Genomic DNA, 56,435 nt, shown 5'->3' on the forward strand with positions numbered 1-56,435 from the left:
GGTGATCTCTCGGTGGAGTACATTGCAAGTTTGCCGCACGGTTGGGAAGACGGGCAGGTTGCACTAAACGGCGGCCGCTGTAACGGCTGGATCGAGGCCAAGGGCAAGGGCACGATGGCCTGTTATGACCGCCAGGACATCGCGTTCCAATTCGCTCTCGCAGAGACGTTCACTATCTGCGATGGTTACTTTTCCTCGATGCCTACGTCGACAAGCCCGAACCGCAACTACCTGTTTTCGGGTGATACCCGAAAGGAACCGTGGGGGACTGGAGCGGTTGGCAATGCGGCGTACGAGCCGACGCACCCGGGGTACAGGTGGCGCACGTATGCCGAGGATCTCTCGGCGGCTGGGGTGCCATGGCGCGTCTACCATGAGTGGGATAACTACACCGACAACAACCTGGATTTCTTCGCCGCGTTTCGAAATATTGGCCGCAAGGTCATTCGTGAGGCCGGGCTGCCTGGTCGCGACATGACGGGCTTCCACGAGAAGCTGCTGGAACTGGGCGATGGGATGCCGCCAACTGCAGAGCAGCAGGAGATGGTCGACCGCCTGAATGCCGCTGTGGAGAAGCTGCCTGAGGCGGAACGGAATCTCTACGATCGTGCGCTTTACCGTCGCCAGCCGGGCACGCTCGCTGATGCTTTCCGACGGGACGTTGAATCCGGACAGCTGCCAAAGGTGTCCTGGATTGTGCCGTCGGCCGCGGAAAGCGAGCACCCGGGAGCGTCCTCGCCGATTCAGTCGGCGAATATCACTTACCGCCTGTTGGATGCGTTGGCCTCCAACCCGGAGGTGTGGGCCAAGACCGTCTTCCTGATTAACTTTGACGAGTTTGATGGTTACTTCGACCATGTGGTGCCGCCGCTGCCGCCGAAGAATGAGCCGGGGGAGTGGTACCTGGGCAAGCCGAAGGGGCTCGGTTTCCGCGTCCCGATGACTGTCATTTCACCGTGGTCGGTGGGTGGTTTGGTGTCCTCAGAGGTCTTCGATCACACTTCGGTGATCCGTTTCCTGGAGCAAGTCACCGGCGTGAGCTGCGGAAATATCACTGATTGGCGTCGTCGGGTATGTGGTGATTTGGTATCCACACTGGACTTCTCGGCGTCTACGGGAATGCAGCTTCCAGAGCAGCCGGGACCAGCGCCGGAGTTTGTGAAGCGCTGGGAGGCGGAGCCGGCCGGTGACTATCCTGTGCAGGAGTCCGAGCAGGCGACCGCGCTGCCGACACCGTACCGGCTGCACGCCTACCTCAAAGGCGGCAATCTTGTGCTGGTCAATGACGGTTCCCGTGAGGCTGTTTTCGCTGTTTACAGTGGCAATAAGGTGGAGCATCACACGGTGCTCGGTACGTTAGAGCTGCGAATTGGACTCCTGGAGCGCGAACTTACCGTGTGCGGCCCGGACCGCTTCCTGCGTGTATTCAGCAAGACGGCGAAAGAGTTGCCGGAGGTCACTTTGGAGCACGCGGCGGGACGTGTTCTAGTTGGCGGGCAGGACCGGACGGCTGATTATGTCCGTGATGGTTGGTACGAGGTTGAGCTGGCTGAAGGTGAGGCCACGGCGTATTACACGGGCCGGCTGGAGTCCGGCAATCGCATTCCGACCAGCCCGTTTACCCGAAAGAGTGACTAGGCCCTGTCCCCGGCTAAGTGCCGCCTTTGACCAGATCCCACGTCTCTGCGAATGACAGCTCTTCGCCGTTGGTGGTGAGGAGTATGTGTGCAAGTAGTGCGCCCAGTGCGGTGTTGCCAAAACTTAGTGGTTTCACGTGAAACGTTGCGTAAGCGACCGCCTGCGCTGCCGCAGAAATCGCGGGAAAGCTACGGTGACCAGCAATGACTCCTGAGCTGGCGGCGACAATAGCGCTGATTGTCCACGGCCTCGCAAGTGTAGCGTCGGCCAATTCCGGCACTGTGGCCACCAGTTCATCGGTAGCCGCCAGGATAGCGGCCTCGCTGAGAGGCTGAATCTGAGGCGCGCTCATTCTTGTACTCCGCGGGGCCTTGGGGAGCTCAACTTTCGCAGCAGCGCCATGTCGGTATCAATTACGCTTGCCGTAATTTCCCGGGCTTGACCTTGTTGAAGGGCTCTCGTGGCGGCGGATTCGATGGCGCGAATGACGGCCTCGTGTTTAGACACGCCCTCCATGTGCGCCAGCAGAGCCAAGGCGGTGTCCTGTTCTTTCGTGAGTCTCAAGGTCATCGCCATCGCATTTGCTCCCTGCTATCTAACTGCGCTTCTTAACTGCGCTAGTTTGTTTCTCGCTATCAGGCCTAAAACCCCAGATTTGATACCACAATGGTATCGAAAAGTTGCACACGGCGTCGAAAAGCGGGCTCTAAAGCCCTGTAGAATGGATGCGAACCTCTTTTAAGTAAAGGAAGCAGTCATTGAGCGACGATAACAACAACGACGGCTCATCTTTCGGAAGTGGAGTATTGGGCCACCAGGTTCGCCCGATCGACATCAATGAAGAGATGCAGTCGAGCTATATCGACTACGCCATGAGCGTGATTGTTGGCCGTGCGCTGCCGGAGATTCGTGATGGTCTCAAGCCGGTGCACCGCCGCATTCTCTACGCCATGTTCGACAACGGCTACCGCCCGGAGCGCGGCTATGTGAAGTCCGCAAAGCCGGTTTCGGACACGATGGGTAACTACCACCCGCACGGCGACAGCGCTATTTACGACACCATGGTGCGCATGGCGCAGCCGTGGTCCATGCGCTATCCGCTTGTTGACGGTCAGGGTAACTTCGGCTCCCGCGGTGACGACGGTCCCGCAGCTATGCGTTACACCGAGGCCCGTCTGACGCCGTTGGCCATGGAAATGGTGCGCGACATTCGCGAAAACACCGTCGATTTCCAGCCGAACTACGACGGTCGTACGACAGAGCCTGTGATTCTGCCGTCGCGTGTCCCGCAGCTGTTGATGAACGGCTCTGGCGGTATTGCCGTCGGTATGGCCACCAACATCCCACCGCACAACCTCCGTGAGGTCGCGGATGCCATCAACTGGTGCCTGGACAACCCGGAAGCGGATGAAAAGACCACGCTGGATGCGGTCATGGAACGCATCAAGGGCCCGGATTTCCCAACTGCCGCCCAAATTGTCGGCGATAAGGGCATCAAGGAGGCCTACACCACCGGCCGTGGTTCGATTCGCATGCGCGGTGTGACCTCGATTGAGCAGGAGGGCACTCGTCAGTCGATTGTCATCACTGAGCTGCCGTACCAGGTCAACCCGGACCGCATGATTGCCAACATCGCGGATCAGGTCAAGGACGGGCGTCTGCAGGGCATTGCCTCGATTGATGACGAATCTGACCTGAAGTGGGGCATGCGTATCGTCGTCAAGCTCAAGCGCGACGCCGTGCCGCGTGTGGTGCTGAACAACCTGTACAAGCACTCCCAGCTGCAGACCAGCTTCGGTGCGAACATGCTCGCCATCGTCGACGGTGTGCCTCGTACGCTGCGCATTGACCAGATGGTGACGCTGTATGTCGCCCACCAGATTGAGGTCATCGTTCGACGGACCCAGTTCCGCCTGGACGAGAAGGAAAAGCGCGCCCATATCCTGCGTGGCCTGGTCAAGGCCCTGGATATGTTGGACGAGGTCATCGCTCTGATTCGCCGGTCTGCCACGGTTGATACCGCGCGCACGGGCCTGATGGGTCTGCTCGAAATCGACGAGATTCAGGCTGACGCCATTTTGGCGATGCAGCTGCGTCGTCTGGCTGCTCTGGAGCGCCAGAAGATTATTGACGAGTTGGCTGAGATCGAGCTTGAGATCGCCGACCTGAAGGACATCCTGGCTAACCCGGAGCGTCAGCGCGCCATCGTCAAGGAAGAGCTGACCGAGGTTGTGGAGAAGTACGGCGATGACCGTCGTACCCAGATTGTGGCCGCTGAGGGCGATGTCACCGAAGAGGACCTCATCGCCCGCGAAAACGTGGTTGTGACCATTACTTCCACGGGCTACGCCAAGCGCACCAAGGTCGATGCCTACAAGGCCCAGCGCCGTGGTGGCAAGGGCGTGCGCGGTGCGGATCTGAAGCAGGACGACATTGTCCGCCACTTCTTCGTCTGCTCCACGCACGACTGGATTCTGTTCTTCACCAACAAGGGTCGCGTCTACCGTCTCAAGGCCTACGAACTGCCGGAGGCCACTCGCGCCGCCCGCGGCCAGCATGTCGCCAATCTGCTGGAGTTCCAGCCGGAGGAGCGCATCGCCGAGGTGCTGCAGATTCAGAGCTACCAGGACAGCCCGTACCTGGTGCTGGCCACCAGCGAGGGCAAGGTCAAGAAGTCTCGCCTGGAGGACTACGAGTCCGCTCGCTCCGCTGGCCTGATTGCCATCAACCTGCGCGAAGGCGACTCCCTCATCGGTGCCCGTCTGTGCTCTGCTGACGATGACCTGCTGCTCGTCTCCGAGCGCGGCCAGGCTATCCGCTTCACCGCCTCCGACGACGCGCTGCGCCCGATGGGCCGCGCCACTGCCGGTGTCCAGGGCATGCGCTTCAAGGGCGACGACAAGCTGCTCAGCATGGTCGTGGTCGAGGAAGAGCACAACCTGCTGGTCGCAACGACCGGCGGCTTCGGTAAGAAGACCAAGCTCAGCGAGTACACCCCGCAGAACCGCGGCGGTATGGGCGTGCTGACGCTCAAGTACGACCCGAAGCGTGGACCGCTGATGGGTGCCCTGGTGGTCGACAACGACGACGAAATCTTCGCTGTCACCTCCGCCGGCGACATCATCCGCACCAACGTCAACGAGATTCGCGCCACCTCGCGTGCCACCAAGGGCGTGCGCCTGGTCAACCTCGCTGACGGCGTGGAACTGCTGGCTATCGACCGCAACGTTGAGGATGAGGGTGAGGAGACCGCTTCCAAGGTCTCTGAGGCCGGAACCCTGGACGTAGTCCCGAAGCGCACCGGCGCCACCAAGAGCACCGGTGCCGCCGAGTCCGGTGACTCGGAGGCGGAGAAGGAGTAAGCGCATGGCCGAAACTAACTTGGTAGTCGACAAGGTGAGTCCCTGGTCCGCCATGCGCATTACGGCGGCCACTGGCTTCATTGGCTTCCTCGTCTGGCTTGCCGCGGTTGGCCTGCTCTACCTCTTGCTCTCCGGGATGGGATTGCTCGCTCCGATTAGTGAAATGATTGGCGGGGAGGATTCCATCAGCGCGGGTCTTGTCCTTGGCCTGGCGGCCGCTGTAGGAGCGCTGTGGTGGGTGCTGTCGATTGGGTTCATGGCCCTCGGCGCAGTCATCTACAACGCGTGCGGCGGTCTCGTCGGAGGTCTCAAGATTTCGCTTGCCGACGACAGCTAGGCTGCCTAGCCTCCCGCTGGCCCCGGTGTCACCCCCGTTCGGTGGCCCCGGGGCCGCGTTGGTTCAGAGGTGTTTTCAGCGATCTGGTCGTGGAGTAGCCGTAATAGCTACTTAATGACTGCTTTTTAACTCAATATTTAGGCCTCTGACCAGGCGATTTGTGAAGTGTCATGGTTACGGGTTAAGTTATATCTCGTTCCACGGGGCCTATAGCTCAGGCGGTTAGAGCACTTCGCTGATAACGAAGGGGTCGGAGGTTCAAGTCCTCCTAGGCCCACTGCCGAACAAGGTATAATTGCTCGGTGTACGGGGCTTTAGCTCAATTGGTAGAGCACCTGCTTTGCAAGCAGGAGGTCAGGGGTTCGATTCCCCTAAGCTCCACAAGGAACAAAATCCCCCGGTCGTAAGGCCGGGGGATTTTTGCGTTTTGGGGATGTAGAAGGGGAGGGGGCAAGAACGCCGAGTTACTGACTGCGTTTATGACAAAAATGGCGTGAAAAATGGCTTGAAACTGTCATAAACTTGCACAGTTTCACATTTGCAGCCCGTCTTTCTGAAGTTGTCAGGTTTGCTGCTTAACCAAAAACGCCCGACCGCCTGCGCATCAACTGCACAGAACAATCGGGCGTGAAAAGGCTTTTGGCTATCTAGCCGCCTATTTACTTCTTGCGAGCCTGACCCGGCTTCGGAGCCGGCTTGGACGGCTTGGAAGAGATCTTCTTAGCGTCGTCAGCGTTCTTCTTCTCGGTCTTGACCTCGTCGACCTTGATTTGAGCCTGCTTGGAAGCCTCTGCGGCCTTCTCCTCAGTGGTCTCCTTGGCCTCAGCAGCCTTGTCCTTGGCCTCGTCGGCCTTGTCGGCTGCCTTGCCCTTTACCTCTTCAGCCTTGTCCTTAGCCTCAGAAGCCTTCTCTTCAACGGTCTCCTTGACCTCTGCGGCCTTCTCTTCGACCTTGTGCTTAACTTCCTGGGCCTTCTGCTGGTACGGAGCTGGGTCAACCGGGAGCTTGTCGTCCTTGCGCAGCTTCCAAACGATGACACCGACGATTGCTGCAACAACAGCGAAGACCAGGGAAGCGGTTGCGATGCGACCGTTCTTGGCGCGCTGCTCTTCCTTACCGGTTACCTTGTCGATAGCCTTCTGGGTACGCACCTCGAGGTCCTTGCGAGCCTTCTTGGCCTTCTTTTCAGCCTTCTTAGCCTCGCAGCGAGCCTTGCAACGGGTCTTCTTGCCCTTGCGCTTAGCGTCCTTCTCGGCCTGCTTCGCAGCCTTCTTAGCCTGCTTCTTGGTCTCCTTGGACTTCTTCTCAACCTTGCCGGTCAGTTCTTCGGCCTGCTCAGCGAGCTGATCGCGGGCGTCGGAAACCTTTTCCTTAACGTCTTCCGCCCAATTGGTTGCTGCGTCCTTTGCTGCCTCGTTCTGTGCAGCTGCCACCTTCTTAGCCTCCTGCATCGTGTCGTAGAGCTCTGCAGCCTTCTTGTCCCGGTAATCCGAGTAGCTGTCGTAAGCGGACTTCAGTCCCTTGACAGCCAGCGAGATTGCGTTGGGGTTCATGACTCTCCTTTATTAGTGCGTCGCCAACAGGCATCGCCTTTAATTCTCAATCAATGATTAATACTGCTGCGGCGCCAGTGCCTCTGAGACCAAGATGCTTCTAAGTCCAAGAGCTAGGGCCCAGTTAGGCCTAGCGCCGAAATATTTGCAGCAGGCTCACATTCCAGCTTAGGCACTATTTGGCCTCCATGGGGGTCAACGAAGAACTCTTTTCCTTATCTTGAGAAACATTTTCGCTGGTTTCTGCCACGGAGAAACTCACCAGTAGGAGCAATTGGCCACCAAGGTCGGTATCCTAAGGAACGTGACTATTAAGACTGCTACTGCAACTGTGCACACCAACCATGGCGATATCGTGATTGACCTGTTCGGCAACCACGCGCCGAATACCGTCGACAACTTCATCGGCCTGGCAGAAGGCACCAAGGAGTACAAGGGGCAGAACGCCTCTGGCACCGAGTCCGGCCCGTTCTACGATGAGGCCATCTTCCACCGCATCATCGCTGGATTCATGATTCAGGGTGGTGACCCGCTGGGCACCGGCACCGGCGGCCCGGGCTACATGTTCGACGATGAGATTCACCCGGAGCTCCAGTTCGATCGTCCGTACCTGCTCGCTATGGCAAACGCCGGCAAGCGCGGCGGCCGTGGTACCAACGGTTCCCAGTTCTTCATCACCGTTGTTCCGACCCCGCACCTCAATGGCGCTCACACCATCTTCGGTGAGGTCGCTGATGATGCCTCGAAGAAGGTTGTCGACGAGATCGCTCGTGTGGCTACCGATCACTGGGATCGCCCGCTGGAGCCGGTCGTGATTACCTCCATCGACATCGAGAAGTAATCCGCTAGCTTCTACGCTCTTTAACCCGTCCGGTTGTTCCGGGCGGGTTTTTCATGCCCATTTTCGCTTTACGACGTCCCGTAACTTCAATGTTGTGTTTAGGGGTAGTGGGGGTAGTAGCACATCGTGTTGATTCTCCACATGTCCACAGCCCTGTGGAAAAAATACTCCACTGTTCACCTAGGTGAACACGGGCCAAGAAGCACGTTACGGGTTCCAATTTTCACAAATTACAACAATTCACAGTTGTCCACAGACTTGTGCACATGTGTGGATAATTCCATTCTTGTAATTTACGAACCAGCGTTCGAAAGTGGTCGAACTCCGCAGAATATTGGAGTTACGCACAACTTGACTTGCAACTATGTTACTTGTTCACAGAGTTATCCACAGGCTGTGGATACTGTGGACACAGGGGATAGAACCAAAGTTATCATGCTTTACGGTTTCTGTCACGTAACCCGTGAGAAATTTGGGACGAAATCTCTCCACAGTTATCCACAAATTACATGATTGTTACACAGGTTTCTGTGGATAACTTTTTTGCGCGATCAGTAGGAGGGAAATCCTCATTCGTCGAAAAACGTGTGGGAAACGGGTGTATTGACGGGGGTGAATTGACCTGGGTTTTTAGGTATGAAAAAAAGGCGCATCCAAAAGTGGATGCGCCTGAGGGGGTGCGATGTATTAGAGCTGACTAACGCCAACCCATAGTCATCAGCAGACCAACAATGAAAAGACCAAAGCCGATGACGTAGTTCCATGCGTTCAAAGTCACCATGAACGGAATATGCGGACCCGCGATGTAGTTGACCAGCAGCCAGCCCAAACCAATCAGCATGAACCCGAACATCAGCACCTTGTACCACACCGGCGTCTGAGTGCTGTTGATTTTGACCGGGGTACGGCTGACGGAGGAGCCACCGGATTGTGGTGAATTAGTGCTTTCGATCTTTGCCTTAGGCATAGCGCTTTAAACTCCTTAGGTTGTGGTCAGCAGGTTGCGATCAGCGCGGTATCTACACTCCCGCGGTATATGCATAATTGTAAACTTTGCATCCGAACTTACCAGTGAAGTTCGCAGGCAGTAGAATTCCCAGTTATGCAGATTCTCGTCGTCGATAACTATGACAGCTTCGTATTCAATCTGGTCCAGTACATAGGCCAGCTCGGCGAAACGGTTACTGTCTGGCGCAATGATGATGCGCGTCTCCGCGATGTTGACGACGTCGTAAAGCAATTTGATGCAATCCTACTGTCGCCCGGTCCCGGTGAGCCGTCTAATGCGGGGTGGACAGAGGACATTATTCGCGCGGTGAGCAGGCAGGACGAGCCGACACCGGTGTTGGGTGTGTGCTTGGGTCACCAGGCGATTGGTGAGGTCTTTGGTGCGCAGGTCGTGCGTGCCGACGAGCTGTTGCACGGCAAGACCTCCCCGGTCACTCATGACGGCACGGGTGTTCTGGCCGATGTGCCCAGTCCTTTTATTGCCACGCGCTACCACTCGTTGACGGTGGATCCGAAGACACTGCCGGAGGAACTCATTGCCACGGCATTCACGGATTCGGGCATGCTGATGGCGATGCGCCACCGCGACCTGCCGATTCACGGCGTGCAGTACCACCCGGAGTCAGTACTCACCCAGTACGGGCACCGCATGCTGGTCAATTGGCTGCGGCTGGCCGGCGGTGAGTACACCGAGGAACTCCTGGCGGAGTTGGAAGAGCAGCAGGCCGTGTACCAGCGCGCCTTCTCAGACGTGCTGGCACACTAGCCGCTAGTTAGGCAGCAGATCCGGCAGCCTTATGGGAGGTTCCGGAGCAGGCCGTTCCTCTGAAGAGCTCTCCGGGGCAACCCCCAGCCGGTAGACGCGCAGGGTGACCTCGCCGTCCTTGTTGACCTTGGAGCCGGCCGACGGGTCGGCCTTCTCCACGTGGTCGACCTTGGACAGATCCAGCGTGGTGACTTCCTCGGTGCGGATAGTTCCCTCGAAGCCGGCATTGGTGAGTGCCTTCTCCGCATCGCTGCGAGTCTGGCCCTCAACTCGTGGCATCTTAATTTGGTTGCCGCGCGAAACGTGCAGCTCGACAGTCGTTCCGACGGTGAGCTCCGTGCCCTTCTGGGGAACCTCAACAACGGTTCCCTGTTCCTCAGTGGAGTCAACCTCCACCACCTCGACAACGAAACCAGCGGATTCGAGGGTCGTGCGGGCGGAATCCAACCTCTGACCAGTGACATCCGGAACAGTCTTGGTCTCGATACCGGAGGAGACAGTCAAAGTTACACGGGTTCCCTTCGACACCTGAGAACCGGCAGCTGGAGACTGCTCGATGACATTGCCACGCGGAACGTCCTCACTCGGTTCCTCTTGCAGTTTCGGATTGACTACAAGCCCCGCCTCCTCGAGCAGGCGGCGAGCTTCCTCTGCCTGTTTGTCGCGCACATCCGGCACATTGGTCAACTCCGGGCCCGAAGATACGCGCAGCTTGATGCGAGATCCCTGCGGCAACCCCGATCCGACACCCGGTTCGGTGGCAATCACCGTGTCTCGGGGCACATCTGGGTTCGGCTCGTCGACGCGGTTGACCACGAAACCAGCCTGCTCGAGAACCTCCGTTGCCTCATTGACATTTAGACCCTCGACCTGCGGAATGGCAACGGTCTCGACCTCGGTGGACGAGTTGAAGAGCTGGTAGGCGCCGTAGCCGACACCGCCGAGAGCGACCAGCGCAGCAGCCGCCAGTGCGACAGTCTTTCCTGCGCCACCCTTCTTTTTCTCAGGCTCGTCAGTGTTAGCGATCTGAGCAGGGGCTTCCGGCTGGGCAGCCGCTCTCTCCGGTTCCGGAGCCGGAGCAGGGACAGCGGCCGGAGCCGGAGCCGGAGTTGCCTGCTGCGCAGGGGTCACCCGGGTCTCAGCATCCGACGGAGTTGCCGGAAGGAATTCGGTGGTCTTCGCATCGTCGTCATGCGCGCCGTGGTGCGCCAGCGCCAACGGATCCTCGCCGCGTGCAAGACGACGCAAATCCTGGGCGAAGTCCTCTGCGGAGTCGTAGCGCTCCATCGGATCCTTGGCCATCGCGGTCAACAGCACCGCGTCGAGGGCCTGAGCCGTGTTCGGGTCGGTGTTGAGCTTCCCTGAAGGCCGCGGCGGCTGGTCCTGAACGTGCTGGTAAGCGACAGAAAGAGGGGTTTCACCGGTGAATGGCGGGGCGCCCGTGACGGCCTCGAAAAGTACGCAGCCGACAGCGTAGATATCGGAACGGGCGTCGGCGGTCTTACCGCGCGCCTGCTCCGGCGAGAGGTATTGCGCGGTACCCAGCACCGCCGCAGTCTGCGTCATCGTGGTGGAATCACCGAGCGCGCGAGCGATGCCGAAGTCCATCACCTTCACCTTGCCGGTGTTGGTCAGCATGATGTTCGCTGGCTTGATGTCACGGTGAATAATGCCCGCATGGTGGGATGCCGTCAGCGCATCACACACCGATGCCATGATCGATGCGGCCTTCTTCGGGTCGAGCCGCCCCTCACGACGAACAAGATCACGCAGGGTCTCGCCCTGAATCAGCTCCATGACAATGAAAGGCACGCGCCCCATCGGGCTATCCGTCTCGCCGGTGTCGTACACCGACACGATCGACGGGTGATTCAGCAGCGCTGAGTTTTTCGCTTCACGACGGAACCTTGCGAGGAAGTTCTCATCCCTGGCAAGGTCGGCCCTCATCATCTTGACCGCGACAGAGCGACCGAGAACAGTATCTTCAGCGCGGTAGACATCGGACATGCCGCCAACGCCAATGAGCTCGCCGAGCCGATAACGGCCGGAGAGGAGATCGTCATTGCCAGACATTGTTCGTCAGTCCCTTCGGAAGGATTTCCACCAAAACATCTTGTACCTGAATATTACTGTGCATCTGGAGTCCCCAAGGTATTACCGGAGTCATTTCCCAAGGGCAATTGAATACCGGGTAGACCACCGCCACTGGAGTCGTCGCCACTGTCGTCGCCACTGTCGTTGCCCGAATCCTGAGTCGGTTCGGACGTATCCGGAGCGGTCTCGCTGGTGTCCTGCTCAGTGGAGCTGTCAGAGGCACCGTCATTGTTGCCGCCGTCGTTATTTCCCCAGTTACCGGAATTGTCGCCCGACCAACCGTAACCAGAACCGTCGTTGGGGTCGGTGTTTTCCTCTGTGGTCTGCTGCTGTGACTGGTTCGGAATGTACTGCTCCAAGTTCGGAATGGTTGGCAGTGAACCGGTAGTCGACAGCGAATAGACGACCGCGATAGCACCGGCCAGCAACACTAGCAGCACCAACAGCACAATGCTGCCGCAGCCACAACCGCAGCCGCTGCGCTTCTTTGCCGGCTTACGCTGTCGGGCGGGTTGCTGCGGTGGCCGCTGCGGTTGCTGCGGTGGCTGCGACACCGGCATGGGCGGTCGCGTCATGGCACCGAGTTCGGTGGTCGCCGGGTTGGCAGCGTTGGATTGACGGTGCACCGTTGGGGTCACACCACGCGGCTGTGGTGGGCGGTGCCCCGCGCGCACTCGCAAAACAGCCTGTGCCAGCTCACGGCCATCGGCATAGCGACGCTGCGGATCCTTGCGCAGCATAATGCCGATAAGTTCGCGGATATGCGGATTGACCGTCGGCGCCAACGCAGGTGGTGCCTCGTTGATGTGTGCCACGGCAACCGCGACGGTGGAGTCGCCCTGGAAGGGCCGGGCGCCGGCCACCATTTCGTAGGCGACACAGCCAAGCGAGTAGATGTCTGTCGCCGGACTCACCTGTTTGCCCTGTGCCTGCTCCGGTGAGACATACTGCGCGGTACCGACGACCATGCCGGTACGCGTCAGAGGCACCGCTTCAGCGGCTTTGGCAATGCCAAAGTCGGTAATCTTCACGGTGCCCTCCGGCGTCACCAGGAGGTTGCCCGGCTTAATGTCGCGGTGGACAAGGTTCGCAGCGTGAATTGCCGACAGGCCGTGTGCAGTCTGCTCTAGCACGTCGAGCATCAGGTGCTCTGGCAGGGTGCGACGTCGCTGCAGCACCTGCGACAGAGATTCGCCACGGATGTACTCCATGACGATGTAACACGCGCCGTGGCTGCCGATGTCGCCTTCCTCGTAGGTGACAATCTTCACCACGTTTGGGCTGTTGACGCTGCGCGCAGCGGCGGCTTCGTTCTGGAAACGCTGCCGGAACTCGTAGTTGTCCGAGTACTCCTGGTTCAGAAGTTTGATTGCAACCAGTTCGCCGCTGGTGGCGTCGTCGGCAAGCCAGACGGTGGACATGCCGCCACGGCCGAGCAGACGGCGAACGTGATATCGGTCGCCAACGATGTCTTGAACTTGGTGGGCATCCATGCTTATCGACCCGCCTGTTCGACCGCGTCAATGAGTGCACGGCCAATCGGGGCAGCAACGGAGGCGCCGGTAGCGCCCTGGCCCTGGCCGCCACCGTTTTCCACGACGACAGCCACGGCGACATCGGAGTCCGGCGCGAAGGCGATGTACCAGACGTGCGGTGCGTACTCGCCGCGGACAGCACCGTGTTCCGCGGTACCGGTCTTGGAGGCAATACGCGAACCGTTACCGCCCGAGTGCGACTCGGAGCCGCGCATCAGCTCAGTTACGGTCTCCGCGACCTCCGGCGAAATCGCCTCGCCGGCTTCAATCGGCTTAAAGGACTTGATTTCGGAGAGGTCGGCACCGCGCACCGATTTGATGATCTGGGGTTCCATGCGCACGCCGCCGTTGGCAATCGTGGCGGCGATGATGGCGTTGTCCAGCGGCGTGAAAGACACGTCGCGCTGACCAATGGAGGTCTGACCCAGCGAGGACTGATCCGGAATATCACCGACAGCGGAGGGCTGAATCGGCAGGCCCGCGTCATCGTGGGTCTCACCGATGCCGAATCGCTTAGCGACGTCCTTGAGCGCATCGGCCCCGTACTGCATACCGAGCTCAGCGAATGCCGTATTACAGGACTGCGCGAAAGCCTGGCGGAGAGTTGTAGTAGCCCCACCACAGGTCGAGCCACCGTAGTTCTCCAACGTAGTGGTGGTATCCGGCAGCGTAATCTGCGGTGCGCCAGTGACCGAGGTGTCCGGGGAAGCGCCTTGCTCCAGTGCCGTGACCGTGGTCAACACCTTGAAAGTGGAACCCGGCGGCAGCGGACGCTGAGTGGCGTGGTTGAGCAGCGGTGCGCCCTCATTGTTATTGAGGGACTGCCAGGTACTCTCGTCGCCGGCGGCGATGTCATTCGGGTTGAACGACGGTGTGGAGGCCATCGCGAGAATTTCACCCGTCGATGGGCGAATGGCGACGGCGGAGCCGACGTAGCCGCGTTCAGCGAGTTGTTGGTACGCAGTCCGCTGAGCGTTCGGCAACAGCGTCAGCTCCGTGGAGGCCCCAGAGGGTTCCTTGCCCGTGACCATGTCGAGGGCGCGGGAGGTAAACAGCGAAGGGTCGCTGCCGTTCAAGATCTCGTTCTGAGAGCGTTCGATACCGGCGGAGCCGTAGATGTCCGACAGGTATCCGACCACCGCGGCATATGCCTCCGGGTCGGTGTCGTAGCTGCGGTCATAGAAGCCGCTCTCGCCCTTGACCGAGTGGGCCAGAATGTCGCCGTCAGTGGTGATTTGGCCGCGAGGTTTGGACTTTTCCTCCAGGAACTGACGGCTATTCAGCGGATTGTGGGCGTACTTATCCTGCTGGAAGCCCTGGATGTAGGTCAGGTTCGCCAGTAGAAGAACGAAGAGTCCGAGAACGACAACAAAGATTTGGCGAATGGTCTTATTCATCTACTGGTTCACCTCCTGAGATGCGTTGACATTGTCGTTGAGGCCCGAAGGGTTGCTTGGAATACCCCAGGGGCGGTTGGCCTCGTCAGAGACGCGCAACACGATGGCCAACATGATGTAGCTGGCCAACAGTGAGGAACCACCGGCTGACATGAACGGAGTAGTCAGACCGGTCAGCGGCATCAGCTTGGAAACACCGGCTGCAACCACGAACAGCTGAATGGCCATCGAGAATGCGACACCGGCCGCCAGCAGCTTGCCAAAGGAATCACGTACCGCCAAGCTCGCCGAAATACCGCGGGAAATCAGAATCGCGAACAGCAGGATGATGGCACTCAGGCCGGTAAAACCGAGCTCCTCACCAAAGGCCGAGAGGATGAAGTCAGAGTGTGCCACCGGAATGTTCTGTGGGTAGCCCTGGCCCAGACCGGTGCCACCGATGCCACCCCAGCTCATGCCGAACAGACCCTGGGAGAGCTGATAGCCGCCCTCGTCGTAGGAGCCCAACGGATCCAGGAAATGCGTGACTCGCGCCTGAATCTTGTCCGAAACCATGTAGACACCGACAACGCCGACGGTCACCAGCACCATGCCGATGATCAGCCAGGAACCGCGACCGGTGGCAGCGTAGAGCATTGCCAGCACAGTGCCGAAGAGCACCAGCGCCGGGCCAAAGTCATTCTGCAGAGCCATGATGACGGTAGCGATGCCCCAGATCAGCAGAATCGGACCCAGGTCGCGAACACGCGGGAAATCAATGCCCAGGAAACGCTTGCCCGCCACATTGAACAGCGAGCGCTTATTCACCAGCAGCTGAGCAAAGAAGATCAGCAGCATGACCTTGGCAAACTCACCCGGCTGCATGGAGAACGGGCCGATGGAAATCCAGATGCGGGCATCAGCATTAATCGACGACGGCCACACCAGCGGTAGCGCCAACAGAATCAAGCCGCCGAGACCCAGCAGATACGAGTACTGCGACAGCGAGTGGTGGTTGCGCAGCAGGACAATCACGCCGATAAACAGTGCGACACTGAGTACGGTCCACATGATCTGATTGCGCACCAACGAGGTGTCATTGGCCAGGTCGAGGCGGTGAATCATCACCAGCCCCAAGGCATTGAGCGTTGCTGCAACCGGCAGCATCACCTGATCGGCGTTGGGCGCCACAAAGGTCAGCGCGATATGCGCCACTGCAAAAATCACAAAGAATCCGCCAATGATGTAAAAGACATCTCCGGTCAGAGAGTTACCCTGAGCCAGTTCCAGCGAAATTAGTGCCAAAAGCAACAATCCTGCCGACAGCAGCAGCAGGAGCATTTCCTTCATCCGAAGCTGTCGCTTCGTGGTAGTTTCACTCATTTTCGCACCTGCCTACAGTTGACTCCTGGCTTCGAGCCCAGCTTTTCATCCTTCTTGTCATCGTCGGAAACGGACAGACACACCGGCAGCGCCGACTCCGCCAAACGTCCAATCTGGTCGCTGACACCGTTGTAGGAATCAGCTGGCAGACCTTCCAGCGAATTGCGTGCCGCCGGTGAGAGATCTTCCGGCGTCATGATGTGGCAGTCGACCTTCTCCTTCGCCGTCCCAGCCGGAGGAAGCTGAACTTTATTGTCATCGGTCAAACAGATGAACTGATGTGGCTCTTGCAGATCGAAGCCCAGCAAACTGCCGGGCACGCCGTGCATCAGCTGCACCTGCCCGTCGACCACCGCGAGATGGTACATCGACTCCTTCTTCTGCCAGCCCCAAATACCAAGGCCGACCAACCCGGCCACCAGCACCAGCACCACAGAAATAACTAGCCACTTGCCCTTGGAAGCTTTCTTCTCCGGCGCCGAAGTCACTGCAATTTCCTGTGACTTCCGCGGGCGGAGTGCCGCCGCGCGTCCCGCTGACGTATTGGGGCGGGGGAGTTCCTCCTCCGCACTCTGCAGGGCACCGGCCAGGGCGGGCTCGTAAGGCGTGCGTGCCGACGAATCGACAACATCGGCAACCACCACGGTGATGTTATCCGGACCACCGGACTTCAACGCGTAGTCAATGAGCTTGGTAGCGGCCTCGTCCGGAGTGCCCTCCGAGAGCACGTCTTTGATGGTGTCCGCGGACACTGGATCGGATAGACCATCCGAGCACAGCAGGTAGCGATCGCCCTCGTGAACATCGCGATAAGACAAAGTAGGCTCCACCGGGCGACCGGTGAGAGCCTTCAAAATCAGTGAGCGCTGAGGGTGAATTGCCGCTTCTTCTTCGGTGAGATTGCCCTCATCCACCAGGGACTGCACATAGGTGTCATCCCGGGTAATGCGGATGAGCTCCCCGTCGCGCAGCAGATAGCCACGCGAGTCACCGACATGGCACATGCCCAGGCGGGTGCCGTCGAAAAGCAGAGCAGTCAGCGTAGTGCCCATGCCTTGCGTAGAGGGGTTCTGCTCAATTTCATCCGCGATGGAGTTATTGCCCTCCATGCAGGCGCTGCGCAGGGACTCGAGCAAATCGGGGCCGGGCTGATCATTGTCCAGCCGAGAGACGGCCGCAATCATCAGCTGAGATGCGATTTCTCCGGCGGCGTGGCCACCCATGCCGTCGGCAAGCGCGAGCAGACGCGAACCCGCATAGGCGGAGTCCTCGTTGTTCTGTCGGATGAGGCCGCGGTCAGAGCGGGCCGTGTAATTCAGAGCAAGACTCATGGTTGCAACCTCAAAGTTGTACGGCCAATACGAAATTCCATACCCGAAGCCAGGCGTTCCGGCTGTTCCACGCGCTGGCCATTGAGGAATGTGCCATTGCGGGAGTCCAGGTCTTCCAGGTACCAGATGCCGTCGCGGTTGATGACGCGAGCGTGCTGGCCCGAGGCGAAGTCATCGTTGAGGACGAAGGCATTCGACTCTGAACGGCCAATAGTGATGTCGCGTTGGTTGTTTAGGTTCATGCGCGAACCCGCCAGCGGCCCGGAGGTGACAAGGAGCTGATGTGGAGTCTGCGAGCGCTGGAAACGCTTGGCCGGAGCACTGCTGGCCTGCCGAAGTGGGCGCAGCGGAGCCGAGCCTGTTGTTTCTGTACGCAGGGTGCGAAGCGTCATCCAAATGAAAAACCACAGGACGACCAGCACGCCGATGCGCGAAAGCAGAAAAACGATAGCTTCCACGTCCGAGGAACCTCCTTATGTAGAGCTGGTGGGTCCGCAAACCGAACACACGGACGTAATTATTCCAGGAATGTGTCGGCAAACCTAGGGCAGTGGCATGTGAACCTGGTGAACCTCACTACTTAGCGGATCTGAATCAGCGGATTTAACTAGCGGATCTGAACTTCGAGAACAGAATGCCCCAGCGAGATTTCGTCGCCGTCAGCCAGCAGCCAGTTCTCAATGGGTTCGCCATTGACAATGGTGCCGTTGGTCGAATGCAAATCGACGAGCACAGCGTCCTGGCCGTCCCACGTGATCTCGGCATGCTGGCGGGAAACACCAGTATCCGGGAGACGGAAGTCGGAAGCGGTGCCGCGGCCGATGATGTTCGAACCATGGCGCACCTCAAATACGCGCGAGGAGCCGTCCTGCAACAGCAGGGTGACGGTCTTTTCCTGGGACTGGTCTTCGCCCACGGTCGCGCTGCTCAGCTCAGTTGCAGCCTCTGGGTCGACCGCGGGGATGGGGCGGGAAGCGGTGGGGAACTGCTCAGCTTCAGGCTGCGGGTGGTAGGCGGCAGAGGTCTCTGCAGCTTGGGGTTCATCATCGCTTTGCGACGGGGCTGCGTCAGTGTTGGCATCATCGGCACTGTCCTCGAATGGGGCGAACTCCGAGGTGCCCACGGTGTCCTCGGTGAAAGTGCTGGCCGTCTTCAACTGGCCGGTGTGGAGAGACTCCACTGCCTGCAGGTGGACGCTAATGGAACCGGTGAAGCCCCAGCCGTTGTTACGGCAGTAGCGTGTCATGCGGTCAGCCAACTGATTCGGCAGGTTGGGCTCGGACGCAGAAAGGTTCTTGTAGTCGGCAGCGCTGATGCCAATGCGGAAATCATTGGGTGCCAAGTACTGACCGTTGGCGTCCTGCATCAGGAAGTCTTCAATTTCCTGCTTCAGGCATTCTTCTAACTCATTCGGGACAACCTTGCCGCCGAACACGCGCGCAAAGCTGTTATCGAGCCCGCGCTGAAGCGAGCTATCGAGCTTGCGGATGCGTCCTAGGAAATCCATCTGACTAAAGAAATTCGCCTTCTCCCGCCAAACCGCGGCGGGTTACGTGAAAAAAATGTGCACAAAAATTATCGATACTTAAGCAACAGTATAGAGCCCTACACCTTCAGTTAAGGGCTAGGAACTACTGAGGTTTATCAAATAGTGACGACGGTTGTGGAGGAAGTTGCTATTGCTAAGTGCTGAAAAGTGGTGGAAAACGCGCGCTGGCCTGGGGATTTGGTGGTGTATTAGCGCGGGGTGTTATAGTTCTATTCGTTCCCACGGGCGAGTGGCGGAATGGCAGACGCGCTGGCTTCAGGTGCCAGTGTCCTTTACGGACGTGGGGGTTCAAGTCCCCCTTCGCCCACAGCGAAGATCCTCGGAAGTGTAAAAGCTTCCGAGGATTTTTTTGTTTGCGGTGGCGGTTGGAGTGGGGTTTGGGTTGAAGCAGAGGCAGATGCTGAGCTGAGATTGTTGGCTTGTCCTTTACCCCCCCCTTTAACCCTGTCCGGCACTTATGGCCAGGTTTCGGGGACTTATCGATGTATTCTCGACTTATCGATGCTTTTTCGGCACTTATGCGCACGCTGTGGGCCAGGCTCTTTCACTTGTCGATGCGCTATTCACTTGTGGACACGCTGTAGCGCATCGATAGGTGAATAGCGTGGCCATAAGTCGTCGGATGCGTCGGCCAGCTAGCATTGCAACGGCTCACGAGAAGAAATGTAGAAATCTCACAACTCATTTTGTATTGAAAGTAGAAGAAAACTTGAATAGTTTTGAGATGTGCATGAGGGCAGTCGGCCCCCATCTGGGGCATTGATATAGCGGTGTTCAGTCATGAGCTTGGCTTACGGCCATATTTTAACGACCATTTGGTACCTGTTCATATCGTGAAAAGGCAACTCAAGAATGTGTAAGAAGTATTAAGAGAGAGCCCGTTTGGTGAGTAATCTTCTTCCGAGGAAAACCTGCCAATTCATAGTCGGAAGGCAAACATGAAAATTGTATTTAGAGCAATGCTGGGTGCCGCAATTATTTTTGAAGGAGTTCTTTTCCTTCTTATGAATGTGGTATCTGGTTTGCCGGGTTGGGTATTCCTGTTACCACTTGCCGTGGTGGTTGCGGCTTTTCTCTTACTGTTTGGAGGTATGTGGCAAGACTATCTCAGAAATGGCAGGTCATGGGCTTCTTCGCTGTCCGAGACGTCAAAGAAATTTGGCGTACCTCGAAAAATACTAGCGTTACTCGTTTCGGAAGTTGGTTCGCTGCTAGCTGCTTTCACCTTTTTTAAGCCTCAGAGAAATGTCGACAGTGAAGTCAGATCCTTCACAGCATATAGAAACCTTCGAACTGTTGTTTTTATGATACTGGCGCTGAGCGTTGCAGAAATAAGCATAGTGCATTTTGCTATTTCTAATGCGTTTTGGCGATATTTATTGCTGGTAATTAGTGTTTATGCCGTAGTTCTTTTATCTGGATTTTACGTAACTGTTCGGGATCATCCACATCTAATGACACCGCAAGGACTCGTACTGCGAAATGGGCGAAGGCTTATTTGCGAAATTCCGTGGTCACACTTACGTCATGCGAGCTCCGTAACGGCAGGTGAAGGAGGGGACGTAGCAATTGACGAGCACGGCAATCTCAGGGTGCCTGTTTTGAGTGAAGTGAACGTCAAGTTAGAAGTCGATTCGCAGGTCGTGGCAGAAGATCTTTACAAGGGACCAATGATGGTTTCCTCGATTGAGATTTACTGCGACGACAAAGACACATTCCTGCGTGATCTCGCTGAGGAAAGGAATGCTCATTAAGTGCTTGGCAGCTTCCAGGGCTGGTAATCAACCCCGACCTACCGCCAGAACTTGGTCATCCCGCGCTTGTCCTCGATGTTGAACTCAATCATTTTGGCCAGCAGGTCGAGCGGCATGGACTCGGCCTTGCCATCCTTTGGCCAGGGGAAGCGGACCATCATTTTTCCGTAGGAGAGGCCGCGGGCATCGAACTCGTCGGAGAACTTTTCAATACCTGCGCGGGTCGAAGATGGACGGCCTTTATTGATGAGGATGCCCTGGCGGATTTAGCGATGTAGGTAGGGGCTAGCGCTTAGCGTACTTCTCCAGGTGAGCTGCGAAGCGAGCGGCGAAATGTTCAATTGTCTCGACCTCAGGAAGAAAAGTAATCCGGACATATGTCCCGCCTTTCACATTGAAAGCGCTGCCTTGGACGATGTGAATGTGTTCTGCTTCCAGAAACGAGAGAACGAAGTCCTCATCCTTATCAATTTCGTAAATATTGCCGTCTAGTCGAATGAAAATGTACAGCGCCCCTTGCGGCTCGATGAACGAGATTCCGGGAATCTTGCTGAGTGCTGTAGTGGCAGCAACTTTTTGTTCGAAGAGGCGGCCACCGGGTCGTACTAAATTGTCGATGCTGTGTTCTTTGCCCAGCACGGCAGCAATCGCGTGCTGGGCTGGAATTGAGGCGCACATCCGCATTGAGGCCAGTAGTCGAATTCCTTTAAGCAGGGTGTCCTGTTCGCGAAATCCAGTTGCAGTCACCCATCCAGCTCTCAATCCGGCCAAGCGATGCGTCTTGGAAAGGCCGGAGAACGTTAAGCAGGGGACATCCTGCGCTAGGCAAGCTGTTGGAGTGAACGAGGCTCCAGGGTACACAATGCGGTCGTAGATTTCGTCGGAAAGCAGCACTAGATTGTGCTCACGTGCGAGCTGGGCAATCTGGGAGAGAGTCTCCGGTGAGTAGATGGCGCCTGTGGGATTGTTTGGATTGATGATGACAATCGCCCGAGTTTTGGCTGTGATGGACTCGCGTATGGCATCGACGTCTGGCTGCCAATTATTTTCTTCTAGGCAGGAATAGTGCACGGGGACTCCGCCGGCGAGGGTGGTGGATGCGGTCCAGAGTGGATAGTCGGGTGAGGGGATGAGGATTTCATCACCGTCGTTGATGAGAGCTTGTAGACATAGGTTTACCAGCTCCGAGACACCATTTCCGACAAGAACGTGATTGCTATCGAGGGCGGGGAAGTCCTCATTCTGCGAGTAGTAGTCCACGACAGTCTGACGGGTGTCGCTCAGGCCGAGGGAATTTGAGTATCCAGAAGTTTCCTCGAGGCCACGGTGCATAGCGGAAAGTACCTCTGCAGATGGCCGGAAGCCGAATGGGGCAGGATTTCCGACATTGAGGGGAATGACCTTTACGCCCTGGCGCTGTAGCTCGTCGGCCTTGTCCTGAATTGGTCCGCGCAGGTCATAGAGAACATTATCGAGGTGATGCGAAAAATGGATTGGGCAGGATAGCACTGCGCGCTTCGATACGATAGCGCTACTATGTATATTCATGGTTAACAGTAGCACGTCTATGTTGGTCGGCGAGCTGGAAACGTGGATTGCGCAACACAAAGCCGGAGAAAAGCTGCCATCCAGCCGTGAAATCACACGGTCGTATTCGGTTAGCCCGGTGACAGTGCGAAACGCTATCCACGAACTGGCTACCCGCGGACTGGTAGAAGTGCGAGTCGGCGTGGGGGTATTCGTCAGGCATCGCCAACAACTCCCACGGGCGGACTTTAGCTGGCAAGTCGGAGCGCTGGGACCTCAGCCCAATACCGGAAGGGTTCTGGCCGCCACCCAGAGAGCTTCCACTGATGAGGCAATCAGTCTGCATTCCGGTTATCCGGATGAATCTCTGCTGCCAACGAACTTGGTACGAAGAGCGCTTACCAGAGTCAGTAAATCGTGCGATGCCTATCGACGAGCACCGGTGCGGGGGATGGCAGAACTGCGGCAGTGGTTTGCTTCGCAACTGGTACGGGCAAATGAGCGCGATGTGGTTATTGTTCCGGGCACACAGAGCGGGCTCGGTGCCATTTTTCGTGCCATTTCACCGAAGGAACTCATCATTGAGTCGCCTTCATATTGGGGTGCAATCCTGGCTGCTCGGCAGGCTGGGATTTCTCTACTACCAGTGGAAAGTGATGATGAGGGGCCAATCCCCGAGAGTTTGGAGAGGCTGCTACGAACGAGTTCTGCACGAGCTTTTTATGGTCAACCCACGTTCGGTAACCCTCATGGGAAACGGTGGTCGACAGCTCGTCGTAAAACAATTATTGAAATCATAAGAGCGTTCAACGCTTTCCTCATTGAGGACGATTGGGCACATGATTTCGCATTCGACGCACCTGATGTTCCGATAGCGGCGGATGATGCCGAAGGGCATGTCATCTATCTGCGATCGCTGACAAAGGTGATTTCGCCTGCAGTTCGGGTAGGGGCAGTAATTGCCAAGGGGCCGGTTCTTCAGCGGATACTCGCAGAAGTTTCAGCCGAAGCGTTGTACACCAGTGGAATTTTGCAGGCCGTGGCGCTGGACGTCGTCAAGCAAAGTGCGTACGCGACGCACCTCAAAAATATGCAGGTCGCACTGCGACAGCGACGAAATGATTTGCTTGAAGCTTTATCCAGATATGCGCCGTCGGTGGAAACTCCACACGTGCCTCAAGGAGGACTCAACTTGTGGTGCAGGCTTCCCGATGGCACAGACCCCCAAGAGGTTGCCGAACGTTGCGAAGGACGGGGACTGATAGTTGCGCCAGGACGGGACTGGTTTCCCTCCGAGGAAATCGGCCCGTATTTACGCCTGAACTTCGCGGGTCCCCATCCCGAGAGATTTGTTGATGCTGCGATGATTCTGGACAGCGTGGTTTCGGGCTAGCCACTAAATTCGACGGAGACCTTCCTACCGCCAAAACTTGGTCATCCCGCGCTTGTCCTCGATGTTGAACTCAATCATCTTGGCCAGCAGGTCCAGCGGCATGGACTCGGCTTTGCCATCTTTTGGCCAGGGGAAACGGACCATCATTTTGCCATAGGAGAGGCCGCGGTCATCGAACTCGTCGGAGAACTTCACAATGCCGTCGCGCTCTGGGGCGATGGACATGTGTTTCTTGGCGTAGGAAAAACCGATGATAAAAGTGCCATCGAGCGTGAACATCGGCTGATTCCAGGCAATGCGAACGCCGAGTTCCGGGTACTTTTCATGAACCCATTCCAACACCTCGAGAGCGACAGTGCGCTGCGTGTCATCATCTACCCGCGAGAGGTGATTGGCGAAGAACTCGGCGGTGGTTTCATCGGTCATATGCTGAACAGCCATGGCCTGGATTTTACTGTGCCATCAACTAACACCCGAGCCATCAACTAACATGACTCCGAGTGGCTACAGATTTGAATACTCAGTTTGATCCCAAAAAGGCGTGGCCAGCGCTATGGACCGTTTTGCTCGGCTTCTTCATGATTCTGGTCGACGCCACCATTGTCACTGTTGGCATCAACACCATCCAGCATGAACTGGGCGGTGAGCTCAACCAGGTCATGTGGGTGACCAGTGGTTATCTGCTGGCCTATGCTGTGCCGTTGCTTATTACCGGCAGACTTGGTGACCTCTGGGGAGTCAAGCACACCTATGTAGCGGGCCTGGTTATCTTCGTGTTGGCGTCGCTGGCGTGTGGGTTGGCGCCGTCGTTAAGCATGCTGATCATTGCCCGTGTGGTGCAGGGACTGGGGGCCGCGCTGCTGACGCCGCAGACGATGGCGCTGATTACGCAGATGTTTCCGCCGGCGCATCGCGGTGCGGCGATGGGCCTGTGGGGTGCGGCGGCCGGAATTGCCTCGCTGACGGGGCCGCTGGCCGGTGGTGTGTTGATTGAGCTGCTGAGTTGGCGCTGGATTTTCCTCATTAATGTGCCGATTGGGCTGATCGGGCTCGTTTTTGCGTTCCGCTATCTGCCGACCTTTGAGACACACCGCAACAAGATTGATTATCTCGGTGTTGTACTCAGCGCGATTGGTATGTTCCTGCTGGTCTTCGGCATTCAGGAGGGGGAGAGTGCCGGCTGGTCCGGTTGGATCTGGGCACTGATTGCCGGTGGCGTGGTGGTTCTTGGACTATTCACCGCGTGGGAGGCCAAGACCACGGCCGAACCGTTGATGCCACTGTCCCTTTTTAAGGATCGCAACTTCACCATCTCCTCGCTGGCGATTGCTGTGACGGGGGCGCTGGTGGTCGCGGTTGGTTTCCCGATCATCCTCTTCGCCCAGAATGCCCGCGACCTATCGACCATCCAAGCCTCACTACTGCTCGTGCCGCAGGCGCTCATTTCCGGTGTCATGGCGCCATGGACTGGGCGAATGCTGGACCGGCTGAAGTTCCGCGAGTTCGCGCTGATCGGTTTTGGGTCCTCGCTGGTGGGCATGCTCGGGTTCCACTGCCTCATCCACGAGGACCTCTCCGTGCTGTGGCTGCTACTGCCGGGCGCCGCATTCGGTGTGGCAAACGCGTTTATTTGGGGCACGCTGTCGACGGCTGCTACTCGCAACATCGACCCGTCCCTCGCCGGTGCCGCCTCCGGTGTGTACAACACCATCCGCCAGATTGGCAGTGTGCTGGGCAGCGCGCTGATTGCTACCGTCATGGCCGCAGCTCTCAGCAGCAACCGTGGCGACTTCACCACCGCCATGAGTGACGCGATGTGGTTGCCGGTGGCACTGTCGGCCCTGGGTGTCGTGGCGGCGCTGGGGCTTAAGAATCCGAAGTAAAACGCTCCACCATGTAGTCCGCGATGCCGACGGGATCGGCTAGGAAATCCCTGGTTGCCCGTACCGCGAGGGTGTCTTCGAAGTGGGTGGTGTCGGCGTCGTCAAGCGAAATGATTGTTGCTTCCGGTGCGGCGAGCAGGATGGGGGAATGCGTCGCCATGATGATCTGTGCGCCGGCTTCCGCGAGCGCGCCGAGGCGGCCGAGGAGCTCCAGTTGGCGTAGGACCGACAGTCCGGCCTCGGGTTCGTCGAGGAAGATCAGTGATTCGGCGCTGAAGCGGCGTTCGGCCAGCGTCATGATGGATTGGCCGTGGCTCATCTGGGTGAGGTCTGCCATTTCTCTGCCACCTGGTAGCTGCCCAAGCGACTCGTAATAGCGCGCGAGGTTCAGGTGCGCGTCGCCGCGAAAGAAAAACGTATCCGGGGGATTGCGCCTGGTCAGCGCCAGTGGGACCGGGGAGGTGCGCTCTTGCGTCTTGTATCGCGAGCCGCCGTCTGTATCGACCCCCATCGCCGATGCCAACGCCTCCAGCACCGTCGACTTTCCCTTGCCGTTTTCGCCGGTCAGGATGGTAATCGGCGTGGTGAAGGTCATGGGGAAGGGCAGCGCGAGCTTTACGACGTACGCCGGGAGCTCGGCATCATCGTGAATACGGGCATGACGGAGATAGATCATGGTTGCGGCAGCTGGTCAATCTGTTTGAGCAGTTCATAGCCGTCGGCGCCCTCGATGAACGGGACCTCCTTGTTCTCCAACTTTTCAATTGGCACCGCCGTGCCGTGAGAGAGCACGTGCTCGCTGGGAGTGAGGTTGCGGATTGCGATGGCCGCGACCTTGTCGGGATGCTCCGCCGCGGCCGTGCCGTAGATGAGCGGGTCGTACTGGCCATCATCGCCGACGAGGATCCAGTTGATCTCGGGGAAGTCAATAAACAGGTCCCGCAGCCGCACCTTCTTGTGTTCCTTGCCGGAGCGGAACAGGCCGGTGGGCGTTGGCCCCCAATCGGTGAGAAGCAGTGGGCCCTTCGGCAAGTTGTTGCGGTGCAGGAACTTTTTTAGTGTGCTGAAGGTGTTCCACGCTCCGGTGGAAAGGTAGATGACGGGGACGTCCGTGTCCTCGTCCGTTTTGCTCGCGTAACGACGGCGAAGTTGCGCATAGAACTCGCCGAAGCCAGCGACGGCCTTGCGCTCATCTGTCTCCTTGACCCAGGAGTTGTAGGCGGCGATGAGGGCGCGCGGCAGCATAGTGACCAAAACGGTGTCATCAATATCGGAGACGATGCCGTATTTGGTCTCCGGGGAGAGGATGAGGACCTCTGCAGGAGTGTCGTTGATGGTGATTTCGTGCCAGCCGGGTTCCAGGCCGTGATTCCTGATTAGTACCTCGATATAGCCGTTGCTATCCGTGGTGGTTTCCACCGTGCGGTCGCCGGCAGTGATGGTGACGGGAAAGTCCGCGAGTTCGACGGTAAAGAACTGCCAAAATCCGCGTTTTTTGTTTCGTTCTTCGTCTCGTTTTTTGGCCGGATCCTTCAGGAGGACACGGCCGAATACGCGCACGCGCTCTGCATTTCCGTACCCGGTGAAACCGATGATTTCCGGTTCCCAACCAGCGTTTTTGGAACGCTTGGCGGCCAGCGCGTTGATCCTTCTCTCGGTCTTGCGGACGACATCTGCCACGGACATGCTTTCCAGGATACGGGTTGACAGGACGGGGGAGGGTGCGCGTAGGTTGGTCGCCCAAGAGAAAAGTCAACCCTTTAGGAGTGTTCTCTTTTTATGCGTTTTTCCGGTAAGTTCATCGCATCCGCCGCTGTGGCAGCAGGCATGATTGCTGCCCCGACCGCGGCCGCTAACGCTGCATCAGTTAGCGCCTGGGATCAGGTTGCGGCTTGTGAGTCCGGCGGAAATTGGCAGACCAATACCGGTAACGGCTACTACGGCGGACTGCAGTTCTCGCAGCAGACCTGGAGCGGCCACGGCGGTGACCAGTACGCACCGACGGCTGACCAGGCCACTAAGGAGCAGCAGATTGAGATTGGCGAGCGCGTGCTTGCCTCCCAGGGTGCTGGCGCATGGCCGAACTGCGGTGGTCCGCTGGGTTAATCCTCCCCATCATCAAAGACCAGATCTGGCACAGCCGCGAATGACAGCCACCACTTCATGTAGTGGTCATGGCGTGCTTTCGTCTTCTGGGTAGCGCGTTTGTCAAAAGTCTGTCGGCCGAACCCGGCTAATGGTCCGGCCGGGACGGTCGCCGCGGTAACGCCGTCGGCAGAGGACCACACCTCTGAGCCGTCCTCATAAGCGGTGATATCCCAGAGCTTGTGGGTTTTCAGGTTGTGGTGCTTCCTGCATAGGCAGTGCAGATTCTGCGTGTCGGTGGGACCACCGGCTTCGGGGTCTTCCTGGTTGTACGGCGCGATATGGTCAATATCGCACTTGTACGCTGGGACTTCGCAGCCGGGGAAGCGACATGTTCCATCGCGACCGTGGACGCGGGCGACCTGCGCTGGAGTTGGGCGGTAACCATTGGTGGCGCTGTCTGCTGAGAGGCGGACATGCGTCACCTTTTGCATCCACTCCTCCGTGACCAGCGCGCCTAGCCAGCCGGCACCGTCCAGCCAGGCGTCATCACTGTGGGGCTCGCGGAAAACATTGAGCACAACTTCCGCATTGGTGCGCTGGTGGATGAGTTCCACAAATGCATCCGCCTGCGTCATTTCCTCATTCGCGCGGAAGACCGTTTCAATTGCGCACATGGCGAAATAGGCGCGGTCCGGCCGCAGTGTGAGAATGATTTGGGAGTAGCTGTCGGGACGTTCCACCAGAGTCACCGATTCCGTGTCGGTGATGGTGGGAATTGTGCCGTCGGCGCGAGCACGGTCATCCAAGTCCGCAGCAATATCACCAATTTTGGTGGTGAGCGTGCGAGGACCAATCATTGCTTGACGACGCTTCCGTGGCGTAACCAATGCCAGAATCTTCTTCTCTGCATCGGGTATTTGATCAGGCTCGATGCCGACTACGCCATGTGCAATGATGCCGAGTTGCCGCATGGATAATGCGCAGCTTTCCCGGGCGTATTCCGCCAACTGTGGCATTTTCTCCAGCAACAGGCCAATGTCACAGATACGCAGTGCTTCACTGCGGGTGATTCCCAGCCGAATGCTGATGCGAGCGGCATGGTTTTCAACGTCATCATCACCTGCAGGGCAGCAGGCTTCAATCAACTCAAGTTGGGCGCGGTTGGTAGCCCGCGCGAGTGCTGAGAGCTCATCTTCAGGATTTTCGTGAGCCCAATATGGTTCGGGTACTTGTTCGGACTTCATTGGATCCCCCTGGTGCTCCAATGGTTGTCGGTTTTCTTTCGAACTTACTTGCTATCATACGGGCATGTTTCTAGTTTGTAAAGAGAAATGAAAAGAAATATTGGGGAGTTTTCGAAGATGGTTAGCCGACTATAAAAGCACATGTTACCTGGGTGTTTGTGGGTTGTTCGCGGGGTAGCGTACCAAAATACAAATAAAACACCCGTTCGAAATTGAAAGCTTGGTAATCTCGCTTTCATAAAAGCGGAGTTGTAGAAAACAGCACAGAAACAGCGCAGACAGCGGGGAGCAAAACCATGATCATCCGACAGGCAACGCGGGAGGACGCCGCGGCAATCGCGGAGATCTACAACGAAGCCGTAATCAACACCGTCGCCATCTGGAACGATGACACCGTCAGCGCGGAGAATCGCATCGCATGGCTGGAGGCGCACTGGGACAAGGGCTACCCGGTTTTCGTCGCCACGCTTGACGACGAAGTCGCTGGATATGCCACCTTTAGCGATTTCCGTGACTTCGACGGGTTTCAGTACACGGTGGAAAACTCCATCTACGTGCATCCGAACTTTCAAGGCAGGGGAATTGGAGGCGCACTGTTAAGCGCGACCATCGATGCTGCTCGTGAGGCGAGAAAGCACGTCTTGGTTGCGGCGATTGAAGGCAGTAACGAGGGGTCGACTGCGCTGCACAAAAAGTATGGCTTTCAGCGTGTTGGGCTACTGCCGCAGGTGGGGACGAAGAACGGGCGATGGTTGGACATGCTGTTGATGCAGGTCATGCTGACAGACGGGCAGCCACCCGCTCGGCCGCGCGCTTAGCAAAGGGGCCAACACCCATGATCGTGGCGGCACCGGGGCCAACCCAGTCGCCGTAGCCGACGAACTCGATGAGGTCAGAGTCGATGCTGCGGAAAGGGTCGAGCGCTGGGCGGAAACCGGTGCACCAGATGAGGTGGTCCGCGTGGACGTCGTCAAGCGAAGAAAACATGGGTGTCCAGGTGAGTGCGCCGGAGTCGCGGGCTTTGCGGACGGGCGGTAGGGCAACGATGTCGCCAATGCTGTCGGTGGCGCCCTGGCGGTAGCGTTTGAACAGGACGCGGCCGTCGACGTCGTCGGGCATCCAGCGTGGTTCGTGGCGGGTGAACCAGGTGGTGTCGATGCCGGAAAGCACCAGTTCAGAGGCTATTTGGGCGCCGGAGTTCGCCGCGCCGACAACGGCAACGCGGGAGCCTTCGAATGGCTCGGGACCTGGGTAGTTGGCCGAATGCCACTGTTTCGCGGAGGTCGTGCCGGGGTAATACGGGACGAAGGGCCGGTTGCCGGTGGCGGCGATGAGCTGTCGGGATTCGAAGTCGCCGGCATCGCTGGTGAGCTGGAAGGTGCCGTCATGGGAGACGTGCGTGACGGTGACCGGGCGCTGGACGCGCAGTTCGTAGCGCTTTTCGTAGGAGCTGAGGTAGTCAATCACGTGGGAAGCGGGCGGGAAACCGTCATAATCGGGCATCTGGATACCCGGAAGGTTGGAAAAGTCCGGGGTGGAAAAGAGCGTCAGTGAGGGCCAGACATTGCGCCAGGAGCCGCCGGGAGCGGGCTGATTGTCCAGAATGAGCGGATCAATGCCGCGTTTGTGCAAGTAATAGGCGGTAGCGAGGGCAGCTTGGCCGCCACCGACGATGATGACATCCTCAAGCATGCTCCCAGCTTAACGACGAGTGCCGCACCTCGAGCTGTACTACCGTGGAGCACCATGAGCTCGCTGTTTGATCTTTCGGACAAGCCTATCGACGAACTACCCGGTTACCAGCGCACATTCGCGCCGGGCCGACTCACGGTAGGGCTGAGTCTGCCCATCGAGCAGGACGCCGAAGCCGAGCCCAGGGACGCGCTGAGCAACCAGATTCGGCTGATTCAGAAAGTCGAACGCGCAGGCATCGCGGCGGTCTGGGCACGCGACATCCCGCTGCGCGTGGAAACATTTGGCGACGTCGGCCAGGTCTACGACCCCTGGATGTACCTCAGCTACATCGCCGCACACACCACCGATATCGCGCTCGGCACCGGTGCAGTCGTCGTGCCCTTCCAGCATCCGCTGGTGATGGCCAAGCGCGCTGCCACACTGGACAGGCTTTCCGACGGCCGTTTCCTCTTTGGCGTTGCCACCGGTGACCGACCCGAGGAGTTCCCCGCCTTTAACCAGGACAAAGGCAAGCGCGGTGAGCGCTTCCGCGAGCATATCGAGGTCTATGAAAAGGCCCTCAGTACTAGCTACCGGCCCATCCGCTGGTCCGAGGGCAAGATGGGCGGATCCGATGTGGTGCCCAAGCCACTGGCACGCCGAGTTCCGCTGTTGGCCACTGGCTCCTGTCAGCAGAGCCTGGAGTGGAAGGCCGCGCATACCGACGGGTGGTTCATGTACCACAAGGGCCTGGAGATGCAGAAGAAAAACATCGCCAACTGGCAGGAGGCTGTGGCTCAGGAGTGCGGTGAGGACGTGTTCAAACCATTCCTGGAATCACTGTGGATTGACCTGCATGAAGATCCCGACGCCCCCGCGCAGGGCGGCCACTTCGGGTACCGCCTTGGTCGCAACAAGCTCATTGAACTGCTGCAATCCCAGCGACAGCTCGGCATCAATCACGTCAGCATCAACTTCCGCACCTCGAAGCGGGATGCGGAAGAACAGATTGATGAGCTGATCGAGTATGTGCTGCCGGCGCTCGATGAGCTCCCTACACAGACTCCGTAGCGCCCTGCCACTGATTAATCCCGCGGTCGACAGCCCACTTGTCGATTTCCGCGAGTTCTTCATCGCTAAACGGTGCAGCGTCCAGGGCGCCGAGGCTGTTCTTCAGCTGCTTCACCGAGGATGCACCGATCAGGGCTGAGGTCACTTCGTCACGGCGGAGAACCCACGAGATGGCCATCTGTGCCAGAGACTGGCCTCGTCGTAAAGCAATGGCGTTGAGCTCACGGATGGCGGTGAGCGTGTCGTCGTTGAGGAACCCCGAGTTCATCTTGTGCGCCCCGAGACGCGAGGACTCCGGCACACCATCCAAGTAGCGGTCGGTGAGAAGCCCTTGCGCAAGCGCGGAAAAGGCGATGACGCCCATGCCTTCGTCGGCGCAGGTTGCCAGCAGTTCGTCCTCGATCCAACGGTTGAACATGGAGTAGCTCGGCTGGTGAATGGTCAGCGGTGTGCCCAGCTCACGGGCGATTTTCTGCGCGCGGCGAGTGAGCTCAGGGGAGTAGGAGCTCACGCCGACGTAGAGCGCGCGACCCGAGCGGACGAGGAAGTCGAGGGCGGCGACGGTTTCCTCGATAGGCGTATCCGGGTCGGGGCGGTGGTGGTAGAAAATGTCCACGTAGTCCAGCCCCATGCGCTTCAGCGAGGCATCGCAGCTGGCCACGAGGTACTTCCGCGAGCCGCCGAAGCCGTAGGGGCCATCCTGCATGTACCAACCGGCCTTGGAGGAAATAATCATTTCATCACGGTAGGGAGCGAAATCCTTGGCCATGATGCGACCGAAATTCGCCTCCGCAGAGCCCTGCGGTGGGCCGTAATTGTTGGCGAGGTCGAAGTGTGTGACGCCGTGGTCGAACGCGGTGCGCAGAATCTCACGCTGCGTTTCCAGCGGCCGGTCATCACCAAAGTTATGCCAAAGTCCCAGCGTAATGGCTGGAAGCTTCAGCCCCGTGCCGCCGGAGCGGTTGTACGGCATCGTCTCATAGCGGTTGTCATCGGCGCGGTACACGTCTGGATAAGCCATGTATTCGAGGGTACGCGGGCTTTACGACGAGTAGTTGTGCACAAGGTGGCCGACAACGAGGCGCGTGGCCGAATGGCTACCCCTGGAAGTAATAAAAGTGAGCTTGCTGGGGAACAACTGGGGCAGTTCGTCCGACTAATAAGGCATGACTTCAATAGCCACAGGCGATGCCGCTGGAACGCCAGCCGCAAACCCCGTCGCACAGACTCAGAAAAATGGTGGGCCACGAGCATTACTGCACCGAATCCATGTCGTTGCAGGCATCCTCGTTGCGCCACTACTTGTTATTGCAGCTATCACAGGCGTGGCGTATGCCCTCGCCCCGAGCATAGAAAAGGTGGTTTACCACGAAGAACTAACTGCAACATCGAGCCTTCCCGCACAACCGCTGGAAAAGCAGGTTGAGGTCGCGCAGCGCGTGCACCCGAACCTGCCGGTAACCGCGGTGCAGGTCCCGGAAAAGCCGGGGCAGACAACGCGAGTCATGTTCAATGACGAGCAGCTGAAGTCGGAGTCCTACCGACATGCGGTGTTTGTCGACCCAGGTGACCTGAGCATCAAGGGTGACCTGGTGCAATACGGTTCCTCGGCGGCGCTGCCACTGCGGGCCTGGATTTCGGAAGGGCACCGCAGGCTCTGGATTGATAGCAACTTTGGTCGTCTCTACTCCGAGACGGCAGCATCCTGGATGGGCGCACTGGCTATCGGTGGCCTCTGGCTCTGGTGGGACCGTTCGCGTCGCAAGCGGACACAGGGAACAAGTAAGAGGGCGCATCATATGCGTCGTCACGCGAATGTTGGCGTGGCGGTTAGCGTTGGACTTCTGTTCCTGACCGTCACCGGCCTGACGTGGTCGTGGGTGGCTGGAACGGGCATCGCAAAGCTGCGCGAGACGATGGACTGGTACGCACCGAAACCAGCCATGACTGCGACTGCACCAGCGAATTATGACTGGTCAGAGGCAGATAGTGTTATGAACCTCGCACGTGCCGAGGGCCTGTCCGGGAAAGTCGAACTGACACCACCGGAGGCTGGCACGGTGTGGATGGCCAAGGAAGCCCGCGAGGAATGGCGGATGGGCATTGAGACCGTCACCGTTGACGGCTCGACCGGAGCGATGGTCGATCGGATTCACTTCGCGGATTGGCCGCTGCCGGCGAAGCTGACCGAATGGCTGATTAACGCGCACATGGGCATCCTGTTCGGTTGGGTGAATCAGCTGGTCCTGGCACTGATCGGTGTCGCTTTGTTGGCGATGATTGTGCGCGGGTACGCCATGTGGTTTGGGCGCGGTCGAGGTGGCCGCCCGGGCAGGCTCCCGGCGCCGACACGCTGGCGGGACATTCGCCCGGGAGTTGCAGCGGCCGTTGTGGCGCTGCTGATTGCCTACTCGGTGGTTGCACCACTGTTCGGTGTGACTCTCGTTGGCTTCGTGATCGTTGATTGGGTCTGGCGGAAGCTGCGGAGAGGTTAGTGTAGGTTCTGTCGCCTTCGGGTTCCCTGTACCTAACGGCGTGGTAAGACCCATAAAAAACACTCAGGAGGGTAAACGCATGACAAGGTATTGGGATCACAGCGGCAGTATCTACAAAGACGACGGTCAGGAAGATTGGTGCGTTTACAATCCGTCTTTGCGTGATTGGGAGCGCACCCCGCGCGCTAAGGAAGCCTACGACAAGGCAGGACAAGACTCGTTCGACCCCATCACCGAGCAACAGGCACTCGCTGAGATTGCAGAGCAGCAGGAACAGCATGACGAAAGGGCGAAGAACAAAGTCAAGGAACTGCGCGCAAGAATGAAAGCTGTCGGCGCGCAGGCCAGGCAGACCACCGAACAGCCGTATCCAACCTTTTCTCAGCAATCCGCCGCATACCGTGAGGGCGCGCAGGCCTACAACGAGGGCAAATCTTGGCGCGATAACCCGCATGCCCCCGAGTCAGGTCTAGCCGCCCCGTGGCGCATGGGTTTCAATACCCGCAAGCAGCAGGTAGCGGAGATTAGGGCACAGCGAGCCGCCGCTGCGAGACAGGAAAACTAGGCCCTGGCCGCAAAAACGCTTAACCAAAGCTCTAAATTCCGTGCAAATTCCCGGTTCCAGCCCCGCGCAATCTGTTACACTTAGCAAAACGAAACTCAGGAGCTTGGTGTGCAGTACTTTTTCACGGTCCATGGCCGCAGAGATATCAACGCGTATGACTCTGATGAGGAAATGCACGCTGCCTTTGAACGGATTGGACGCTTCAATCAGAAGCTTCAGGACGAAGGCCACTGGGTTATGTCCGGCGGGCTGGTTCCACCGGAGGATGCCATGACGGTGCTGCCGGATGGTTCACATAGTGATCTGCCGTACTACAACGCGATGACGTTCCCGTCAGCTTTTTGGATCGTCCAAGTCGCAGACGAGCAAGAGGCCATCAACCTAGCCCACGAAGCCGCGGAGGCGTGTGCGCAGGCCGTTGAAATGCGCGCCGTCGCCGATTAACTCACCGCAGCCCGTGCACCCGGCGCATGATGGTCAACATCGCTTGCGTCGGGATTCGCCGCATGAAGGGCACTGCCACGCGTGCCGACGACCCCCGCGCCACCAGGGCCAAAGGTCGCTCGGCAGCCACTTCGCGCATAACCACTTCAGCAATCTCAGAAGCGGGAATGCCGCCTTTCTCATTGGCGTTCAACTTCGTCAGCATGCGGTGGACATCAGCAGCGTATACGGAACCGTCATCGCCATACGTCGTCCGACGTGTAGAAATCCCCGTGTTGATGGCACCCGGTTCGACAACCGTCACCCCAATACCGAACTGCGCGACTTCACCGCGCAACGAAAGCCCAAAGCCGCGGATAGCGGCCTTCGTCGCCACATAGGAAGAACGGTAGGACAGCGGCAACCCGCCGAGCATCGAACCAACCAGCACAATTCGGCCACGACCGGCCTCGCGCATGCCGGGCAGCAGCTGCTGTAACAGCTCCACCTGCCCCAGAACATTGACTTGGAAGAGACGCTCAAGTGCCTCGCGGGGTAGCTCCTCGAAAGCGCCCGACTGGCTCTCACCGGCGTTGGCGACGACGACGTCGTAAGGCCCGTGGGCGACCACAGCAGCGATGTCGTCGGCGCTGGACATGTCGAGTGCCACCATCTGCACGCCCTCGGGGTGCGGCGCCTCGGCGCCCCTGCGGGACGTGCCAACGACCTCGAAACCGTCCTTGACCAGTGCCTCCGCGCATGCCCAACCGATGCCGGAGGAAGCGCCGGTCACTAACGCACGGCCGCCACCTACACTCGGCAGTTTCGGTCCGCGGGTGAGATTCGCAAAAGCACCGGTCAGGCCATCAGTCATCGAGCCTGCACCGCCTCAATGGTCATGCCGCCCGCGCGGAGACGGCGGGACAGGGCGTCGCCAAGCGCGACAGTAGGAGTGAGCACGCCGGTAGCGTCCGGCAGATCGTCGTGGACGAGTGCGAGGGCGGCGCTGGAAATCATAATCGCGGTGCCTGCGTACCCCGGGTCTTCCTCGAGAGACACCTTGGAACGCCAGTGAATGCCGGAGGTATCGACAGTGTAGGCCTCGATGGTGAAGCGACCCTCGGCCTGTTCTTCAGCGCTCGGGCCCTCACCCGGCTTCGGCAGCTTCTTATCAATGAGCTTGGCCGTCGGCCCGAACGCCATCGCCGCCAGCGCCAACCTGCAGACAGCCGCAAAAATATTTGCGCGGACGAAAGCCCTCGGGCCACGGCCGACATTGAGTAGCTCGCGGTAGCGGAAGGAATCACCGTAATCCGCCAGCATCGCCGAGCGCTGAACAATTCGGGTGTTGAACGGCGACATGAAGAAGGGCGCTCGCCAGTGGCGGCGGAAGCGCGCCGGGCGCAGGTCGACGCCGAACTTACCCTGGTCGGGACCCGGCTCAGCCAGGGCGTACTGATCGGCGATGATGCGACGCAGCTTGGGGTCCTTCTTGGCCTGTGCAAGCTGGACGCGGACCGAATCGATAGTGCCGCCGGAGACACCGCCCTTGACGTGCTTGAACAGCAGGGTTGTTTCACCGAGCTTGGTGTGGGCCGCCTCGTGGAGCTCGCGGACAGCGACGTCGGAAGGAATCGAGTCGAAGCCGCAGGAGTGAACAATCTTCGCTCCGGTCTGCTGTGCCACCTCGTGGTTATTCGCGATGGAGTCGTGGACGAACAGCACCTCGCCACACAGGTCGACGTAGTGAGTACCGGCCTTGGCGCACTCGGCCACCAGGGTGCGACCGTACTTCGCATACGGCCCCACAACGGTCAGCACCACCTTTGTACTGGCCGCAAGCTCAGCCACCGCCGGCTGGTCGGCAGCATCCGCAACAATGACCGGCCAGTCCGATACGCCTGCGTTCTCCGCGACGTCGGCAAGCTTTTGGGCGTTCCTGCCTGCGAGCGCCACCTTCGTCTGACCGGCGTGTTTAGCCAGATAGTCCACAATCAAGCGGCCCACGAAACCCGTGGCACCGTAGACGACGATGTCGTACTCGCGGTCGTGGTTGCGACTCTGTGGCTGTGCGGAAGAAGTAGTCATGCCTACGAAACTAATAAAACGAAAGCGATACCGCGGGCGAATTAAAAAGGTTTTCTGAATCCGTGTATTCAGCGAGGGGTTTGGAGGGAGGGCTAACGTAGGACAAGTGACTAGCGCTAACGAAAACCCCGAACAGATCGAAGGACTGCGGCCAGAAGATCCCGGATTCCGTCGCGCGCTTATTGCTGTGCTTTTCGCTGGCCTGGCATCGTTCCAAGCGCTCTACGCAACGCAGGCGCTACTGCCCACGCTTTCCGACGAGCTATCGGTCGACCCCGCCACCGCCGCGCTGACGGTATCCGCCACCACCGGTGGCTTGGCCTGTGCGATTATCCCGGTGTCCATTTTGTCGGAACGCTTTGGGCGCAGGCGCGTCATCGTCATCAGCGCATTTGTGGCAACGCTACTGGGGCTCGTGGTGTCAATCGCGCCGGGCATCGGTTCGATGATTGCGCTGCGCCTGTTGCAGGGCATTGTCATTGCCGGTGTGCCCGCAGTGGCTATGGCGTATGTCAGTGAGGAAGTCCACGCCGACCACGTCAGTCGCGTGATGGGGCTGTATATCTCGGGCACGACGGTCGGTGGCCTGCTCGGCCGTATCATTCCGTCCATTGTGCTGGAGTTCGCCTCCTGGCGGGTGGCGATTGCGGTCTCGGCGACGGTGGCGTTCATCTTCGCCATTCTGACCTGGTACTTCCTGCCGCAACAGCGCAGGTTTAAGCCGAAGAAACTGTCGTTTGCAGGGGAGGGGCAGGCCATTGCGCGACACTTGCGCGACCCGCGCATCCTGGCGCTGTGCGCCCTGGCGTTCCTGTTTATGGGAGCGTTTGTCTCCCTGTACAACTACCTGGGCTTCCGACTGGGCGATAAGTTCGGGCTCTCCCCGGCACTGGCAGGGTTCGTATTTATTCTCTACCTGTCGGGCACGTGGTCGTCGGCACGCGCGGGTGTGTGGGCGAAGACGGTGAGCCGCCGTCGCCTCATCGCCATTGCGACTCTGGCCGCGTGCGTGGGCCTGGGGCTGGCGCTGCTGCCGTGGTTGTCCGCGCTGATCGTGGGCGTGCTCGTGTTCACGGCATCGTTCTTCGTGGCGCACTCGCTGTCCTCGTCCGGCGTGGGCCTGGTGGCACAGCGCGACCGCGCCGAGGCGTCATCGATGTATCTGTTCAGCTACTACGCGGGCTCGTCCATTGTCGGTTGGGTATCCGGCATGGTGTTCAGTCGCTTCGAGTGGGCAGGGCTGATTCCGTGGCTGGTGGCGCTGTCCTTCATCGCTGGTGCGTGTGCTGTGGCGGGGTTGAAGCCGCGACGGTAAGGGTAACGCGGTAGGGGGAAAATCGCCAGCAAGGTACATTTAGACACCAAGAAACGAACCCTTAATGTAAAAAACGGTGATTTTTTACATTAAGGGTTCGTTTTTAGGGCACTATATGTAGAAAGCATCATGTAAAAAGCATTGGAAACAGAAGGGGGAGACTCGCCGTGAAGCACTATCCGCTTAAGAGGATCTTCCACATGTCTGCACACGATGCGGAACAGGCAGTGGAGAGCGAGTACCAGTCACGCAAAGACTCCCCGTCGACGATTCAGTGGCACTTTCCGCTGGGGCAGTGGCCACTCTTTTGCTGCATTACAAGCGATCTCGCAGCCAAGGTTGAAAAGATTCTGTCTCTAGAGCTGCAGATTTCACAGTTGTGGAATCGTCTGCCGGGTGCAGCGCGGACTCACTATCTCTTCAGTCTGCTCCTGGCCGAGGTGGTAGCCACCAATGAGATTGAGGGAATCCACTCCACACGGCGAGAAGTCGCCGAGGCGTTGGACAACACTTCGGGAACCCAGCACAAGCGCTTTCATGAGTTCAGTCAGCTCTATTTCCGGCTGGCAAACGATGAGCGGATTGAGTTTCCGACAACGCTCACAGGGATCCGGCAGCAATACGATCAACTTCTCGGCGATGAAATTGGCGCCGAGGATGAGTTAGACGGTGAACTCTTTAGAGCATCAACGGTCACAATTATCGATGGGCAGCGACAGATTCATCGCGGTGTTGAAAGTGAAGCTGCCATTCACCAACTTCTCAATGAGTTCCTGGAAACGGTGAATTCCTCAGAGGACAATCGGCTTATTCGAATCCTGGCAAGCCATTTCATGTTCGAGTTCGTTCACCCGTTTTATGACGGCAATGGTCGGATGGGGCGTTTTCTGCTGTCAGTGGCTATGCGGGAGACACTCTCACCTGCCACAGCGCTGACTATTTCTCGCCAACTCGCTGAGGATAAAGCGAAGTATTACAAGGCTTTTACCACTACGGAAGACCCAATGAACCGGGGCGAAGTCACGTTCTTCGTCGAGGTGATGGCTGATGTCATTCTGAATGCTCAGCAGTATTTGCTGGAAGAGCTGCAGATGAAGTCCCACCAGTGCGAGAAGCTTGAACAGCGGGTAGCTGAGCTAACCAACTCGCCCGAGCAGGCACTGTCCGTGTCGCTGACAGACAACGAAATCGGGACGCTGTTTGTCCTGGCACAGGCTCGGTTGTTCGGACCTGATTATGGAATCAAGCTCGAACACGTCGCCGACACCATCGGCAAGGAGAAGCGGACAGCGCGAAAGTATCTCGCCGAGTTAGAGGCTCAAGGACTGGCAACGCCGACGAACCGCCGTCCGCTGCGATTCCAGCTGGCGCCGGCTGGCGTAGATCTTCTAGGCCTTGAACCCACCGACCACTAATCTGCTTCCGGAACCTACTTCTGGCCCACAATCAGCTCAGTGCCTTCGGCTGAAAGCGATGCCTGACCAGCGGGCTTACGCGAGGGGCCAGAAACAACCTCACCAGTAGCAATATCAAAGTGGGAGTTGTGGTTCGGGCAAATCATCACACCATTGCTGACCTCAGTGATACGACCATTCTGGTGCGGGCAGGAGCTGGAGAAAGCGGCGAACTTGCCTTCCTCCGGCTGCGTGACGACGTAATTGCCGATCACCACACCGCCGCCAACCGGAATGTCGGCAGCGTCAACCTTCTCCACCGCAGACTTTGGTGCACAAGCGGCTACGAGTGCGCCAGCTGCAGTGGCGGCAGTTCCCAGGAGGAAACGACGACGGGAGCACGGGGAGACATCAGAACTCATGGCATTGAGATTACCTCTATTTCGCGACCTTTATTTCTGATAGGAGCGCTCACCGAAGATGGCGCGTCCCACACGCACGGTGGTCGCCCCCTCGGCGATGGCTTCGCGGTAGTCGCCGGACATACCCATTGACAGTTCGTTGAGGCTGACACCGTCCCGCAAATCCCCGAGCAGACTGTCCCGCAGCTCCCGCAGCTCCGCGAAGGTCTCGCGCACATTCGGATCATTCTGGGCCGCGATGGTCATAAACCCGCGCAGACGCAGGTTCGGGTATTCGCCATCGGGGCCAAACATGCGGACAAACTCCGCCGCGTGGCTCGGCGCCAGACCCGACTTCTGCGGCTCGCGGGAGGCATTGACCTGAATCAAGACATCGAGCGTGCGCTCGGAATCGGCCAAGCGACGCTGCAGTGCTCCGGCCACCTTCGGGCGGTCCAGAGCCTGAAACTCATCAGCACAACTGACCAAGTGGCCGGCCTTATTCGTCTGCAGTGGACCAATGATGGCCATATGTGGTGCCTTGTCGCCGAAGGCCTCCCGGAATGCCTCCGCCTTGGCCACCGCTTCCTGGACGCGGTTTTCCGCCAGGCCAGCGCAGCCGGCTGCTGCGAGCTCCGGCCAGGATTCCACCAGGGCGTCGACAGGCACAGTCTTGCTGACGGGCAGCAGGCGGACCTCGGAGGGCTGGCGCCCAGCTCGTCGGCAAGCGTCGTCGATCTCGGAGCGAACCTTGCGATAGTTTTCCACGAACATACCTCCCACTCTAAGGCCTGAGTAGGAAGAACTGTGCGGTAGTGTCGAATCATGCTCATGGACAGACTCTCGACGCTTTCCGTCATGCAGAGACGGATCTTGGCAATTGTATTTGGGCTGGTGTCGCTGGTCGTTGTCATCGACTTCATCTATCTTGCGGCAACTGCCTACATGATGGACCTCGAGGTCTTCCAAGACGCCGGCTGGGCACTACGACGAGACCAGGATCTCTACTCACCAGAGTTTCCCACCAGATCGGGTTTCCGCTTCATCTACCCACCGTTTGCGGCGCTGCTGTTTTACCCGCTGACCTGGGCGGGGCCGGTGACCCTGCAGATCATCTGGACGTTCGCCACGCTGGCGGCGGTGTGGGCGATGCTGTGGATGGTCTTCACTCGTCTCGGCTCTGAGCGTCCGAAGCTGATGGCTACCTGCGTGCTCGGTGTTGTGATGCTGCTCGACCCGCTGCGCGCCAACGTGCTCTTCGGGCAGATCAACGTCTTCCTCGCGCTGCTGGTGGTCTCCGATGTGCTGGGCTTTTTGCCCAAGAAACTGCGTGGACTGGGCGTGGGTATCGCGGCGGGAATTAAGATCACCCCCGCGGCATATGCGCTGGTGTTCCTCATGCGCCGTGACTTTGCGGCCGTGGCCAAGAGCTTCTGCTGGTTCCTGGTGACCGTCGCTATTGGTTTCGCCGTGCGCTTTAAGGAGTCCATCTACTTCTGGACCGATGAGTTCTTCGCCGGCAACCGCGGTGGCGCCCCGACCTATGAGGCCAACCAGGCGTTCAGTGGTCTGCTCGCCCGCGCCGGGGTGGAGGGTACCGCGCTCGATATTGGCATCTACGGTTTCTTCCTCATCGGTGCCATCGCTGCTGCTTTCGTGGCGTGGATCTACCACCGCAACGGCTATGATGTCGCAGCCCTTGGTTTCGTTGCGCTGGCGGTCAGCTTCGCCGGGCCATACGCGGTCAGCCACCACTGGTCGATCGTCATGGTCTTCGTGCCGCTGGTGCTCTTCGTCCGCGAGATCGGGCACATTATTGTCGGTGTCCTGTTCATGATCGCCCACTGGTGGGCACCGTACGAGGTGTTCGTGGGCAATGACTTCGGCCACGCTGCCAATGTGGGGCAGTGGTTCTACGGCAACATGCAGGGAATCATGGGCGGCGTGCTCTTCTTCACCTGCCTGGGCTACGCAATCTACCTCTGGCGCAAGCCCAGTCGCGTGCGGGCACAGGCAGCTGCTTAACGACGGGCTTGCTTAACGACGACGCTTCGTTCTCGCAGTAGCCTGCTCCTCCCACGGGTTCTCCGGCCACGGGTGCTTGGGGTAACGGCCCCGCATCTCGGAGCGAACCTGTGCGTAGGCGCCATTCCAGAAACTTTCCAAGTCCTGAGTGACCGCGAGTGGTCGCTGAGCCGGTGACAGCAAATGCATTGTCACCGGCTTTTCCAATACCTGCGGGGTCTCCGCCAGGCCGAAGCACTCCTGCAACTTCACGGCGAGCACAATCTTTGCCTCAGGGTTCGTGGGGTCCTCCGGGTACTCCAGGCGAATCTTCGAACCGGAGGGGACCTCCAGGCGTTCGGGCACCAGCCGGTCGAAGTCCGTGGCCTCCGGCCAGGGCAGCAGGCGGCGGAGGTGCTCGGCATCTAGCTTGGGAGGGGTCGGGCGGTCCAGCTCGCCAGCAAAGAGGAGCTCGGCCTGGGCCGCGAGCCCTGCGGGGGAGACATCCGGCCATGGGGCACCGCGATGAGTGTGGAGAAAGGCCATGCGGCGGCGGAGTTGTTCGGTGTCGCGGTCGAGGTTGGGGGCGGCGTCGGCAAGCGCGTCGGCAAGCCAGGCGGAGTTGGCAGCAATGCACTGCTCAGGTGTTGGGGAGACCTGGCGGGAGGACAGCTCGATGGCGCCGAGCAGGTCGCGCGCGCGGGCGCGAACGCGGCCCTGTTCGACGCGCGCCGTGGTCTCCGTGCGGGCGAGGTGCCCGGCGGCGAGCATGGCGATTTCCAGGTCAATCGCCTCGCCGTCGCGAATCAGCGCGCGCCCATGGGAGAGCCGCGAGATGTCGGCGGCCGCGATCCATTCGTGGCCGCGCAGGTCAGAACCACGGGCGAGTTCCGCAGCGGTGCCGCCGGTGAAGAGGTATTCGTCGGAGTTCGCACTGCGGCGTCGCCCGATGAAATCCGGCCACGCCAGGGCCGTGACCAGAGCGGGGATGTCCGAGGGCAGCAGGTTGGCGGGGGCCGCAGTATCCAGCTCAATGCGGCGCACCTGCTTGGCCAAGCCGCGGGCGTCGGTGAGTTTCTCCACCGCGCGTGCGACCGCGTCCGCGTGCTGCGGCATCATGGCCGTGGCGGTCAGCAGCGCGCGTCCCATGCGCGGATGCACCGGCAGGGTAGCCAGGGTGCGGCCGAGTTCCGTGATGTCACCGGCCTCATCAACAGCGCCCAGGCCAGCCAGAATGCGGTTTGCGACCTCCGCGTGGTGGGGTGGTGGGGCGTCGAGAAGCTTCAGTCCCTGCATCCCAGGCGTGCCCCACGCGGCGGCGTCGAGGAGTGCCTGTGTCAGGTCGGCGACCTCGATTTCCGGCGCGGGCCAGGCTGGGAGGGACGCGAACTCCGACTGGGAGACACAACGCACCACGATGCCCGGGCCCTCACGTCCCGCTCGGCCAGCGCGCTGGTTCGCGGAGGACTGCGCACACGAGCTGGTGACCAGGCCGGAGAAGCCACGCGCAATGTCGAGTCGCGGTCCGCGCGCGAGGCAGGCGTCGACAACGGCGCGCACGCCCGGCACAGTCACGGATGATTCCGCAATCGCGGTGGACACAATTACGCGTCTACCATCCGCTTGCCGACGGAACACGCGGTCCTGCTCCTCGGAGCTCTGCTGGCCGTGCAGCGTCAGCACCGCCACCTCCGAGGAATCCGCGATATAACCCGCGCAGCGTTCCACCTCGCGGATGCCGGGGAGGAAAACCAGCACATCACCGGCGGCTTCTTCCGTGAGTGTGCTGGCCTGGGCGGCAACGTGCTGCAGGAAGTCGTCGGTCACACCGCGTGCATCCAGCCGTTGCGGAAAGGGCGCGTAGCGGATGTCCAGCGGGAAGATCTCCGCCTCCGCCGCCACAATGGGGGCCGGGGTGGAGCCGCCGAGCAAGGCCGCGAACTTCGGCGCGTCCACCGTTGCCGACATAGCGGCAATGCGCAGGTCATCGCGGATATCCCGCAAGTCGCGCACCATCGCCAACACCAGGTCGGTGTCCAAGCCGCGCTCGTGCACCTCATCGATGAGCACCGCGCTGGCATCCACGTCGCCGTCGCGCAGCAGTCGGCGCAGCAGCACACCGGGAGTGACAAACTCTACGCGGGTGGCGCGGGAGGTGCGGGAGTCGCCGCGCACCGAGTAACCAACTTCCTCACCGAGCTTGGTGCCCGACAGCTGCGCCAACCGCCGCGCCGCCGAGCGCACCGCCACGCGCCGGGGAGTCGTGACCACAATGCGGCCGCCCAGGGTGTTGGCCACTGCCGGTGGAACCAAAGTGGTCTTGCCGGTACCCGGTGGGGCCTGGACTACTACGTCGTGGTCGCGCACGGCGTCGGCAAGCGAGGCGAGCTGCGACGCGAACGGCAGGCCTGCAGAAATGTTCTGCAAATTGAACTGGAAATCGGTGCTCATAGAACTGGTAGTAACTCCGGAAAGGCGGGTAAAGTGCCTGCATATGCAGGACTTATCTCGTTTTGGTTGGCTTTCAGTGGGGGCGGCGGTCGTCACCATCGCGCTGAAGTTTTGGGGCTACACTCTGACCGGATCGGTGGGCCTGCTTTCCGACGCGACGGAGTCGATTGTCAATCTGGTTGCGGCAGTTGTCGCAATTATTGTGCTCAAGGTTATCGCGCGGCCCGCGGACCGCGATCATGAGTTCGGCCATTCCAAGGCAGAGTACTTCTCGGCCGGGCTGGAAGGTGCCATGATCTTCGTGGCGGCGGTGGCCATTATTTATGTCTCCATCGAGCGGTTGGTGAACCCGCAGCCGATTGAGCAGATTGGCCTGGGCCTCGTCGTGACCGTAATTGCCTCGGTGATCAATGGTGCGGTGGCGCTGATTCTGCTTAAGGCCGGGCGCCAACACAACTCCCTGGCGCTGACCGCCGACGGCAAGCATCTGATGACCGACGTGTGGACCTCCGCCGGTGTGCTTGTAGGTGTGGCGCTGGTGTGGGCTACCGGCCTGTGGTGGCTCGACCCGATTATCGCGCTGGCCGTGGCTGTAAACATCCTGGTCGCTGGCTACAAGCTGCTGCGCGATTCCGGTAACGGCCTGATGGACAAGGCCATGGAGGGCGACGACCGCGTGGCGGTGGATGAGATTTTGGCCTCGCACCGTGACCGGAGTCGTGGCATTGACGTCCACGAAATCCGCACTCGCGAGTCGGGGTATCAGAAGTTCATTGAGTTCCATGTGCTGGTGCCGGGCGCGTGGAGCGTGGAGCGCGGTCACGATGTGCTTACCGCGATGGAAGATGAGCTGCGGGAGCGTTTTCCAGGTGTGCATATCTCCTCGCATCTGGAGCCAATTGAGGACGAACGCGCCTATGGGGATGTGCAGTTGTAGCGCGAGTGAGGCAAATTCCACGAAAGCGCTGAAAGTGATGAGCCTTACACTTTAAGATTGTGTATACAAAATCATGCACTGTTTAAGTCCACTCGAAGGAACTGCATAAATGACCTCCGAAGCCTCAACCACTTCCACTGGGGATAGCCGTTTTTCCGCGAAGAGCCCGAAGTTGCCGGAGCCGTGCCCTCGGCAGGACATCATTATTCCGGCTAATGACCGCGTCCTGCTGCGCGGAACCATGTTCCGCCCGAAGGAGAACCCAGAGAACATTCCCAACGGCATCATCACCGTTCACTCCGGTACCGGTGTGCCGCAGGGTTTCTACCACCGTTTCGCTGAGACCGTGGCAGAAAAGGGCTACGGCGTTATCACCTATGACTACCGCGGAATTGGCCAGTCCGCTCTGAAGACTGACCAGAACAATGAAGACATCCGGATGTCGGACTGGATTACCAAGGATATTCCGGGTGTGATCGAGTGGGCCAAGGAGACCTACCCGGACGTGCCGCACTTCGCTGTCGGCCACGCGGTTGGTGGTCACGGCATCGTCTACGCCGGCTCCGAGGGCACCTATGACGCAGCGGCGTTGGTCAACTGCCGCGGTATGCGTATTTCCAAGGTGCCGTCCGTGGCGGGCAAGGTCCGCGCATTCTTCATCTTCAATATTCTCGGCCCGATTAGCGGTTTCATTACCGGCCACATTCCGGCGTCGGCGTGGCGTCTGGCTGTTGAGCCGCCGAACGGTGTCATGCGTCAGTGGGCTCGTTGGGCTCGCAAGGAAGGCTACTTCTTCGACGATTCCGAGTTCGACTTCGCTAACCGCTTCTCCAAGGCTCCGCAGCCGTTCCTGTCCATCCGCGTTCCGGATGATTACTGGACTGAGGAGTCCTCGGCAGACCTGATCACCAATGTGATGAGCTCTGCTGAAAAGATTGAAAAGCGCCAGGCTCAGCCGGCTGGCGGCAAGGGCGTGGGCTACGGTGGTTACTTCCGCTCCGGTCACGAGAAGGAGTGGGACGAGCTGTTGGCCTGGTTCCAGGCCAACAAGGGCTAAGTAGGAGGTTTTATGGCGATTTCCCAGGTAGAAACGCCTTTCGGCGCGCTTGGAATCGCCACCTCCGCTCGCGGGGTCGTCGAAGTCAATCTCTTAGGTCCCGTGCTTGACGACGACCCCAGCGCCGCCGACCCCGAAGCGCAGGCGGTGGCGGAACAGGCAGCGCAGCAGTTCCGCGAGTACTTTGCCGGGCAGCGCCGCGAGTTTGCGCTGCCGCTGGACTGCGACATATTCACCCAGGATTCTTTCCGCGCTCGTGCGCTGACCGCACTGCGCGACGTGCCGTATGGCCAGGTTGTGACCTACGGTGAGCTCGCTGAAATGGCCGGGTCACCCCGTGCCGCCAGGGCTGCCGGGTCGGCCTGTGCCACCAATCCGCTGGGTATTCTGATTCCCTGTCACCGCGTCGTTCCCGCCAGTGGGGGAGCGGGCTCTTTCGGATCTTATGCCGGCGGTCGGGAAATGAAGCGCTGGCTACTCGAACTCGAAGGTTGGCCACCCGCTAATCTCTAATGCATGACTTCACATTCTCCGCGCGACCAGTTCGCCACCGAATTTGAGAACATCATCCGCAACCGCCGTGCCACGCGCGTCTACGCTGACGAACCGCTTGACGACGCTGACGTGCGCCGCCTCCTGGAGCTATCTCTGGAAGCTCCCAGCGCCTTTAACATTCAGTCTCGGGCTATCGTGCGCATCGAGGACCCTGAGGTGCGCCAGCAGGTAGTGGAAGCTGCCGGTGGTCAGAAGCAGGTTGCCAATGCGCCGCTGCTGCTCGCCTTCATTGGTGAGCCGACCGGCTGGAAGCGCGGTATTCCACGCCTGGTTGAGGCCAACAAGGCGACTGGCCTGTGGGACGAAGTTGCCGCTGCCGAGCGGGAAGCCTCGATGACCTCCTTCCATAAGGTCCGCGAGGAAAAGGGTCTCTCCCGCGAGTTCGCAATCCGCGACGCCATGATTGCCGCTTCTTTCGCTATGGTCACTGCCAGCGCCTTTGGTTGGGCTAGCTCCCCGATGACGGGCTTTAGTGAGCAGAAGGTCAAGGAAGCTATCGGTGCCGGTGACACCGATGTGGCGGTAGCGCTGTTGCTGGCCATCGGTGTCCCGGGTGAGTTCCCGGCTCACCCGGGCCGTTTCGAGTTCGAGCAGCGCGCCTACACCGACCGCTACGAGGCGTAGCAGCCCTAGCCCTACAGCGCGAGCGCTACCTCAACGGCCTGGCGGATGGCACGCTTTGCGTCCAGCTCAGCGGCCACGTCCGCGCCGCCGATGATGGTGACATTGGAGTTATCGCCGGTGACGCTCTCGCGATCCTTGCCGCCCAGGCAGTCCAGATTGGATACCTGACCAGTACAGACAATCACGTTGTCAACCGCGATGACCTGTTGCTTTTCATCGATGGTGATGTGCAGGCCCTCGTCATCGATACGGTTGTAGGTGACGCCGGTGTACTGCTTGACACCGGCCTTCTTGATCTCCGCACGGTGAACCCAACCAGTGGTCTTGCCCAGGCCCTTACCGATGCGGGAGGTCTTGCGCTGCAGCAGGTGCACCTCGCGCTCAACCTCAAACTCCTCAGCCGCGCCAGAGACCGTGCCCGGCTTGGTCAGACCCGCGCGGAACTCCGCAGGGTCACCGACGCCCCAGGCGTCCTTCCAGGCTTCGATGGTCTGGTTCGGCTTGCGAGTGAGGTATTCACACACGTCCACACCGATACCGCCAGCACCGATGACGGCCACCTTGTTGCCGGCCTGCTTCGCACCCGAGAGCAGCTCGTCGTAACGAATGACCTTCTCGTGGTCGATACCGTCAATGCCCGGGATACGCGGGGTGACACCCGTGGCCACAATCACGTGGTCAAACTTGGTCTTGAGCTCGTCGACGTCGGCACGCGTGTTCAGGTGAACCGGAACTTCGAGGACCTCCAGGCGACGGGAGAAGTACTTCAGCGTCTCGCCATAGTCCTCCTTGCCCGGAATCTTTGCGGCGAGGTTGAACTGGCCACCAATCTGGTCGGCGGCCTCGAAAATCTCTGGGTGGTGACCGCGCTGAGCTGCGGCTTCCGCGAAAGCGAGTCCAGCCACACCAGCGCCGATGACGGCGATGCGCTTGGCCTTGTCCTTCGCAACCGGCACGGATACCAACTCGGTTTCGTAAGCAGCCTTCGGGTTGACCAAACAGGTGGAGCGCTTGGCCGCGAAGGTGTGGTCCAAGCAGGCCTGGTTACAGGCGATACAGGTGTTAATCTGGTCAGCTCGACCATCGCCCGCCTTGATGGCGAAGTCCGGGTCAGCCAGCAGTGGGCGGGCCATGGAAATCAAGTCCGCATTGCCGTCAGCGAGGATCTTCTCCGCAACCTCGGGGCGGTTGATTCGGTTGGAGGCTGCCACCGGGACGTCGACAAGCGAACGGAGACGACCAGTCAGATCCGTGAATGCGGCGCGCGGCACGGACGTAACGATGGTGGGGACGCGTGCTTCGTGCCAGCCGATGCCGGTGTTGAAGACATCGACGCCAGCCTCGACCAGACGCTGCGCGAGTTCAGTGGTCTCGGACCAGGTCTGGCCGTCTTCCACCAGGTCAAGCAGCGAAATGCGGTACTGCAGCAGGAAGTCCTCGCCCACCTCGGCGCGAATGCGACGGACAATTTCGATGGGCAGGCGCATGCGAGCCTCGGCGCTGCCGCCCCAGTTGTCCGAGCGGTGGTTAGTGCGCTCGGCCAGGAACTGGTTGAGCAGGTAACCCTCGGAGCCCATAACCTCGATGCCGTCGTAACCAGCACGTTTCGCGAGCTTCGCGGCGCGGACATAAGCGCCGATAGTGCGCGAGACATCAAAGCCGGTGAGGCGATGAGCCTTAAACGGGCTAATCGGCGACTGACCGGTATTGGCGGAGCGGGCCAGCGGGCTGTAGCTGTAACGACCGGCGTGCAGCACCTGCAGCACGATGTGGCTGCCGTGGGAGTGCACGAGGTCAGTAACGCGGCGGTGATTGTCCGCCATGCGCTTCGACGCCATCATCGAACCGGCCGGAGTCAGCCAACCTTCGATGTTGGGAGCATAACCGCCGGTGACGATGAGCCCCACGCCACCTTCGGCGCGTCGACCAAGGTAGGCAGCCAGCTTGGGGATATCACGGGTGCGATCTTCCAGGCCGGAGTGCATTGAGCCCATGATGATGCGATTGCGCAGAGTTAGAGGACCGACGTCGAGAGGGGAGAGAAGATGTGGGAAGTGAGGCTGGTCAGACATGCAACCAGTATCGCGGTTTTAGCGGCTGTGTATGAGGTGAATCGGAAAAATTCCGGCACAGTTTTATATACGTTTCACGTGGAACATCAGGTGTAAAGCACGCGCAGTCTTCGGCGCAGGAGGGTGTCGTATGACTACAGTCGGGAATATTAGTAGACGCATGTAGCAAGGAGTTGAGCCCCCATGACCTCTGAAACTTCAACTAATGGCAAGAAAGTAGCTGTAGTTACCGGTGCTTCTTCCGGTATTGGTGCAGCCACTGCCAAGCAGTTCGCAGCTGAAGGTTTCCGCGTTGTGCTGGGAGCCCGCCGCGAGGACAAGCTGGAGGCTGTCGCGGAGGAGATTCGCGCTGCCGGTGGTGAAGCGACGGTCTACAAGGTTGACGTCACCTCTGACGCCGATGTGGCGGCGCTGGCTAAGGCCGAACCGCGCGTCGACGTGCTGGTTAACAACGCCGGTGGCGCCTGGGGCATGGAATCGGTTGAAGGCGCTGTCGAGGAAAAGTGGCGCTGGATGTACGAGGTCAACGTGCTGGGCACCCTGCGCGTCACCCGCGCGCTGCTGCCCGCATTGAAGTCCACTAGCGGCATTGTGCTCACCGTCGGCTCGATTGCCGGCCGTCAGGTCTACACCGGCGGCGCCGGTTACAACGCAGCCAAGCACGCTGAGCGCGCGCTGGTGGAAGTCCTGCGTCAAGAGGTTGCTGCCGATGGCGTGCGCGTCACCGAAATCGATCCGGGGCGCGTCCACACCGACTTCTCACTCGTGCGTTTCGACGGCGACGAGACCAAGGCCGCAGCGGTCTACGATGGCGTTGAGTCGCTGACCGCCGATGATGTTGCCGACATCATTGTGTTCGCGGCCACCCGTCCGAAGCGCGTCAACATTGACTTCCTGCAGGTGACCCCCATCGACCAGGTGGGCGGCGCGAAGCCGAAGAAGTAAACCGACTACATAGAGGAGCCGTACATGAGCATCGATATTGCCGCTGACACCAAGATTGCCCTGGTCACGGGTGCAAGCCGTGGTATTGGCCTGGCGGTCGCCAAGGATCTCTCCCGTGACCACCATGTCATTGTGGGCGCTACCAGTGCTGAGTCTGCCGAGAAGGTGGCGTCGCAGTTGCCGTCGGCAAGCGTATTCGTTGCTGATCTGGGTGATACCGACGCCGTAAACGCGGAAGTGGCAAAGCTGTTGGAGGCGCTCGGTGGGCGCGGGCTGGATGTGCTCGTGCACTCGGCGGGCGTGTACGTCGATGGGGACGTGGCGGAGGTTTCGCGTGCGGACTGGTCGCGAATTATGGACATCAACGTCGTCGCCGTCGCCGACCTGACACGCCAGCTGCTGCCAGCGCTGCGCAAGGCGGAGGGCACGCTGGTAACCATCAACTCGGGCTCGGGATTCCGCGCTTCAGCTGGTACTTCACCGTATGCAGCGTCGAAGTTCGCGCTGCGGGCCTTCACCGATGCGCTGCGCGAGGAAGAGCGTGGCGCGGTACGAGTCAGCTCCGTGCACCCTGGGCGCGTCGATACCGATATGCAGGTTCAGCTGCAGTCGAATTGGCACCGCGATGATGCGGATTGGCGTTACGACGGAACGAAGTTCATGCGGCCTGAATCGATCGCAGCCGCAGTACGTCTGGCCGTTGATACCGGAGCGGATGCCAACGTGGATGAAATCCAGGTGCGCCCGCGCGGATAGCCGTGTAAAAGGTAGCGAAGATAAGCAAAAAGTGTGCCCACCAGGCGGATAGCCGGTGGGCACACTTTCGTGTGCAGGCTTCTTACTGAGCGTCCAGGTTCAGGCGCTCGTGCATTGCTTTGACCTCGCGCGGGACAACCTTGCCGATGGCGTTGCGCGGCAGGGAGTCGACGAAGAAGACGCGGTCCGGAGTGGAGTGCTCGGCCAGAGTTTCGCGGACGTACTCGCGCAGCATGTCCTCGGTGAGGTTCTTGCCGGCCTCATTGTCCTCGCGGACAACGTAGAGGAACAGGTCAGCGAAAATCTCGTCGTTTTCGTTGCTGCCGTGGCAGAAGACATCGGCGATGCCCGGCACCGGGCCCAGAATTTCTTCGACCTCGCGTGGGAAGACGTTCTCGCCGCCCTTGATCACCATGTCGTCGGAGCGACCACAGATGTACAGGTAGCCGTCCTGGTCGATACGGCCGAGGTCACCAATCTGGAACAGGCCATCGACGGTGGTGAACTTGTCCTTCTTGTTCAGGTAACCGATGAAGGAGAGCTCCTGAGCGGTGTGGATCATGCCAACCTCACCCGGCTCGACTTCCTTGCCGTCGTCACCCAGGATGCGAACCTTGGCGCCAATTGCCGGGCGACCTGCGGAGTCCGGGCGGGCTGCGAGGTCCGCGCCGGATGCGATGGAGCACAGGCCGGCCTCGGTGGAGCCGTAGAAGTTACAGATAACCGGACCGAAGCGGTGAGTCAGCGCGGAGACGAGCCAGCCCGGGATGGCGTTACCAGAGGAGACAATGAAGCGGAACGGGCCAATCTTGCGGTTCGGCTCCTCATCCAGAACATCCTTGATCTGGCGCAGGAAGAAGGCCGCGGAAATCATGCCGTTACAGCCGTACTGTTCACACTGGTCAACAGCCTTCTTCGGGTCGAAGACACGCATGGTGACAATGGTGGAGCCGGTAGCCATGCCAATCAGCACATTTGCCCAGCCCCAGGCGTGGAACATGGATGCGGACTGGTGAATGACCATGTTGCGGCGCCACGGAATACGATCGGCGATTGCACCCACAGTTGCCGGTGTCTTCGGCTCATTGCGCAGGACACCCTTCGGGATGCCGGTGGTGCCGGAGGACATGATGATGATGCGTCCCTGCTCCGGCTTCGGATCTAGCTTGGCGTTCGATGTACGACCTTCTTCAATGAGGTCTTCCATGAACACGAAGTTCTTGCCCGCGTTCTTGCGGGTCTCCGGCTTGGTCACGGAGGTAATAACGACGGTGACATCGTCGAGGTCTTCTGGCAGGTTGCCCAGGAACTCGTCATCGACGAACAGGAACTTGGCCTTATTCTGGTCAACGACACCGCGAATCTGAGTCGGGCCGGAGCCGATGTTCATCAGCATAATTTCGGAGCCGATGAATCCCTTGATGGCCATCGGCAGGATGATGCCGCGGCCGTTGCGTGCGATAACGCCGAAGCTGGACTTCTGGGTCATGCCACGGTCCATCAAGGCGCGAGCCAGGGCGTGGGCGTTGTCAAGCAGCTGAGAATAGGTGAGTTCGCCGTCATCGTCGACAAGGGCGAGGCGATCCGGGTAGCGCAGCGCACTCATGGAAATCAGGCTGGCGACGGAGAACTTCAGGCGACGCAGGTAATCGAGAATCTTCGGCGCCGTCTTCGGAGTCATGTACAGGGCACCAGTACGCAGGAGTGGTGGAATCGACTGGGCAAAAGCCTTGATTTGGAGCCCAAGTGGTACTTCCGGAGCCTTCATTTCAGCTGCCATGGGTGAGAATCCTCCAAGATGATGGACAAGCGATTAATAGCGCCAAGCGACTCTTTAGTCACACTGACACCATCAGTCACGGTAGTGCGATTTTGTAACAACCAGACTTTAACAAACCTGTGCCGCGTCAAAAAGTAGTTTCCACGAAGAAAAGTAAAAAAATACGCAGTCGGCGTGCGCAATGCTTTACGACGGATACCTTTTCGCGTACGGGCTCGAGGATACAGTGTTATCAAACAGTTATAAACCGACAGGAAGCAGTGAATATAACGAAAGGATAACACTGCGGTAACGAATTCAATTCTGATATTGACGTATATAACTCTATGAACCCAGGGGTTTTCGGTTGGTTTGTTTGACGGGGCGGGCAGTAGCTGAATGGCGGTCGCCCCCAGAAATTAGGGGGCTAGGAATCTTCTGAAAAATAGAAATGTTCGAGACTAGGAGGGGCGGAGGTTGCGAGTGCGTAGCTGAATAGGTGGCATATTCGCTGGCTTGAGCCTCGGTGTGCGGCATCGGTGAGCGTCGGAGGAAGTTGCCCTAATTCAGGGTTAGGGCGGCAAGTGTGGGCTCATCCTCTGGTGTGCAGGTAGAGAGCCAACGGTCGATGGCATCGTACTCCGCCTGTGTGAGCCACAGGTGGTATTTCTGTTTTACTGCCACCTGGCGAGCGACATACTGGCAGCGAAATGGCTTATTGGCGGGTACCCAGGATGCGGCATCGCTATCCCGCTTCTGTTGATTGGCGGGGCCATCGACGGCCAAGAGGTTGAGGGGGTCATTGGCAAAGTCCTGCCGAACCTCGGGCGGGAGTTGCTGTGCCCCCTTTTGCCAGGCGTCGCTTAAGGCTACGACATGGTCGATTTGAACGGCAGAAGAGGTATCGCGGCCACGCTGGAACTCAATCATCGTGCCGGTATAGGGATCCAGTAATTGCCCTGAAAGCACGACGCAATCGTGGCTATTTGGTTTGTACTCCTTATTAATAAGGTCACGATTCAAAATATCGTTTCGCGTGTCACATCCGTTGTGCCCAAACTCGGCAGAGACGTCGTCGCTCCAACGTTGCCCGAACTCATCGCGCGCATAGCCGGTTTTCGGTGCGCGCCCTTTTACCTCCAGCTGGTTGAGGGCGCTACGGATGCCGTCGATAGGCGATGTGCCGGGCGCTGGGGTGTCCGGGGCGGCGGGGGCGTGGGGCACTTCGGGAATCTCGGGCGCGGGTTCCTCTGGCTCGGGCGTAAATGCGGGTGCCGGTGCCGGGCTGTATGACTGGCTCTCTGGAGTGGGGGCTGTGGGAGCCGTGCAGCCGCTGAGGATTGTCGCTGCGCCGATAAGGAGGGCGAGGCCCTGCAGTGGCGAGCGGAAACGACGGTTGGCGAGCATGGAGCTAACCATAGCGGTGGGGGCGGATTGGGTATGGAGAGAGGTGTGCTAAAGAATCGAACAATTGTGCGTAGTTAGCGGGGGTGGTAGCTCGATTAGGGGGTTATGGCGTTAAAGCGGGTAGTAAAAGCCCGGTTTTAGTCGAACGGGAAGGGTGTTCTAGCTCCTTCGGGGGTGGGTAAATATAGCTAGTTCCCTAAATACGTATTGCAATACGCCTAGGTGAAAGTGCATTGTTAAAACAGTTGGAAATATAGATAACCCGTGTCCCCCAATTGGCACATTGCACCTACAAGGGGAAAACAGCCATGACAGCTAAGACAGCCATGACTCTGACCGAAACAGCGACCACATTGCCTCGTGGTCCTCAGAGGGAAGGTCTCTACCACCCGTCGAACGAACATGATGCGTGTGGCGTGGCCTTTGTTGCCGACATTTACGGTCGCCAGACTCATGACATTGTCGAAAAGGGCATTCAGGCACTGGTCAACCTCGACCACCGCGGTGCCGCCGGCGCTGAGAAGACCACCGGCGACGGTGCCGGCATTCTCATTCAGGTTCCGGATGCCTACTACCGTGCTGAGCTGAGCAAGGAAGGCGTCATTTTGCCGCCGGCTGGCACCTATGCCACCGGTATTGCATTCCTGCCGCAGTCGCGCATGGCCACCCTCGATGCCATCCGGGCTATTGAAGACATCTGCGCCGAAGAGGGCATCGAGATCTTGGCATGGCGCGATGTGCCGATTAACGCTGACGGGCTTGGCCAGATGGCTCGCCAGGCTATGCCGGTGCTGCGTCAGCTCTTCGTTACCGCGAAGAACTACGAGGGTCGCCAGCTCAGCAATATCGATCTCGACCGCAAGATGTTCTTCCTGCGTAAGCGCTGCGAGCGTGAGCTGGGTGAACAGGGCGCCGGCGAGGGCTCTGGTGGCGACACCGTGTATTTCCCGTCGCTGTCCAGCCGCACGATCGTCTACAAGGGCATGCTGACTACTCCGCAGCTGAAGGATTTCTACCTTGACCTGCAGCAGAAGGAAGTCACTTCCGCGCTCGCCATCGTGCACTCGCGCTTTTCCACGAACACTTTCCCGTCCTGGCCGCTGGCACATCCGTACCGCTACGTCGCTCACAATGGCGAAATCAACACCGTGCGCGGCAACGAGAACTGGATGCGCGCCCGCGAGTCGCTGATTCGCTCTGGCAAGCTGGGCAACATCGACCGCGCGCTGCCGGTGTGCGACCCCAACGGTTCTGACACTGCGCGTTTCGACGAGGCCCTGGAGTTACTGCATCTCGGTGGTCGTAGTCTCCCGCATGCGGTCATGATGATGGTTCCGCAGGCCTGGGAGCACGACGACAATCTCAGCCCGCAGGTTCGCGCGTTCTACGAGTACCACGCCTGCCTGATGGAGCCGTGGGACGGCCCCGCTGCCATCTGCTTTACCGACGGCCAGGTCATCGGTGCCACCCTGGATCGCAATGGTCTGCGCCCGGGGCGCATCTGGGTGACCGACGAGGGCCTGGTGGTGATGGCCTCCGAAGCTGGTGTCCTGGATATCCCGCCGGAGCAGATTGTGCAGCGCACGCGCGTGCAGCCGGGGCGCATGTTCCTGGTGGACATGAAGGCCGGTCGCATTATTGAGGACAAGGAGATTAAGTCCACGCTGGCCGCCACCGGTCCATACGAGGAATGGATCAAAGAGGGCCTGGTCGACATCACCGACCTGCCACGAGAGCGCTACCAGTACATGCCGCATGCCCGCGCGGTGTTGCGGCAGCG

At 59.3% G+C, this 56,435-nt stretch carries 51 protein-coding genes and 3 tRNA genes (2 of these 54 cut by a window edge); 27 read left to right on the top strand and 27 right to left on the bottom strand.

Translation table 11 applies throughout. The features are described from left to right. On the top strand, positions 1-1,638 hold the 3' portion of the coding sequence (locus HMPREF2562_RS02575) for an alkaline phosphatase family protein (RefSeq protein ID WP_070549581.1). 315 nt of this gene lie to the left of the window's left edge; the window shows 1,638 of its 1,953 coding nt (coding positions 316-1,953); its start codon lies off the left edge, out of view; the stop codon is at positions 1,636-1,638. Positions 1,639-1,651: 13 nt separating this feature from the next. Here HMPREF2562_RS02575 and HMPREF2562_RS02580 read toward each other — a convergent pair whose 3' ends face one another. Further along, complete coding sequence (locus HMPREF2562_RS02580; RefSeq protein ID WP_049170123.1) at positions 1,652-1,990, bottom strand: hypothetical protein; 339 nt, start codon at positions 1,988-1,990, stop codon at positions 1,652-1,654. Further along, the gene (locus tag HMPREF2562_RS11025) at positions 1,987-2,214 is read right to left on the bottom strand and encodes a hypothetical protein (RefSeq protein ID WP_049170125.1); all 228 of its coding nucleotides are present in this window, start codon (positions 2,212-2,214) and stop codon (positions 1,987-1,989) included. The genes HMPREF2562_RS02580 and HMPREF2562_RS11025 overlap by 4 nt, the downstream gene beginning before the upstream one ends. 269 nt (positions 2,215-2,483) lie before the next feature. On the opposite strand from HMPREF2562_RS11025, the gene gyrA reads away from it, so the two are divergent. The 4 genes from gyrA (at position 2,484) to HMPREF2562_RS02605 (ending at position 5,718) form a co-directional block, all read left to right on the top strand. Then, positions 2,484-5,000 carry a DNA gyrase subunit A gene (gene gyrA, locus HMPREF2562_RS02590; protein WP_246819321.1) on the top strand — a complete coding sequence of 839 codons (2,517 nt, stop codon included), beginning with the start codon at positions 2,484-2,486 and terminating at the stop codon, positions 4,998-5,000. A gap of 4 nt (positions 5,001-5,004) precedes the next feature. Continuing rightward, positions 5,005-5,337 (top strand): DUF3566 domain-containing protein, encoded by a 333-nt coding sequence (locus HMPREF2562_RS02595; protein WP_038627114.1) that lies wholly within the window; start codon positions 5,005-5,007, stop codon positions 5,335-5,337. A 203-nt stretch (positions 5,338-5,540) separates the two neighbouring features. Then, positions 5,541-5,614: transfer RNA gene (locus tag HMPREF2562_RS02600), tRNA-Ile, on the top strand. Between the two features lie 31 nt (positions 5,615-5,645). Next, positions 5,646-5,718 (top strand) — tRNA-Ala (locus tag HMPREF2562_RS02605). A gap of 278 nt (positions 5,719-5,996) precedes the next feature. On the opposite strand, the gene HMPREF2562_RS02610 is transcribed toward HMPREF2562_RS02605, so the two are convergent. After that, entirely contained in the window at positions 5,997-6,890 is an 894-nt protein-coding gene (locus tag HMPREF2562_RS02610; RefSeq protein ID WP_016421751.1) for a hypothetical protein, read from the bottom strand. Positions 6,891-7,194: 304 nt separating this feature from the next. Between HMPREF2562_RS02610 and HMPREF2562_RS02615 the strand changes: the two genes are divergently transcribed. Further along, entirely contained in the window at positions 7,195-7,731 is a 537-nt protein-coding gene (locus HMPREF2562_RS02615) for a peptidylprolyl isomerase (protein ID WP_369707163.1), read from the top strand. Between the two features lie 697 nt (positions 7,732-8,428). Here HMPREF2562_RS02615 and crgA read toward each other — a convergent pair. Then, positions 8,429-8,698: a cell division protein CrgA gene (gene crgA, locus HMPREF2562_RS02620; protein ID WP_005511903.1), complete on the bottom strand. Its 270-nt coding sequence runs from the start codon at positions 8,696-8,698 to the stop codon at positions 8,429-8,431. A gap of 135 nt (positions 8,699-8,833) precedes the next feature. Between crgA and HMPREF2562_RS02625 the strand changes: the two genes are divergently transcribed. After that, positions 8,834-9,505 carry an aminodeoxychorismate/anthranilate synthase component II gene (locus tag HMPREF2562_RS02625; protein WP_048731900.1) on the top strand — a complete coding sequence of 224 codons (672 nt, stop codon included), beginning with the start codon at positions 8,834-8,836 and terminating at the stop codon, positions 9,503-9,505. A gap of 3 nt (positions 9,506-9,508) precedes the next feature. On the opposite strand, the gene pknB is transcribed toward HMPREF2562_RS02625, so the two are convergent. The 7 genes from pknB to HMPREF2562_RS02660 form a co-directional block, all read right to left on the bottom strand. After that, a complete protein-coding gene (pknB, locus tag HMPREF2562_RS02630; RefSeq protein WP_070549583.1) occupies positions 9,509-11,578 on the bottom strand; it encodes a Stk1 family PASTA domain-containing Ser/Thr kinase in 2,070 nt (689 codons plus the stop codon). A gap of 53 nt (positions 11,579-11,631) precedes the next feature. Next, a complete protein-coding gene (locus tag HMPREF2562_RS02635) occupies positions 11,632-13,092 on the bottom strand; it encodes a serine/threonine-protein kinase (RefSeq protein ID WP_070549584.1) in 1,461 nt (486 codons plus the stop codon). A 2-nt stretch (positions 13,093-13,094) separates the two neighbouring features. Then, on the bottom strand, positions 13,095-14,531 hold the full coding sequence (locus HMPREF2562_RS02640) for a penicillin-binding transpeptidase domain-containing protein (RefSeq protein WP_016421755.1): 1,437 nt from the start codon (positions 14,529-14,531) through the stop codon (positions 13,095-13,097). Continuing rightward, positions 14,532-15,893: an FtsW/RodA/SpoVE family cell cycle protein gene (locus tag HMPREF2562_RS02645; RefSeq protein ID WP_069358904.1), complete on the bottom strand. Its 1,362-nt coding sequence runs from the start codon at positions 15,891-15,893 to the stop codon at positions 14,532-14,534. It lies immediately after the preceding gene. Next, positions 15,890-17,224 carry a PP2C family protein-serine/threonine phosphatase gene (locus tag HMPREF2562_RS02650; RefSeq protein ID WP_049193413.1) on the bottom strand — a complete coding sequence of 445 codons (1,335 nt, stop codon included), beginning with the start codon at positions 17,222-17,224 and terminating at the stop codon, positions 15,890-15,892. The genes HMPREF2562_RS02645 and HMPREF2562_RS02650 overlap by 4 nt, the downstream gene beginning before the upstream one ends. Then, entirely contained in the window at positions 17,221-17,682 is a 462-nt protein-coding gene (locus HMPREF2562_RS02655; protein ID WP_016421758.1) for an FHA domain-containing protein FhaB/FipA, read from the bottom strand. The genes HMPREF2562_RS02650 and HMPREF2562_RS02655 overlap by 4 nt, the downstream gene beginning before the upstream one ends. Before the next feature lie 149 nt (positions 17,683-17,831). Then, on the bottom strand, positions 17,832-18,731 hold the full coding sequence (locus HMPREF2562_RS02660) for a DUF3662 and FHA domain-containing protein (protein WP_070439233.1): 900 nt from the start codon (positions 18,729-18,731) through the stop codon (positions 17,832-17,834). A gap of 265 nt (positions 18,732-18,996) precedes the next feature. On the opposite strand from HMPREF2562_RS02660, the gene HMPREF2562_RS02665 reads away from it, so the two are divergent. Further along, positions 18,997-19,080 (top strand) — tRNA-Leu (locus HMPREF2562_RS02665). A gap of 631 nt (positions 19,081-19,711) precedes the next feature. After that, positions 19,712-20,527, top strand: a complete 816-nt coding sequence (locus tag HMPREF2562_RS02670) for a hypothetical protein (protein WP_049172588.1) — start codon at positions 19,712-19,714, stop codon at positions 20,525-20,527. 38 nt (positions 20,528-20,565) lie between these two features. Here HMPREF2562_RS02670 and HMPREF2562_RS11120 read toward each other — a convergent pair whose 3' ends face one another. Both HMPREF2562_RS11120 and HMPREF2562_RS02680 read right to left on the bottom strand, forming a co-directional pair. Beyond that, entirely contained in the window at positions 20,566-20,688 is a 123-nt protein-coding gene (locus HMPREF2562_RS11120) for a hypothetical protein (RefSeq protein ID WP_255351592.1), read from the bottom strand. 124 nt (positions 20,689-20,812) lie between these two features. Then, complete coding sequence (locus HMPREF2562_RS02680; RefSeq protein ID WP_070546983.1) at positions 20,813-22,075, bottom strand: aminotransferase class I/II-fold pyridoxal phosphate-dependent enzyme; 1,263 nt, start codon at positions 22,073-22,075, stop codon at positions 20,813-20,815. On the opposite strand from HMPREF2562_RS02680, the gene HMPREF2562_RS02685 reads away from it, so the two are divergent. Continuing rightward, entirely contained in the window at positions 22,074-23,447 is a 1,374-nt protein-coding gene (locus HMPREF2562_RS02685; protein WP_070546985.1) for an aminotransferase-like domain-containing protein, read from the top strand. The two genes, HMPREF2562_RS02680 and HMPREF2562_RS02685, sit on opposite strands and share 2 nt — an antisense overlap. A gap of 24 nt (positions 23,448-23,471) precedes the next feature. Here the strand turns inward: HMPREF2562_RS02685 and HMPREF2562_RS02690 are convergent, their stop codons facing one another. Further along, positions 23,472-23,888 carry an iron chaperone gene (locus HMPREF2562_RS02690; protein ID WP_070546987.1) on the bottom strand — a complete coding sequence of 139 codons (417 nt, stop codon included), beginning with the start codon at positions 23,886-23,888 and terminating at the stop codon, positions 23,472-23,474. Positions 23,889-23,947: 59 nt separating this feature from the next. Between HMPREF2562_RS02690 and HMPREF2562_RS02695 the strand changes: the two genes are divergently transcribed. Then, positions 23,948-25,330: a DHA2 family efflux MFS transporter permease subunit gene (locus tag HMPREF2562_RS02695; protein ID WP_070549585.1), complete on the top strand. Its 1,383-nt coding sequence runs from the start codon at positions 23,948-23,950 to the stop codon at positions 25,328-25,330. On the opposite strand, the gene HMPREF2562_RS02700 is transcribed toward HMPREF2562_RS02695, so the two are convergent. Both HMPREF2562_RS02700 and HMPREF2562_RS02705 read right to left on the bottom strand, forming a co-directional pair. Further along, on the bottom strand, positions 25,314-26,006 hold the full coding sequence (locus tag HMPREF2562_RS02700; RefSeq protein WP_049172583.1) for an AAA family ATPase: 693 nt from the start codon (positions 26,004-26,006) through the stop codon (positions 25,314-25,316). The two genes, HMPREF2562_RS02695 and HMPREF2562_RS02700, sit on opposite strands and share 17 nt — an antisense overlap. Further along, a complete protein-coding gene (locus HMPREF2562_RS02705; protein ID WP_070549586.1) occupies positions 26,003-27,016 on the bottom strand; it encodes an App1 family protein in 1,014 nt (337 codons plus the stop codon). Before HMPREF2562_RS02705 ends, HMPREF2562_RS02700 begins: the two co-directional genes overlap by 4 nt. Before the next feature lie 93 nt (positions 27,017-27,109). Between HMPREF2562_RS02705 and HMPREF2562_RS02710 the strand changes: the two genes are divergently transcribed. After that, positions 27,110-27,436, top strand: a complete 327-nt coding sequence (locus HMPREF2562_RS02710; RefSeq protein ID WP_005511827.1) for a transglycosylase family protein — start codon at positions 27,110-27,112, stop codon at positions 27,434-27,436. Here HMPREF2562_RS02710 and HMPREF2562_RS02715 read toward each other — a convergent pair. Continuing rightward, positions 27,433-28,662 carry an HNH endonuclease signature motif containing protein gene (locus HMPREF2562_RS02715; RefSeq protein ID WP_070546993.1) on the bottom strand — a complete coding sequence of 410 codons (1,230 nt, stop codon included), beginning with the start codon at positions 28,660-28,662 and terminating at the stop codon, positions 27,433-27,435. The genes HMPREF2562_RS02710 and HMPREF2562_RS02715 overlap by 4 nt on opposite strands. Positions 28,663-28,958: 296 nt before the next feature. On the opposite strand from HMPREF2562_RS02715, the gene HMPREF2562_RS02720 reads away from it, so the two are divergent. Beyond that, on the top strand, positions 28,959-29,480 hold the full coding sequence (locus HMPREF2562_RS02720; RefSeq protein ID WP_070429080.1) for a GNAT family N-acetyltransferase: 522 nt from the start codon (positions 28,959-28,961) through the stop codon (positions 29,478-29,480). Here the strand turns inward: HMPREF2562_RS02720 and HMPREF2562_RS02725 are convergent. Then, positions 29,437-30,354: an FAD-dependent oxidoreductase gene (locus tag HMPREF2562_RS02725; RefSeq protein ID WP_049172575.1), complete on the bottom strand. Its 918-nt coding sequence runs from the start codon at positions 30,352-30,354 to the stop codon at positions 29,437-29,439. The two genes, HMPREF2562_RS02720 and HMPREF2562_RS02725, sit on opposite strands and share 44 nt — an antisense overlap. A gap of 54 nt (positions 30,355-30,408) precedes the next feature. On the opposite strand from HMPREF2562_RS02725, the gene HMPREF2562_RS02730 reads away from it, so the two are divergent. Further along, the gene (locus HMPREF2562_RS02730; protein ID WP_049172573.1) at positions 30,409-31,407 is read left to right on the top strand and encodes an LLM class oxidoreductase; all 999 of its coding nucleotides are present in this window, start codon (positions 30,409-30,411) and stop codon (positions 31,405-31,407) included. On the opposite strand, the gene HMPREF2562_RS02735 is transcribed toward HMPREF2562_RS02730, so the two are convergent. Continuing rightward, a complete protein-coding gene (locus tag HMPREF2562_RS02735; protein WP_070549587.1) occupies positions 31,391-32,428 on the bottom strand; it encodes an aldo/keto reductase in 1,038 nt (345 codons plus the stop codon). The genes HMPREF2562_RS02730 and HMPREF2562_RS02735 overlap by 17 nt on opposite strands. Before the next feature lie 145 nt (positions 32,429-32,573). Here HMPREF2562_RS02735 and HMPREF2562_RS02740 point away from each other — a divergent pair, with 145 nt between their 5' ends. The 3 genes from HMPREF2562_RS02740 to HMPREF2562_RS02750 all read left to right on the top strand — a co-directional run bounded on the left by HMPREF2562_RS02740 (position 32,574) and on the right by HMPREF2562_RS02750 (position 34,911). After that, the gene (locus tag HMPREF2562_RS02740) at positions 32,574-33,902 is read left to right on the top strand and encodes a PepSY-associated TM helix domain-containing protein (protein ID WP_070549588.1); all 1,329 of its coding nucleotides are present in this window, start codon (positions 32,574-32,576) and stop codon (positions 33,900-33,902) included. Between the two features lie 79 nt (positions 33,903-33,981). Then, positions 33,982-34,467, top strand: a complete 486-nt coding sequence (locus tag HMPREF2562_RS02745; RefSeq protein WP_070549589.1) for a hypothetical protein — start codon at positions 33,982-33,984, stop codon at positions 34,465-34,467. A gap of 108 nt (positions 34,468-34,575) precedes the next feature. Next, a complete protein-coding gene (locus HMPREF2562_RS02750) occupies positions 34,576-34,911 on the top strand; it encodes a YciI family protein (RefSeq protein WP_049189837.1) in 336 nt (111 codons plus the stop codon). 1 nt (position 34,912) lies between these two features. Here the strand turns inward: HMPREF2562_RS02750 and HMPREF2562_RS02755 are convergent, their stop codons facing one another. Next, positions 34,913-35,764, bottom strand: a complete 852-nt coding sequence (locus HMPREF2562_RS02755; RefSeq protein ID WP_070549590.1) for an SDR family NAD(P)-dependent oxidoreductase — start codon at positions 35,762-35,764, stop codon at positions 34,913-34,915. Further along, on the bottom strand, positions 35,761-36,978 hold the full coding sequence (locus HMPREF2562_RS02760; RefSeq protein ID WP_049193394.1) for a saccharopine dehydrogenase family protein: 1,218 nt from the start codon (positions 36,976-36,978) through the stop codon (positions 35,761-35,763). The genes HMPREF2562_RS02755 and HMPREF2562_RS02760 overlap by 4 nt, the downstream gene beginning before the upstream one ends. Positions 36,979-37,084: 106 nt before the next feature. Here HMPREF2562_RS02760 and HMPREF2562_RS02765 point away from each other — a divergent pair, with 106 nt between their 5' ends. Both HMPREF2562_RS02765 and HMPREF2562_RS02770 read left to right on the top strand, forming a co-directional pair. Further along, positions 37,085-38,293 carry an MFS transporter gene (locus tag HMPREF2562_RS02765; RefSeq protein WP_070549591.1) on the top strand — a complete coding sequence of 403 codons (1,209 nt, stop codon included), beginning with the start codon at positions 37,085-37,087 and terminating at the stop codon, positions 38,291-38,293. 200 nt (positions 38,294-38,493) lie between these two features. Further along, entirely contained in the window at positions 38,494-39,708 is a 1,215-nt protein-coding gene (locus HMPREF2562_RS02770; protein WP_070549592.1) for a Fic family protein, read from the top strand. A gap of 14 nt (positions 39,709-39,722) precedes the next feature. Here the strand turns inward: HMPREF2562_RS02770 and HMPREF2562_RS02775 are convergent, their stop codons facing one another. Together HMPREF2562_RS02775 and HMPREF2562_RS02780 are read right to left on the bottom strand one after the other, a co-directional pair. Beyond that, the gene (locus tag HMPREF2562_RS02775) at positions 39,723-40,109 is read right to left on the bottom strand and encodes a Rieske (2Fe-2S) protein (protein ID WP_049172555.1); all 387 of its coding nucleotides are present in this window, start codon (positions 40,107-40,109) and stop codon (positions 39,723-39,725) included. Between the two features lie 30 nt (positions 40,110-40,139). Next, a complete protein-coding gene (locus HMPREF2562_RS02780; RefSeq protein WP_049189826.1) occupies positions 40,140-40,862 on the bottom strand; it encodes a YggS family pyridoxal phosphate-dependent enzyme in 723 nt (240 codons plus the stop codon). An 84-nt stretch (positions 40,863-40,946) separates the two neighbouring features. Between HMPREF2562_RS02780 and HMPREF2562_RS02785 the strand changes: the two genes are divergently transcribed. After that, positions 40,947-42,113, top strand: a complete 1,167-nt coding sequence (locus HMPREF2562_RS02785; RefSeq protein WP_224433604.1) for a glycosyltransferase 87 family protein — start codon at positions 40,947-40,949, stop codon at positions 42,111-42,113. A 12-nt stretch (positions 42,114-42,125) separates the two neighbouring features. Here the strand turns inward: HMPREF2562_RS02785 and HMPREF2562_RS02790 are convergent, their stop codons facing one another. After that, positions 42,126-44,543 carry an ATP-dependent RNA helicase gene (locus HMPREF2562_RS02790; protein WP_070549593.1) on the bottom strand — a complete coding sequence of 806 codons (2,418 nt, stop codon included), beginning with the start codon at positions 44,541-44,543 and terminating at the stop codon, positions 42,126-42,128. A gap of 43 nt (positions 44,544-44,586) precedes the next feature. Between HMPREF2562_RS02790 and HMPREF2562_RS02795 the strand changes: the two genes are divergently transcribed. From HMPREF2562_RS02795 to HMPREF2562_RS02810, 4 genes are all read left to right on the top strand, one after another. Then, complete coding sequence (locus tag HMPREF2562_RS02795; RefSeq protein ID WP_070549594.1) at positions 44,587-45,480, top strand: cation diffusion facilitator family transporter; 894 nt, start codon at positions 44,587-44,589, stop codon at positions 45,478-45,480. A 109-nt stretch (positions 45,481-45,589) separates the two neighbouring features. Beyond that, complete coding sequence (locus HMPREF2562_RS02800) at positions 45,590-46,537, top strand: alpha/beta hydrolase family protein (RefSeq protein ID WP_049189819.1); 948 nt, start codon at positions 45,590-45,592, stop codon at positions 46,535-46,537. A 12-nt stretch (positions 46,538-46,549) separates the two neighbouring features. After that, positions 46,550-47,050 carry a methylated-DNA--[protein]-cysteine S-methyltransferase gene (locus tag HMPREF2562_RS02805; protein WP_070549595.1) on the top strand — a complete coding sequence of 167 codons (501 nt, stop codon included), beginning with the start codon at positions 46,550-46,552 and terminating at the stop codon, positions 47,048-47,050. A gap of 3 nt (positions 47,051-47,053) precedes the next feature. Continuing rightward, complete coding sequence (locus tag HMPREF2562_RS02810) at positions 47,054-47,716, top strand: nitroreductase family protein (RefSeq protein ID WP_049172542.1); 663 nt, start codon at positions 47,054-47,056, stop codon at positions 47,714-47,716. A gap of 11 nt (positions 47,717-47,727) precedes the next feature. On the opposite strand, the gene HMPREF2562_RS02815 is transcribed toward HMPREF2562_RS02810, so the two are convergent. Beyond that, a complete protein-coding gene (locus tag HMPREF2562_RS02815) occupies positions 47,728-49,788 on the bottom strand; it encodes an oxidoreductase (RefSeq protein WP_049189818.1) in 2,061 nt (686 codons plus the stop codon). A 183-nt stretch (positions 49,789-49,971) separates the two neighbouring features. Between HMPREF2562_RS02815 and HMPREF2562_RS02820 the strand changes: the two genes are divergently transcribed. Continuing rightward, complete coding sequence (locus tag HMPREF2562_RS02820) at positions 49,972-50,733, top strand: SDR family oxidoreductase (protein WP_049193380.1); 762 nt, start codon at positions 49,972-49,974, stop codon at positions 50,731-50,733. 24 nt (positions 50,734-50,757) lie between these two features. Continuing rightward, positions 50,758-51,489 carry an SDR family oxidoreductase gene (locus tag HMPREF2562_RS02825; RefSeq protein WP_016421787.1) on the top strand — a complete coding sequence of 244 codons (732 nt, stop codon included), beginning with the start codon at positions 50,758-50,760 and terminating at the stop codon, positions 51,487-51,489. 82 nt (positions 51,490-51,571) lie between these two features. On the opposite strand, the gene HMPREF2562_RS02830 is transcribed toward HMPREF2562_RS02825, so the two are convergent. Both HMPREF2562_RS02830 and HMPREF2562_RS02835 read right to left on the bottom strand, forming a co-directional pair. Next, positions 51,572-53,269, bottom strand: coding sequence for an AMP-binding protein (locus tag HMPREF2562_RS02830; RefSeq protein WP_049193377.1), 1,698 nt, complete (start codon positions 53,267-53,269; stop codon positions 51,572-51,574). A gap of 540 nt (positions 53,270-53,809) precedes the next feature. Further along, entirely contained in the window at positions 53,810-54,667 is an 858-nt protein-coding gene (locus HMPREF2562_RS02835; RefSeq protein ID WP_083295689.1) for an HNH endonuclease family protein, read from the bottom strand. A gap of 314 nt (positions 54,668-54,981) precedes the next feature. Between HMPREF2562_RS02835 and gltB the strand changes: the two genes are divergently transcribed. Continuing rightward, positions 54,982-56,435: the 5' end (the start) of a glutamate synthase large subunit gene (gltB, locus tag HMPREF2562_RS02840; protein ID WP_070549599.1), read on the top strand. The gene runs 3,169 nt beyond the window's last position; the window shows 1,454 of its 4,623 coding nt (coding positions 1-1,454); its start codon is at positions 54,982-54,984; the stop codon falls past the right edge of the window.

This window comes from Corynebacterium sp. HMSC077G07, assembly GCF_001809225.1.
GTDB lineage: Bacteria > Actinomycetota > Actinomycetes > Mycobacteriales > Mycobacteriaceae > Corynebacterium > Corynebacterium jeikeium_D.

Coding starts and splice junctions, on each gene's coding strand:
- HMPREF2562_RS02755 (WP_070549590.1), bottom strand. CDS start 35,764: ATGACTGATGGCCTGACCGGTGCTTTTGCGAATCTCACCCGCGGACCG.
- HMPREF2562_RS02810 (WP_049172542.1), top strand. CDS start 47,054: ATGACTTCACATTCTCCGCGCGACCAGTTCGCCACCGAATTTGAGAAC.
- HMPREF2562_RS02580 (WP_049170123.1), bottom strand. CDS start 1,990: ATGAGCGCGCCTCAGATTCAGCCTCTCAGCGAGGCCGCTATCCTGGCG.
- HMPREF2562_RS02690 (WP_070546987.1), bottom strand. CDS start 23,888: ATGGCTGTTCAGCATATGACCGATGAAACCACCGCCGAGTTCTTCGCC.
- HMPREF2562_RS02745 (WP_070549589.1), top strand. CDS start 33,982: ATGACAAGGTATTGGGATCACAGCGGCAGTATCTACAAAGACGACGGT.
- gyrA (WP_246819321.1), top strand. CDS start 2,484: ATGCAGTCGAGCTATATCGACTACGCCATGAGCGTGATTGTTGGCCGT.
- crgA (WP_005511903.1), bottom strand. CDS start 8,698: ATGCCTAAGGCAAAGATCGAAAGCACTAATTCACCACAATCCGGTGGC.
- HMPREF2562_RS02715 (WP_070546993.1), bottom strand. CDS start 28,662: ATGAAGTCCGAACAAGTACCCGAACCATATTGGGCTCACGAAAATCCT.
- HMPREF2562_RS02635 (WP_070549584.1), bottom strand. CDS start 13,092: ATGGATGCCCACCAAGTTCAAGACATCGTTGGCGACCGATATCACGTT.
- HMPREF2562_RS02780 (WP_049189826.1), bottom strand. CDS start 40,862: ATGTTCGTGGAAAACTATCGCAAGGTTCGCTCCGAGATCGACGACGCT.
- HMPREF2562_RS02710 (WP_005511827.1), top strand. CDS start 27,110: ATGCGTTTTTCCGGTAAGTTCATCGCATCCGCCGCTGTGGCAGCAGGC.
- HMPREF2562_RS11025 (WP_049170125.1), bottom strand. CDS start 2,214: ATGGCGATGACCTTGAGACTCACGAAAGAACAGGACACCGCCTTGGCT.
- HMPREF2562_RS02800 (WP_049189819.1), top strand. CDS start 45,590: ATGACCTCCGAAGCCTCAACCACTTCCACTGGGGATAGCCGTTTTTCC.
- HMPREF2562_RS02795 (WP_070549594.1), top strand. CDS start 44,587: ATGCAGGACTTATCTCGTTTTGGTTGGCTTTCAGTGGGGGCGGCGGTC.
- HMPREF2562_RS02650 (WP_049193413.1), bottom strand. CDS start 17,224: ATGAGTCTTGCTCTGAATTACACGGCCCGCTCTGACCGCGGCCTCATC.
- HMPREF2562_RS02660 (WP_070439233.1), bottom strand. CDS start 18,731: ATGGATTTCCTAGGACGCATCCGCAAGCTCGATAGCTCGCTTCAGCGC.
- HMPREF2562_RS02625 (WP_048731900.1), top strand. CDS start 8,834: ATGCAGATTCTCGTCGTCGATAACTATGACAGCTTCGTATTCAATCTG.
- HMPREF2562_RS11120 (WP_255351592.1), bottom strand. CDS start 20,688: ATGATGGTCCGCTTCCCCTGGCCAAAGGATGGCAAGGCCGAGTCCATG.
- HMPREF2562_RS02700 (WP_049172583.1), bottom strand. CDS start 26,006: ATGATCTATCTCCGTCATGCCCGTATTCACGATGATGCCGAGCTCCCG.
- HMPREF2562_RS02830 (WP_049193377.1), bottom strand. CDS start 53,269: ATGGCAGCTGAAATGAAGGCTCCGGAAGTACCACTTGGGCTCCAAATC.
- HMPREF2562_RS02740 (WP_070549588.1), top strand. CDS start 32,574: ATGACTTCAATAGCCACAGGCGATGCCGCTGGAACGCCAGCCGCAAAC.
- HMPREF2562_RS02730 (WP_049172573.1), top strand. CDS start 30,409: ATGAGCTCGCTGTTTGATCTTTCGGACAAGCCTATCGACGAACTACCC.
- HMPREF2562_RS02805 (WP_070549595.1), top strand. CDS start 46,550: ATGGCGATTTCCCAGGTAGAAACGCCTTTCGGCGCGCTTGGAATCGCC.
- HMPREF2562_RS02705 (WP_070549586.1), bottom strand. CDS start 27,016: ATGTCCGTGGCAGATGTCGTCCGCAAGACCGAGAGAAGGATCAACGCG.
- HMPREF2562_RS02595 (WP_038627114.1), top strand. CDS start 5,005: ATGGCCGAAACTAACTTGGTAGTCGACAAGGTGAGTCCCTGGTCCGCC.
- HMPREF2562_RS02685 (WP_070546985.1), top strand. CDS start 22,074: ATGGTTAACAGTAGCACGTCTATGTTGGTCGGCGAGCTGGAAACGTGG.
- HMPREF2562_RS02770 (WP_070549592.1), top strand. CDS start 38,494: ATGTCTGCACACGATGCGGAACAGGCAGTGGAGAGCGAGTACCAGTCA.
- HMPREF2562_RS02610 (WP_016421751.1), bottom strand. CDS start 6,890: ATGAACCCCAACGCAATCTCGCTGGCTGTCAAGGGACTGAAGTCCGCT.
- HMPREF2562_RS02725 (WP_049172575.1), bottom strand. CDS start 30,354: ATGCTTGAGGATGTCATCATCGTCGGTGGCGGCCAAGCTGCCCTCGCT.
- HMPREF2562_RS02820 (WP_049193380.1), top strand. CDS start 49,972: ATGACCTCTGAAACTTCAACTAATGGCAAGAAAGTAGCTGTAGTTACC.
- HMPREF2562_RS02645 (WP_069358904.1), bottom strand. CDS start 15,893: ATGAGTGAAACTACCACGAAGCGACAGCTTCGGATGAAGGAAATGCTC.
- HMPREF2562_RS02680 (WP_070546983.1), bottom strand. CDS start 22,075: ATGAATATACATAGTAGCGCTATCGTATCGAAGCGCGCAGTGCTATCC.
- HMPREF2562_RS02775 (WP_049172555.1), bottom strand. CDS start 40,109: ATGAGTTCTGATGTCTCCCCGTGCTCCCGTCGTCGTTTCCTCCTGGGA.
- HMPREF2562_RS02760 (WP_049193394.1), bottom strand. CDS start 36,978: ATGACTACTTCTTCCGCACAGCCACAGAGTCGCAACCACGACCGCGAG.
- HMPREF2562_RS02835 (WP_083295689.1), bottom strand. CDS start 54,667: ATGGTTAGCTCCATGCTCGCCAACCGTCGTTTCCGCTCGCCACTGCAG.
- HMPREF2562_RS02670 (WP_049172588.1), top strand. CDS start 19,712: ATGAAAATTGTATTTAGAGCAATGCTGGGTGCCGCAATTATTTTTGAA.
- HMPREF2562_RS02790 (WP_070549593.1), bottom strand. CDS start 44,543: ATGAGCACCGATTTCCAGTTCAATTTGCAGAACATTTCTGCAGGCCTG.
- HMPREF2562_RS02785 (WP_224433604.1), top strand. CDS start 40,947: ATGCAGAGACGGATCTTGGCAATTGTATTTGGGCTGGTGTCGCTGGTC.
- HMPREF2562_RS02735 (WP_070549587.1), bottom strand. CDS start 32,428: ATGGCTTATCCAGACGTGTACCGCGCCGATGACAACCGCTATGAGACG.
- HMPREF2562_RS02825 (WP_016421787.1), top strand. CDS start 50,758: ATGAGCATCGATATTGCCGCTGACACCAAGATTGCCCTGGTCACGGGT.
- HMPREF2562_RS02815 (WP_049189818.1), bottom strand. CDS start 49,788: ATGTCTGACCAGCCTCACTTCCCACATCTTCTCTCCCCTCTCGACGTC.
- HMPREF2562_RS02720 (WP_070429080.1), top strand. CDS start 28,959: ATGATCATCCGACAGGCAACGCGGGAGGACGCCGCGGCAATCGCGGAG.
- HMPREF2562_RS02640 (WP_016421755.1), bottom strand. CDS start 14,531: ATGAATAAGACCATTCGCCAAATCTTTGTTGTCGTTCTCGGACTCTTC.
- pknB (WP_070549583.1), bottom strand. CDS start 11,578: ATGTCTGGCAATGACGATCTCCTCTCCGGCCGTTATCGGCTCGGCGAG.